At 46.2% G+C, this 57671-nt stretch carries 51 protein-coding genes (2 of these 51 cut by a window edge); 16 read left to right on the top strand and 35 right to left on the bottom strand.

The genetic code is table 11. The annotated features are described in order from the left end of the window. A protein-coding gene (locus tag H6F68_RS12410; protein ID WP_190559380.1) for a DUF3616 domain-containing protein crosses the window boundary here: on the top strand, positions 1 to 137 show its 3' end. The gene continues 970 nt to the left of window position 1, outside the view; 137 of the gene's 1107 nt are visible here — the last part of the coding sequence; the start codon falls outside the window, past its left edge; it ends in the stop codon at positions 135 to 137. Between the two features lie 2 nt (positions 138 to 139). Here the strand turns inward: H6F68_RS12410 and H6F68_RS12405 are convergent, their stop codons facing one another. After that, positions 140 to 1780: an NCS2 family permease gene (locus H6F68_RS12405; protein ID WP_190559378.1), complete on the bottom strand. Its 1641-nt coding sequence runs from the start codon at positions 1778 to 1780 to the stop codon at positions 140 to 142. 345 nt (positions 1781 to 2125) lie between these two features. Between H6F68_RS12405 and H6F68_RS12400 the strand changes: the two genes are divergently transcribed. The 3 genes from H6F68_RS12400 (at position 2126) to H6F68_RS12390 (ending at position 3537) form a co-directional block, all read left to right on the top strand. Then, on the top strand, positions 2126 to 2485 hold the full coding sequence (locus H6F68_RS12400; RefSeq protein ID WP_190559376.1) for a BON domain-containing protein: 360 nt from the start codon (positions 2126 to 2128) through the stop codon (positions 2483 to 2485). Between the two features lie 181 nt (positions 2486 to 2666). Beyond that, positions 2667 to 3131 (top strand): hypothetical protein, encoded by a 465-nt coding sequence (locus H6F68_RS12395; RefSeq protein WP_190559374.1) that lies wholly within the window; start codon positions 2667 to 2669, stop codon positions 3129 to 3131. Positions 3132 to 3273: 142 nt separating this feature from the next. After that, a complete protein-coding gene (locus tag H6F68_RS12390) occupies positions 3274 to 3537 on the top strand; it encodes a hypothetical protein (RefSeq protein ID WP_190559372.1) in 264 nt (87 codons plus the stop codon). Between the two features lie 180 nt (positions 3538 to 3717). On the opposite strand, the gene H6F68_RS12385 is transcribed toward H6F68_RS12390, so the two are convergent. Further along, positions 3718 to 5832: an ABC1 kinase family protein gene (locus H6F68_RS12385; RefSeq protein ID WP_399313783.1), complete on the bottom strand. Its 2115-nt coding sequence runs from the start codon at positions 5830 to 5832 to the stop codon at positions 3718 to 3720. A 288-nt stretch (positions 5833 to 6120) separates the two neighbouring features. Between H6F68_RS12385 and recN the strand changes: the two genes are divergently transcribed. The 6 genes from recN to H6F68_RS12355 all read left to right on the top strand — a co-directional run bounded on the left by recN (position 6121) and on the right by H6F68_RS12355 (position 12658). Beyond that, entirely contained in the window at positions 6121 to 8070 is a 1950-nt protein-coding gene (gene recN / locus H6F68_RS12380) for a DNA repair protein RecN (RefSeq protein WP_190559370.1), read from the top strand. Between the two features lie 706 nt (positions 8071 to 8776). After that, a complete protein-coding gene (locus tag H6F68_RS12375) occupies positions 8777 to 9652 on the top strand; it encodes a DUF4388 domain-containing protein (protein WP_190435920.1) in 876 nt (291 codons plus the stop codon). Then, the gene (locus H6F68_RS12370; RefSeq protein WP_190559368.1) at positions 9652 to 10194 is read left to right on the top strand and encodes an ATP/GTP-binding protein; all 543 of its coding nucleotides are present in this window, start codon (positions 9652 to 9654) and stop codon (positions 10192 to 10194) included. The genes H6F68_RS12375 and H6F68_RS12370 overlap by 1 nt, the downstream gene beginning before the upstream one ends. 408 nt (positions 10195 to 10602) lie before the next feature. Then, on the top strand, positions 10603 to 10971 hold the full coding sequence (locus H6F68_RS12365) for a roadblock/LC7 domain-containing protein (protein WP_190435927.1): 369 nt from the start codon (positions 10603 to 10605) through the stop codon (positions 10969 to 10971). Between the two features lie 70 nt (positions 10972 to 11041). Then, positions 11042 to 11509, top strand: a complete 468-nt coding sequence (locus tag H6F68_RS12360; RefSeq protein ID WP_190435930.1) for a hydrocarbon-binding protein — start codon at positions 11042 to 11044, stop codon at positions 11507 to 11509. 123 nt (positions 11510 to 11632) lie between these two features. Then, positions 11633 to 12658 (top strand): pentapeptide repeat-containing protein, encoded by a 1026-nt coding sequence (locus tag H6F68_RS12355; protein ID WP_190559366.1) that lies wholly within the window; start codon positions 11633 to 11635, stop codon positions 12656 to 12658. Between the two features lie 44 nt (positions 12659 to 12702). Here the strand turns inward: H6F68_RS12355 and queG are convergent, their stop codons facing one another. After that, entirely contained in the window at positions 12703 to 13656 is a 954-nt protein-coding gene (gene queG, locus H6F68_RS12350) for a tRNA epoxyqueuosine(34) reductase QueG (RefSeq protein WP_190559364.1), read from the bottom strand. A 10-nt stretch (positions 13657 to 13666) separates the two neighbouring features. Continuing rightward, a complete protein-coding gene (gene trmB, locus H6F68_RS12345) occupies positions 13667 to 14299 on the bottom strand; it encodes a tRNA (guanosine(46)-N7)-methyltransferase TrmB (RefSeq protein ID WP_190559362.1) in 633 nt (210 codons plus the stop codon). A gap of 182 nt (positions 14300 to 14481) precedes the next feature. Here trmB and H6F68_RS12340 point away from each other — a divergent pair, with 182 nt between their 5' ends. Continuing rightward, positions 14482 to 15621 carry a metallophosphoesterase gene (locus H6F68_RS12340; RefSeq protein WP_190559359.1) on the top strand — a complete coding sequence of 380 codons (1140 nt, stop codon included), beginning with the start codon at positions 14482 to 14484 and terminating at the stop codon, positions 15619 to 15621. Here the strand turns inward: H6F68_RS12340 and H6F68_RS12335 are convergent. The 8 genes from H6F68_RS12335 to H6F68_RS12300 form a co-directional block, all read right to left on the bottom strand. After that, the gene (locus H6F68_RS12335) at positions 15608 to 16645 is read right to left on the bottom strand and encodes a chemotaxis response regulator protein-glutamate methylesterase (protein ID WP_190559357.1); all 1038 of its coding nucleotides are present in this window, start codon (positions 16643 to 16645) and stop codon (positions 15608 to 15610) included. The genes H6F68_RS12340 and H6F68_RS12335 overlap by 14 nt on opposite strands. Continuing rightward, complete coding sequence (locus H6F68_RS12330) at positions 16642 to 19092, bottom strand: hybrid sensor histidine kinase/response regulator (protein WP_313930102.1); 2451 nt, start codon at positions 19090 to 19092, stop codon at positions 16642 to 16644. The genes H6F68_RS12335 and H6F68_RS12330 overlap by 4 nt, the downstream gene beginning before the upstream one ends. Continuing rightward, a complete protein-coding gene (locus H6F68_RS12325) occupies positions 19092 to 19769 on the bottom strand; it encodes a chemotaxis protein CheW (protein ID WP_190559355.1) in 678 nt (225 codons plus the stop codon). Before H6F68_RS12325 ends, H6F68_RS12330 begins: the two co-directional genes overlap by 1 nt. Before the next feature lie 44 nt (positions 19770 to 19813). Further along, the gene (locus H6F68_RS12320) at positions 19814 to 21277 is read right to left on the bottom strand and encodes a methyl-accepting chemotaxis protein (RefSeq protein WP_199300058.1); all 1464 of its coding nucleotides are present in this window, start codon (positions 21275 to 21277) and stop codon (positions 19814 to 19816) included. 151 nt (positions 21278 to 21428) lie between these two features. Further along, a complete protein-coding gene (locus tag H6F68_RS12315; RefSeq protein ID WP_190559353.1) occupies positions 21429 to 21629 on the bottom strand; it encodes a hypothetical protein in 201 nt (66 codons plus the stop codon). Between the two features lie 50 nt (positions 21630 to 21679). Further along, positions 21680 to 23377, bottom strand: coding sequence for a methyl-accepting chemotaxis protein (locus H6F68_RS12310; protein WP_242065470.1), 1698 nt, complete (start codon positions 23375 to 23377; stop codon positions 21680 to 21682). A gap of 341 nt (positions 23378 to 23718) precedes the next feature. Beyond that, the gene (locus H6F68_RS12305) at positions 23719 to 25062 is read right to left on the bottom strand and encodes a protein-glutamate O-methyltransferase CheR (protein ID WP_190559351.1); all 1344 of its coding nucleotides are present in this window, start codon (positions 25060 to 25062) and stop codon (positions 23719 to 23721) included. A gap of 11 nt (positions 25063 to 25073) precedes the next feature. Further along, complete coding sequence (locus H6F68_RS12300) at positions 25074 to 25541, bottom strand: chemotaxis protein CheW (RefSeq protein WP_190559350.1); 468 nt, start codon at positions 25539 to 25541, stop codon at positions 25074 to 25076. Between the two features lie 306 nt (positions 25542 to 25847). On the opposite strand from H6F68_RS12300, the gene H6F68_RS12295 reads away from it, so the two are divergent. After that, on the top strand, positions 25848 to 27179 hold the full coding sequence (locus H6F68_RS12295; RefSeq protein ID WP_199300057.1) for an ATP-binding protein: 1332 nt from the start codon (positions 25848 to 25850) through the stop codon (positions 27177 to 27179). A gap of 174 nt (positions 27180 to 27353) precedes the next feature. Here H6F68_RS12295 and H6F68_RS12290 read toward each other — a convergent pair whose 3' ends face one another. The 6 genes from H6F68_RS12290 to H6F68_RS29365 form a co-directional block, all read right to left on the bottom strand. Continuing rightward, positions 27354 to 28535, bottom strand: coding sequence for a glycosyltransferase (locus H6F68_RS12290; RefSeq protein WP_190559349.1), 1182 nt, complete (start codon positions 28533 to 28535; stop codon positions 27354 to 27356). 34 nt (positions 28536 to 28569) lie between these two features. Continuing rightward, positions 28570 to 29745 (bottom strand): glycosyltransferase, encoded by a 1176-nt coding sequence (locus tag H6F68_RS12285; protein WP_190559348.1) that lies wholly within the window; start codon positions 29743 to 29745, stop codon positions 28570 to 28572. Positions 29746 to 29782: 37 nt separating this feature from the next. Next, positions 29783 to 31123, bottom strand: a complete 1341-nt coding sequence (locus tag H6F68_RS12280; protein ID WP_190435972.1) for a hypothetical protein — start codon at positions 31121 to 31123, stop codon at positions 29783 to 29785. Continuing rightward, complete coding sequence (locus H6F68_RS12275; RefSeq protein WP_190559345.1) at positions 31110 to 32354, bottom strand: glycosyltransferase family 4 protein; 1245 nt, start codon at positions 32352 to 32354, stop codon at positions 31110 to 31112. The genes H6F68_RS12280 and H6F68_RS12275 overlap by 14 nt, the downstream gene beginning before the upstream one ends. A gap of 12 nt (positions 32355 to 32366) precedes the next feature. Then, positions 32367 to 32873, bottom strand: a complete 507-nt coding sequence (locus tag H6F68_RS12270; protein ID WP_199300056.1) for an FkbM family methyltransferase — start codon at positions 32871 to 32873, stop codon at positions 32367 to 32369. A gap of 187 nt (positions 32874 to 33060) precedes the next feature. Then, positions 33061 to 33516, bottom strand: coding sequence for a DapH/DapD/GlmU-related protein (locus tag H6F68_RS29365; RefSeq protein ID WP_277876055.1), 456 nt, complete (start codon positions 33514 to 33516; stop codon positions 33061 to 33063). A 596-nt stretch (positions 33517 to 34112) separates the two neighbouring features. On the opposite strand from H6F68_RS29365, the gene cysC reads away from it, so the two are divergent. After that, the gene (cysC, locus tag H6F68_RS12260) at positions 34113 to 34679 is read left to right on the top strand and encodes an adenylyl-sulfate kinase (RefSeq protein WP_190559341.1); all 567 of its coding nucleotides are present in this window, start codon (positions 34113 to 34115) and stop codon (positions 34677 to 34679) included. A 246-nt stretch (positions 34680 to 34925) separates the two neighbouring features. Here the strand turns inward: cysC and H6F68_RS12255 are convergent, their stop codons facing one another. From H6F68_RS12255 to H6F68_RS12195, 13 genes are all read right to left on the bottom strand, one after another. Beyond that, positions 34926 to 35669, bottom strand: a complete 744-nt coding sequence (locus tag H6F68_RS12255) for an FkbM family methyltransferase (RefSeq protein WP_190559339.1) — start codon at positions 35667 to 35669, stop codon at positions 34926 to 34928. Positions 35670 to 35738: 69 nt separating this feature from the next. After that, complete coding sequence (locus tag H6F68_RS12250) at positions 35739 to 36911, bottom strand: glycosyltransferase family 4 protein (protein ID WP_190559337.1); 1173 nt, start codon at positions 36909 to 36911, stop codon at positions 35739 to 35741. 79 nt (positions 36912 to 36990) lie between these two features. Beyond that, the gene (locus H6F68_RS12245) at positions 36991 to 37935 is read right to left on the bottom strand and encodes a sulfotransferase (RefSeq protein ID WP_190559335.1); all 945 of its coding nucleotides are present in this window, start codon (positions 37933 to 37935) and stop codon (positions 36991 to 36993) included. Between the two features lie 40 nt (positions 37936 to 37975). After that, positions 37976 to 38998 (bottom strand): glycosyltransferase family 2 protein, encoded by a 1023-nt coding sequence (locus H6F68_RS12240; RefSeq protein WP_190559333.1) that lies wholly within the window; start codon positions 38996 to 38998, stop codon positions 37976 to 37978. Further along, on the bottom strand, positions 38998 to 40137 hold the full coding sequence (locus H6F68_RS12235) for a hypothetical protein (RefSeq protein ID WP_190559331.1): 1140 nt from the start codon (positions 40135 to 40137) through the stop codon (positions 38998 to 39000). Before H6F68_RS12235 ends, H6F68_RS12240 begins: the two co-directional genes overlap by 1 nt. Before the next feature lie 59 nt (positions 40138 to 40196). Continuing rightward, on the bottom strand, positions 40197 to 40898 hold the full coding sequence (locus tag H6F68_RS12230; protein WP_190435995.1) for an FkbM family methyltransferase: 702 nt from the start codon (positions 40896 to 40898) through the stop codon (positions 40197 to 40199). Positions 40899 to 41084: 186 nt separating this feature from the next. Further along, on the bottom strand, positions 41085 to 42020 hold the full coding sequence (locus H6F68_RS12225) for a glycosyltransferase family 2 protein (RefSeq protein ID WP_190435997.1): 936 nt from the start codon (positions 42018 to 42020) through the stop codon (positions 41085 to 41087). Between the two features lie 15 nt (positions 42021 to 42035). Beyond that, entirely contained in the window at positions 42036 to 42917 is an 882-nt protein-coding gene (locus H6F68_RS12220; RefSeq protein WP_190436001.1) for a class I SAM-dependent methyltransferase, read from the bottom strand. 150 nt (positions 42918 to 43067) lie between these two features. Further along, positions 43068 to 44204 carry a glycosyltransferase gene (locus H6F68_RS29360; RefSeq protein ID WP_199300055.1) on the bottom strand — a complete coding sequence of 379 codons (1137 nt, stop codon included), beginning with the start codon at positions 44202 to 44204 and terminating at the stop codon, positions 43068 to 43070. An 85-nt stretch (positions 44205 to 44289) separates the two neighbouring features. Continuing rightward, complete coding sequence (locus H6F68_RS12210) at positions 44290 to 45399, bottom strand: glycosyltransferase family 1 protein (RefSeq protein WP_190559329.1); 1110 nt, start codon at positions 45397 to 45399, stop codon at positions 44290 to 44292. Between the two features lie 41 nt (positions 45400 to 45440). Then, positions 45441 to 46742, bottom strand: coding sequence for a glycosyltransferase family 1 protein (locus H6F68_RS12205; protein WP_190559327.1), 1302 nt, complete (start codon positions 46740 to 46742; stop codon positions 45441 to 45443). 7 nt (positions 46743 to 46749) lie between these two features. Beyond that, positions 46750 to 47532, bottom strand: a complete 783-nt coding sequence (locus H6F68_RS12200) for a bifunctional 2-polyprenyl-6-hydroxyphenol methylase/3-demethylubiquinol 3-O-methyltransferase UbiG (protein ID WP_190559325.1) — start codon at positions 47530 to 47532, stop codon at positions 46750 to 46752. Positions 47533 to 47535: 3 nt separating this feature from the next. Then, positions 47536 to 48816, bottom strand: coding sequence for an ABC transporter ATP-binding protein (locus H6F68_RS12195; RefSeq protein WP_190559323.1), 1281 nt, complete (start codon positions 48814 to 48816; stop codon positions 47536 to 47538). 447 nt (positions 48817 to 49263) lie between these two features. Between H6F68_RS12195 and H6F68_RS12190 the strand changes: the two genes are divergently transcribed. Further along, a complete protein-coding gene (locus H6F68_RS12190) occupies positions 49264 to 49707 on the top strand; it encodes a hypothetical protein (RefSeq protein ID WP_190559321.1) in 444 nt (147 codons plus the stop codon). Here H6F68_RS12190 and H6F68_RS12185 read toward each other — a convergent pair. The 4 genes from H6F68_RS12185 to gcvT all read right to left on the bottom strand — a co-directional run bounded on the left by H6F68_RS12185 (position 49704) and on the right by gcvT (position 54528). Beyond that, the gene (locus tag H6F68_RS12185) at positions 49704 to 50426 is read right to left on the bottom strand and encodes a hypothetical protein (RefSeq protein WP_190559319.1); all 723 of its coding nucleotides are present in this window, start codon (positions 50424 to 50426) and stop codon (positions 49704 to 49706) included. The genes H6F68_RS12190 and H6F68_RS12185 overlap by 4 nt on opposite strands. Before the next feature lie 63 nt (positions 50427 to 50489). After that, a complete protein-coding gene (locus H6F68_RS12180; RefSeq protein ID WP_190559317.1) occupies positions 50490 to 50906 on the bottom strand; it encodes a hypothetical protein in 417 nt (138 codons plus the stop codon). Positions 50907 to 51013: 107 nt separating this feature from the next. Further along, a complete protein-coding gene (locus tag H6F68_RS12175) occupies positions 51014 to 53029 on the bottom strand; it encodes an S-layer homology domain-containing protein (RefSeq protein WP_190559315.1) in 2016 nt (671 codons plus the stop codon). Positions 53030 to 53382: 353 nt separating this feature from the next. After that, positions 53383 to 54528: a glycine cleavage system aminomethyltransferase GcvT gene (gene gcvT / locus H6F68_RS12170; RefSeq protein WP_399313763.1), complete on the bottom strand. Its 1146-nt coding sequence runs from the start codon at positions 54526 to 54528 to the stop codon at positions 53383 to 53385. 149 nt (positions 54529 to 54677) lie between these two features. On the opposite strand from gcvT, the gene H6F68_RS12165 reads away from it, so the two are divergent. Then, positions 54678 to 56861 carry an OmpA family protein gene (locus tag H6F68_RS12165; RefSeq protein ID WP_190559313.1) on the top strand — a complete coding sequence of 728 codons (2184 nt, stop codon included), beginning with the start codon at positions 54678 to 54680 and terminating at the stop codon, positions 56859 to 56861. Positions 56862 to 57067: 206 nt separating this feature from the next. Beyond that, positions 57068 to 57671, top strand: partial view of a M23 family metallopeptidase gene (locus H6F68_RS12160; protein ID WP_190559311.1) — the 5' portion only. The gene runs 50 nt beyond the window's last position; only the first 604 of its 654 coding nucleotides appear in the window; the start codon lies at positions 57068 to 57070; its stop codon lies off the right edge, out of view.

The following is a 57671-nucleotide window of genomic DNA, read 5'->3' as shown; positions in this document are numbered from 1 at the left end:
GGTGCGATCGCGCCGAAGGCATGACCTTGTTTACCTGTATTAGCAACTCTCCCTCGCTGATGGTGGTTTATGATGCGCCTTCAGAAACCCGCAAACGAGATCTAAACGGCGTTTTGGCCGATGTTTTCAAACTGTGAGCTTAGTCTTGCGAGTACTCCTGAGGGCCAGAGATTTCGTTGAGTAGGTGCTCGGGACTTTCGCTCTTGGCCTTCCGGGTTTGCCATGCTGCATAGAAAAATAGAATCGCTAGCAAACAGTAACCCACGGCCCAATCCCCTCCAGCGCCCCAACCCAAACGGATGATCGTATCCGCGATCGCCCAGTTGTAGCTGTGCATCAACCCCAGCCAAGAAAGTACTGCTGCCGCTAACGACCACAGTGCGGCCTGCTTAAATTTGCGCTCAATAATATAGACGGTGATCCCTGCGAGGAGCATGGCCGAAAAAATAAATCCTTGCTCCAAGGCAAAGGCTCCATCGATAAACATGCCGCTGTTTTGGAAGGATTTAATCAAATTGGGAGTAAACGGCTGAGCAGGTGTACCCAAACCCGCAGCTCGCAGAGCATTCTTGGCAACCAGTACTCCCCAAGCCGCGATCGCAGGAAGCAACCCCACAACCACAGCAGGAGCATGGCGCAGCGGTGTAGCTGTGAAGCTTTGGGCCACAATCACAATCGCAATCCACAACACGATCGCCATTCCCGCTTCAATGGGGACAAAGTAGGCCAGCAAGCCGACCGTTCCACTCAAACACAACAGCGCCATCACAACGCCATTGAGCGTCGAATACCCAACTCTTGCACCCAGCGCTTTCCAACCGGGATGCCCAATGTAAATCGTTGTAGGGAAACAAGAACCACAGACGGCTGCCACAATTGTGCCAATGCCATTGACCGCCAAACAAGGAGCAGATGGGTAAGAGTCTCCAGCGGCTTCCGCACTTTCCAAATTCTGAATGCTGCCAATTAAGTTAAACAGGCCCATTGGCAAAATCACGCTCAAGTAATCGATCAAGACCGATCGCCCTTGCCACAACTCGCCTAACCAAAATCTTGGTAAGTAAACGCCAATGGGTTCTAAAGCCGTTGCGAAGCGAGTCGCATCCCAACTGACCAATCCTGTGCCCCAAGCTAGCCCTATCCCCAGTAGTACCGCTAACAACCCCCCTGGAATTGCAAAGCGCACTTGCCCAAAATAAGTCAGAAGAATTACACCCAGCGGCACTAACCCCACAATTGGACTAGCAAACGTGCGAAACAAAAAGTCCATTGCGATGAAGGTTACGGCAATGCCACCTAAGGTTGAGAGCAAAGCGGCTCTCGGTGCCAGTCGGCGCAAACCTTCCCCAATCCAAGCACCTGCTAGTTCGATTAAACCGGAGCCTAGACAAGCGACTAAACCTGCCTGCCAAGCTAGTTCTGCTGCCTGCTCTGGAGGCACACCTTGAGCGATCGCGGCTAGTTTAACGGGCAGCATCACCAGAAATACATAAGCAAAGAGACTAACGGTGTTGATGCCGTAAGGCAAAGCAGTAATGTCATCCCGTTGCTCCCGCTGGCCTTGTCGGTACGCCAGCCAAGCATAGTAAAAGTTACCAACAATTAAGCTAAGCGCCACACCAGGTAGAATGCGGCCATACAAAATTGTGCCTGGAAAATTTAAGACTCCCTGGCACAGGCTCACAATCACCAAAATTTGAATGAAATTATCGAGAGCTAGGCCAAAAAAGCCATCAATATCTCTGCGGACAAACCACCGTGGAGAGTTCATTGTTTGCATGGGTATGCTCCAGCCTCTGTAGCTAAGAGTTCAGTGTCAAAAAAGCTACAATTCGCTAGTATCTCAGACCAAAGCCCTTATGCTCACAAGCGAATAATAGTCCTAGCTCTTGTAGAGAGTGATATTCGAGGCTACTCTGCCACTTTTGCAAAAAATGTAATTCTTAATACCAACTTTTTTGAAAGGCACTGTTTTTTAGCCAGCTCATCATCTGCCACCTATGCCCTGTATTGGTGTTAACAAAGTTTCATAAACCAACAACTGTCGTAAGATGGATGGTTAATCTTGTTAAATAATTCTTTAATCAACTAACATTCTGATCAAGCTCCAAAAGACGTAGAACTTATGGGTTCATCACCAACGACCTTAGAACTTAAGCCAGAAAAAGCTACTACCTCAAGCCGTAGCCAAGTTTTTGGCACCGTGACCACTCAGACCTGCTTACTTCAGACGATTCCTCCAGAGCGGGTTGGCTTAAATGGTGAGTACGACCATGGCGGTTTAGCTAAGCGGGTCCAGTTAGCGTTTCAACAAGCCTTCAGCTCTGAGCAGATTCAGGCTCTTTCTGTATCCCAGCGCGGTAGAGTGGTTGTGCTCAAAGGGCGGGTTTCCCAAAGCTTACTGCAAAGGATAGTGGAGATCGCTGCCAAAATTCATGGAGCCACCGATGTTGAAACTTATGCGGTGACTTCCATTGAAGACTAAAGCTAGAGCCATCGTCTCAGCGATCGCTCTTTCCAGCTTGAGCAATTCTGAGCGATCGCCCTTCGCGACTAGGCTTGAAATTAGGCTTGAGAATTGGGCTTGAAGATTGCGCTTGAGGACATCTTCGTAAAACGAGATATACTGTCTCTCAAGAATATGCTTATGTTTAGCTTGAGTTGCGATGCTGCATTTAGCCCAAGTGCAAAAAAAAGGATTTTTAGGAAAGGCTGAGTTGCAGTTGCTCGCCCGTCAAAAATCTGAAACAACCTGGGTCTTAGCGGCTAAAGAGGATGTGGTTTTATCTGCTGAAGCCCATGCTTTTGGTGAAGGCACATTAGTTCTAGTTGAAGTGGCAGAAGATCGTCAAGTGACCAACGTCCAAGACGCTACAGAGTGGGTCCTTGAGTTAGTTCAGAAATATTTGATTGCAGGCCTGACTCCTGCTCTTCTGCAGCAAGAAGCAGAAAGGGCTGAGCAATGGCGACAGTCTTTGACCTTACAAAGCCAGGAATTAGGCCGACGCACGCTAGAAGTAGAAGCGCGACGTGAGCAGATTCAGGAACTCGAAGAAAACTTGAAGCGCGAGAAACAAGAGCTAGAAGCATTAGCGCAGCAGCTAAAAGTTTCTCTACAAGACGGGTCATAGCAGAGCGAGAGATTGTAGCTAATCTTACAGAGCGAAAAGTCCTTCTCAAGGAAGAATTTTCACAACCCAACTCTAAGTTAATTTGAGATTAAGAAATATTTAACAATAGAACTTAGTGTCGCTACATCACTAAAGGGTGGCTATGGCAAATTGTAATAACGCAGCTAAAGACAACTTTTTTTATCCTAGGAGCCATTACTACGGTGCTTTTACTCCTGAAACGTTAGCTTTTAATGCCAACCTGCAAGAGTTCTCCCAGAAGGTGGCCTATATTTCCGCTCTAGAGACAGGTGGCAAACTTCCTCCTGAGCAGGCCTATAAGCAAGTTAAAACTCTGTGGAAACAGTTAAAGCGCAGTCGTAAGGCTTTAGGAATCAGTCCCAATCTATACCCTGACAACCAGTAATTGCGTGAGCCATAGAAGCCCTAATAGATTCCTCTGTCACGGCTACGTCTGTACATAAGCATCTGTAGCAGAGTTACTAGGAAGACCCTAAAAATAGCTCTCTACTAAAGGCCCTCAAAATTAAAGCGATCGCCTAACTCTTATTTTCTGGAGTTAGGCGATCGCTTTAATTCAGTTAATTTATCGGCTAACAGCGGCGGGTAGAGCCAGATGAGGAGATGAGTTACCGTTAGCTTGTCTTGAGAAGCCATTCGTTGCAGAACTGGGAGCCACAGGAGCAGCCTCGTCTTTGAGTAACACTTCACGAATGAAGCGAGCTGCTACACGTTGCGCTAAGCCACTGGCGATCTGCTGTCCCATGTGCTGTGTCTCTGGCTTAGCTAATAGCCGAGGAATTAAGGGTAACAGTTGAGCCGCATCAAAACCTTGGGTTTCGCGCAAGATACCCCAAATTCGTTTGATATGTTCCAAACTCTGTTGCTCATCAGCAGGAACAGCGCCTTGCTGGTTTACTGCTAAGCCTACCCTTTCGCGCACCATATAGCTGAGGTTGTGGAAAGCATTGCGGCCCAGTGCATCTACCCCTTTAATAATTTCATCAACTAACCTATTGCGAATAAACACGCCTCGCTCGGAAAAGAGAAAATCTACTGCCTGAGTCATGACTTGATTTAAGTCATAGTCTTGGCTGTCGCGAGCATTCTTGAGCAAGTTCTCTAAACGATTCCAACGGAAACTGCCATCTTTGAAGAGCAGATCACGCAGAGAATTCCGCAATTCCGGCGCTGGATCAGTCAGCAAGCGCTTGGAAACATAAGGATAAGCTTTGCTGAGAACCTTGAAATTAGGATCTACGTTGATCGCAATGCCTTCTAGCGTAACGAGCGATCGGATGATCAGTGCATAGTAAGCTGGCACTCGGAAGGGATATTCGTACATCAGCGCCGAAAATTCATCGGTGATGCTCTTGAAATTTAACTCTGCTACACTCGCGCCGAGGGCGTTACTGAAAACGTTAGCTAGAGCTGGAATGATCGGAGTCAGGTCAGTTTCAGGAGTGAGAAATTCCAGCTTCACATAATCGTGAGCCAAACCCTCAAAGTCCCGGTTGACCATATGCACCACGGCTTCAATCAGGCCGTAGCGCTGGTAGGGCTTGACTTCGCTCATCATGCCGAAGTCTAGATAAGCCAGCTTGCCATCGGGTGTGGCTAGCAAGTTGCCTGGGTGGGGATCAGCGTGGAAAAAGCCATGCTCTAGCAGTTGGCGCAAAGAACACTGCACCCCCACCTCAATCAGGTAGCTGGCATCAATGCCTTGAGCTTTGAGTTGCTCTGGCTGAGTCAGCTTGGTGCCGTTGATCCACTCCATCGTCAGCACGCGCCGCTGCGTATATTCCCAATAAATTTTAGGGACGTAAATATCTTGCAAGTGACCGTAAAGCCGAGCAAAGCGTTCTGCATTGTGCCCTTCGTGGATGTAGTCCATCTCTTCAAAGACACGGCTACCAAATTCATCCAAGATGGCAATGAGGTCACTCCGGACTTGTTTAATGTTTCGCTGTGCCCAACCCGCTAGACCCCTGAGTAGATACAAGTCCAGGGTAATATTTTGGGCCAATCCAGGCCGTTGTACCTTAACGGCGACCAGTTCCCCAGTTTTAAGCCTACCTTTGTAGACCTGCCCTAAAGATGCTGCCGCAATAGGTTGAGGCGTTAGTTCGGCGTAGATCTCTTCTGGGCGATCGCCGAGCTCTTCTTCAATAAACTGGTAAGCCAGCTCGTTGGGGAAAGGAGGTAGCTGATCCTGGAGTTGCGTCAGTTCTTCAAGAAATAGCGGCGGAACCAAGTCAGGGCGCGTGGAGAGAGCTTGCCCCACTTTTATGTATGCTGGCCCTAAGGCAGTCAAGACTTCCCGCAAGCGCACGGCGCGAAGGCGTTGATTTTTAGCTGCTTGTCCTGTCCGCTTGTCCCACCATAAGCTCAGCCCAAAGGTCAGAAATGGCCAAATAATGGTGAGCAAACGACCCCATACTTGCAACGGTTTGGAGCGGTAGTAGTCCGCGATCGCTACTGGGTCATAGCGCAAGCCAGCAACTTCTGGATCAAATTCCGCTTCAGCCACGGGTTCGGGCATCAGCATCTCTGGCGGCAAGGCGACTGGCTCACTTTTTACCGTGATGGTTGAAGGGGAAGTTGAGTTTGTCACTACTATTCCGGCTGGAATAACAGACTCTGGCTGAACTGGGCGTAAGTCAGTTCGCGTAGCAGTAGAAGATATCTCAACATTCTTCATGGGTTCAGGACTGATTGGGGAGCAGCGATGTTAAGTATTGTAACAACTCAATTGATCATAGCTCTGAGTTCATTTTCACTCTAGCTTTTGATTGAATTGCTCAATTCTCATTTCGGGGTAAGGGAAGCAGGGGTACGGCAACTCACACTAAACTAAATGGGTAGCCCCCTTTGATTCGATGTGATTTCCACCAGGAGACCTGGTTTTACCTGCTGCTTAGGACGCAGTATCTTCAGTGTCTAGGGAGTTCGAAGTTTTTTCCTCTTCCTTCAAGGTCAATTCTGCCTCATGTTGCTTTCTCTTCGGATTGAAAACTTTGCTCTAATCGATCGCCTGGAGTTAGAGTTCAGCACTGGTCTGAATGTCTTGACGGGTGAAACAGGTGCTGGCAAATCGATTATTTTGGATGCGATTGACGCAGCCTTGGGTGGTAAGGTGACGAGTCGGGCCATTCGGACTGGAGCCGATCGTGGTTTAGTAGAGGCTACGTTTGCTCTGGACCCGTCGTTAGCTGCTTGGCTGACGGAGCAAGAAATTGACCTCCTAGATGATGCCTCTCTAGTTTGTAGCCGCGAAATGGTGGCAGGCCAAAGCACCCTGCGCAGCCGATCGCGCCTGAATGGAGTGCTGGTGAACAAGCAGCAAATGGAAATTCTTCGCGATCGCTTGGTAGAAATCACGGCCCAAGGCCAAACCATGCAGTTAGGGCAGGCCGCCAATCAGCGCGAGTGGCTGGATGGTTTTGGGGGGCCACTGCTCCTAGAACAACGAGCAGCGGTGAGTAGTGCCTTTATTGCTTATCAACAGGCTTCACAAGCCTTAGAGAAGCGGCGACACTCCGAGAGCCAACGGTTACAACAACTAGACCTATATCAATATCAGCTGCGGGAATTGAGTACTGCCAGCTTGAGCGATGCTGATGAGCTAGAACAATTGGAGCAAGAACGCCAGCGACTCAGCCATAGTGTGGAATTGCAGCAGCAAAGCTATCAGGCGTATCAAGCCCTCTATCAAAACGATGCTGGGGAGCCTGCCTGTGCTGACCTGCTGGGCAATGCCGAAGTAATTTTGAACGATATGCTGCGCTACGACCCTGAATTGCAGCCTGTTCTAGACCTAGTAACCGATGCCTTGGCCCAAATTCAGGAAGCGGGGCGGCAAATTAATGCCTATGGGGAAAACGTTGAAACTGATCCCCAGCGGTTGCAGGATGTGGAAGACCGCATCGCTGAACTGAAACAAATTTGCCGCAAATATGGCCCTACCTTAGCCGATGCGATCGCCTTTCAACAGCGCGTGCAGTCAGAGCTAGAAGCTCTCACCGGAGGTGGTTTATCGCTAGAAGAGTTAGAGCAAACTTACCAAGAACGCCGAACTGCTCTAGTAACAGTGTGTGCCCAGCTGACTGAATTACGGCAAGTTGCCGCCCGTGAGCTAGAAGACCGCCTGATCCGAGAATTAAAGCCCCTGGCAATGGAAAAGGTGCAGTTTCAAGTGCAAATTGCGCCGATCGCCCCTACTGCCAACGGAGCCGATCAAATCACCTTCTTGTTTAGTCCTAACCCTGGAGAACCTTTACAACCATTAAACGAGACGGCATCCGGTGGGGAGATGAGCCGCTTTCTACTGGCGATTAAAGCTTGTTTCTCGCAAGTCGATTTGATTGGCACACTCGTTTTTGATGAAATCGATGTGGGGGTTTCCGGTCGGGTGACGCAGGCGATCGCTGAGAAACTATACCAACTGAGCCAGCAGCACCAAGTCCTCTGTGTGACTCACCAACCGATTGTGGCGGCGATGGCAGACTATCACTTCCATGTCGATAAGCAAGCGATCGCTGAGCCTGTGGTGGTGGCAACCAAAAATGGCAAACGCAGTCAATCTAAAGGCAAGCCAGCCGCAGATACAGATACAAATGCAGAAAATACAACCGTTGACCTGATCACCTCCGAAGCAGATTTAGAAGCCATCAGGACGGTAGTGCGTGTCACGACTCTAGACCCCAACCAGCGTCGAGAAGAACTAGCCCAACTTGCGGGAGGACGCTCAGCTCAAGAAGCGATCGCCTTTGCCGACTCTCTGCTGGCCCAAGCAGCCGACCTGCGCCAAACACCTGCAAGCACTACAACTGCCCCTGCGAAACCTGCTATGCCCGTGGAAGTTAACTCTAAATCAAAGACACGCTCAACCTCTACTCGGGCTAAAGCCTCGCGATCGCAAGCTTCAAAAAAAGCTTAGTTCATCATTTCGGTGTTATTAATATCACACGTTGCTTACTTGAGTCAGCACGGCTATTGAGTTGCAACCAATTAACTTCAAGAATTTGCATGCGTTGTTGAGCTTTGATAGCAACGTATATTTTTTTACTAGACCACGTTAAAAAATATATTTCACTATCTATAGCGATCCCAAATGGGTTTGGACCTCTCACAACCCGTCAATTTTAGAAATTGTTTAGGACTGCTATATGTTCAATGATTAAAAACTCAGCCATTTTGCTGAAAGTAGATACCAAACAGATTGAAAATTGAGGTTACTGAGAATTATTAAACTCATTTGGGCACACTGAGCGAGTGATATCGGGAAACCAATCTAGTCAAGCAACTAAATAGTAAACAGTGGTCTATGTGGTCAGACAGTAATCTGTTCGAGATTAGCTTTACTTACAACGTGGCGGAATATTTTTAAGCCATATATCGCATGCAAAGTCTTTTTACTTTGCCTTATAACTGTCCTTGAAGCTATATTTTTTAGTCATGACCATTATTCTTGAAACTAGTTGACAGTCTACAAACAAAAATTTATATCTGTAAACTTCTACTTAAAAAATCAACAGGTATAAATTAAAGACGAAAATCCTAAGAACTAATACTTCATCTACCTATTAAACATATTCGTAGGGTTGATATCATCCCTATCAACCCTAAAATCAGGGATTGCCAACATGACTTTAGCTAGTTCTCTCACAGACTTTTCTTTAGCAGAGCTGTTCCGAATGATTGACCAAGGACGCAAGTCGGGTCGTTTGACGCTTCTCATCGCTGGCGATGCTCCAACCTCTCAAGCGCCCGTTTGTCGATACATTTGGTTTCGGCAGGGACGAGTCATTGCTGCGGCTGACCGTTTAGATGGGCAAGGCTTAATTTCCCAAATTACAACGAGAGGATGGTTGAGCCAGCGAGTGATTGAAAGATTGGGTAATCTTGCTGGAGGAGAAACTCCTTTAGGGTTGACCTTAAAAACTCAAGGAGCGCTGCAAGCCGAACAATTAAATTTGCTTTTTTCAGCTCAGATGCAGCAAATTTGGAGCTTATTTGGGATTCAAACAGGGCGGTTTGATTTAGATGGTAAAGCTACTTTACCTAGCACTGAAATGACGGGTTTGAGTTTGCCAGCAATGGAAGTTGCTCTGGCAGGTTTGAGAGCCATGAAAGATTGGACTACATTGACTGACGTGCTACCAGAAGCCAACTCAGCCATCCAAAGCATCATTCCAGGAAAACCGCAATTCCGCTTGAATCCTGTCGAGTCACAAATTTGGGAATTTGCCAGTGGTTCAGTTTCTCTAAACGCGATCGCTAAGCAACTCAATCAACCCGTTGCTAAAGTTCAACAAGCAGCCTTCCGACTCATGCTAGCCGGTTTAGTAGAGGAGCTTCCTCTGATCACATCTGGTTCAAATGTCAAAGGCCCTCCAATAGTTCTCGATCCGATCGAGCAGTTTCCAGAGGAGCCCAAGAAGACAGAAACCGCAGAAAAATCCAAAGTGAGCAACTCCTTTCTGCAAAACTTGGTTGGCTTTTTACGGAGCAAGAGCTAATGGAAATTTTACGAATTGTTGTAACAGGAACAGTCGGGGCGGGAAAGACCACTTTCATCCGTACCATTAGCGAAATTGATGTGGTCGATACAGACCGTCGAGCCACCGATGAAGTAGCTGAGCAAAAGCGCAATACCACAGTCGCCTTTGACTTTGGTCGTTTGACTTTTGCCCCTGGCCAAGCCATGCATCTGTATGGCACACCTGGTCAATCGCGATTTGACTTTATGTGGGACATGCTGATTGAGAAAGCACATGCCTACATTTTGTTACTAGATGCCAATCGGCCTCAAGACTTTCGTTATGGTCGGCGAATTTTGGCTTTCATGAATCAGCGAGTACAAATTCCCATGATTATTGGGCTGACTCATATGGATTGCCCTGGGGCATGGGATGCAGAAAATGTTGCTTTGGCCTTAGGGTTATTAGATCCAGCTTCTCGGCCTCCTATTGTAACTGTGAATGCCAATGAAAAAGAGTCTGTATTCGAAACTCTCGTTACTTTAATTGAGCAACTGATGGGAGCTGCCGCTGTGAAGTAAAGAAATATCGTAGAGATTTGGTTTTACCAGGAGTTAGCTGCTCCAGGCTCTAAATTGATTCTCTACTAAATTCTTTCACTTCACATGTTATAAAGTCTTCTTCCTTGTGAAGAATAACTCAAGTAAAAAGCGCAAGAATTTAATTAGTAAATTTAATTAATAATTTATTCTTGTTTGACCTGTTATAAAGCCTCATTTCTTGTGAATAATAAGTCAAGCAGAGGGCATAAAGAGTTCAGTTAAGAGGCAATTTTAGCTACTGAATATATCACTTCATTCAGTGAGTTGTTATCAGAAAAAAGATGGATCAAACAGAAGACCAACCAGATTTGTTGCCAGCTTCTGGATGAAAATTTTAACTTCTCCATCTCGCCAAATACTCACAACACTACCATCGAGGAACAAGCCATGATTGTTGTTTCAGCTCTACAAGATGTTCTCCAAAATTTCGTTAGCGGCACCCCCGATGTTCAAGGTGCAGCTCTAGTTAGCCCCGATGGCCTTGCTTTAGCTTCTGCTCTTCCTGCCGGTTTTGACGAAGAAAGAACATCGGCAATGTCTGCGGCCATGATCTCTTTAGGCGAGCGAATTGGCCAGGAGTTAGCGCGGGGAGCAATTGACCGGATTTTTGTGGAAGGTGAGAAAGGCTACGGAGTGCTAGTGGGTTGTGGCACCGAAGCCGTACTCCTAGTCTTAGCTAGTTCTAGCGCCAAGCAAGGCTTGTTGAACTTAGAGATTAAGCGAGCGGTTGCCTCAATCACTCCTATGGTCAGCTAGAAATAACGCTTGACTCAACTGAAACTAAGTATTCGTCAATCTTCATCTTCAAAAAATTAGGGAATCATTCATGACTACATCGCGTGAACAACTCGGAGATTTCAGCAGTATCGTTTGCCTAAAGTCCATCATTGTTGGCATGGAAGATGCCTTAGGTGAGAAAGCAACTGCCATCTCTTTAATTGCAGCAGGTCGGGCTCGGGGCAAAAAGCTGGCAGCAGAATTAGGCTTGGTCAACTCAGCAGTGTCCTTGGAAGATGCTACCTCTAAGGTGGCCCACGCTTTGGGAAAGGATGGAACTCGTTTGCTGGTCCTTGACAAAATTGAGCGAGACGGTGGCACCATCAAAGTGTATACACAGGAGACTATCTGCTCTGCTGGCGAACCTCAAGGCTCAGAGCGAAAGTGCACTTTTACCCTAGGTGCTGTTTGGGGGGCATTAGAGGCAATTCTAAGTAAGCGCTTACAAGGTAAGCATACTGAATCTGTTCTGCGTGGTGGCACCCATGATGTTTTTGAATTTACTCAACTAGGATAAGCGTCAAAGCACAAAGGTACTCTTGAATAAGAATGAGCAGCGCCATGAATCAAAGTTCAATTGCTACGGCGTTGCTCATTTTTTACATGCTAAATAGTGTTTTAAACCTTCAGGGATGAGCAGATGATGAGTAGGAGTGGACAGGAAAGCATTCAAGCTGCGGCTGAATTGTTGGAGCAATACAGCTCGGGTAGAAGAGACTTTTGTCAAGCAGAGCTAAGCCAAGCAAATTTAATTGAAGCCGTACTCTGTGAAGCCGACCTCTCGAAATCTAATTTGACTGAATCCAATTTGATTCTGGCTAACCTCTCTCAAGCTAATTTAACTGGAGCAGTTTTAGTTCGGGCCAACTTGAATGGGGCAGAGTTAATCAATGCCAACCTTAGTCAATCTAATCAAGTCCAAGCTGGTTTAATTGGAGCTAATCTGAGCGGAGCCAATCTGAGCGGAGCCAATCTGAGCGGAGCCAATCTGAGCGGAGCCAATCTGAGCGGAGCCAATCTGAGCGGAGCCAATCTGAGCGGAGCCAATCTGAGTGGAGCCAATCTGAGTGGAGCCAATCTGAGTGGAATAGATTTTCACAAAGTATTTTGTAGCCTGACGACTTGTTTCCCTCCAGACTTTAATGTGGGGGCAGCAGGGATATATATTCTAAAACCCGATATCTCTCTACAGAATGTAGACTTAAGCCAAGCTAACTTAGATTGGGTAGATCTGAATTTTGCTTCTCTGCAAAAGGTTACTTTAGTCGAAGCAACGTTACGTCAAGCAGGTTTGTCTTGTGCCAATTTAAGCAATTCAAATTTAAGTAAAGCTAATTTAACCGCAGCCAATCTCAGCCAAGCTAATTTAGAAACTGCTAATCTGGCAGCCGCCATCTTAAATGATGCGAATTTAGGGCAAGCAAAATTAGCTAAAGCTAACCTCAATCAAGCAATTCTAGTAAACGCTAATCTAAGTGAAGCTAATCTAGAATTTAGTCATCTGATTGGGGCTAATTTATGCGGAGCAGATTTAAGTAAGGCTAAGCTTTCCCAAGCAAATCTGCAAGATGCTATTTATGACCAAGGTAGTGACTTTGCCGCCGGAACTCGTTTTCCGAAGGGCTTCAATCCTGAAAAAGCCGGAGCTTCGATTCGTAATGCTTAAGGCCTAATGATCTTTATTCTTTAAAGTAAAAGAATAATGTGATGTCAGGTATTGCTGAGGTTGGCACGGGCATTACGGCGTAACATCTCAGGTTTAATTCGCCGTAGGGCAGAAGCTGGAAAGCGGCGATCGCATTCTTCATCAGAAATGTTTGCCAATTCACTCAGCTTAGGAGCCACGTTCTGGGGGTAAGGCTGAAATTCAGTGGCGTCTGTGGCTTGAGCAAAACGTTGATTCCAGGGGCAGACATCTTGGCAGATATCACAACCTGCGACCCAGCCCTGCATTTTTGTCGCGATCGCTTCTGGGAGAGTTTCAGCTCGGTTCTCAATCGTATGGTAGGCAATGCAGCGGTTGGCATCCACTACAAACGGTTGAGCGATCGCTCCGGTGGGACATGCCTCCAGGCAGCGGGTACAGGTGCCGCAATGCTCGGTGTGCGGGCGATCGGGTTCTAAAGCTAAGTTGGTTAACACCTCCCCGAGAAAAACCCAAGAACCATACTCTCGCGTAATTACGTTGCTATTTTTGGCAATCCACCCCAAGCCCCCTCGTTGAGCCCAAGCTTTATCTTGAATAGGGCCTGTATCAGCATAGTAACGGGCTTGGATGCCGTCCCCTTGGGCTTGTAGCCAGTTAGCAAAAGCCTTGAGTTTTTTGTGCAGTATGCGATGGTAGTCCCGCCCCCAGCCGTAGCGAGAAATCTTGGCATACTCTTGTCCTTCAGGTCGCTGATCGGCAGTGTAGTAGTTGAGTGCTACGCAGATGACTGACTGCACCTCTGGCATAATTAGGCGTACATCTTGGCGTTTAGGATTATCCATCCAAGCCATATCCGCTTGGTAGCCTGTATTCAACCAAGTTTGCAGCCTCTGTACTTCAGGACTGTTGGCATCGAGGTCTACTGCGGCAATTCCAACTTTGTGAAAGCCTAACTCTAAAGCTTTTTGCTTGATGCGATCGCGATCGGTATTGGCAGCTCTAACTAGGTCACTCATAGGGTTGACTCTAAGTACGCGCAAACAAAGCTCGGTAGACAGGTTCTCCCCGTTCCAACGTCATACATTCCCGTTCCGTCGGCACAGGTAGAGGATTTTCACTCAGCCAATATTCCCCCTGCCGCTGAAACGCTGCATGCTCCTCAAAGCGATCGCACATTTCTACAGCCACTTCTTGAATATCAGACTGAAGCAAGACAACGCCACCCTTAACCAAATAGCTAGCCAGTTCTCTCACTAACTCTGGCTGCACCACCCGTCGCTTTTGGTGTCGGCGCTTAAACCAAGGGTCAGGAAACTGGATCGTTACTCGTTGCAACACTCCCTTCGGTAAAGAGTGCAACAGCGATCGCGCCGAAGTATTGGCATTACAAAACAAGTAGTGCAAATTGGGCAAGTTCAGCTCATCGCGCTCCTGGTTGACTTGATCTACCAAAGGAGCCCGAATTTCCAAACCTAAAAAATTCCAACTCGGTTCCGTTTGCGCCATACTCAGCACAAAGCGACCTCTCGCACAGCCAATGTCCAAATGTAGCGGCTGGTTTGAGTCCGCATACACTTGGCTCCAATCCGGGGGATGAACTGGACTTTGATATTTGCGGCTCAGCGGATTAACGTGTTCTCGAACTCGAACCAGTGACAAGGTTAATGCTTCCTCTCGTAAATGCTGAACAAGCTGTACCGTAATTTCTTCTCAGGATTATCCTTGAGAGGAAATCAGTTTGCGACAATATAAACCAATTTAATCGATTCCCAAGTTAGTTCTCCGCCATCAAGGGTGGAGTTGCTGTAACCGTTTGATCACCCGCTTTAAAAAATCACCTTATGAGCTTGCAGTTTCGCTTCGCTGTGGTCAGCGATCTCCATGTTGCCTTACCCCATACTATTTGGGAGCATCCTAATCGGTTTCACTTAGTCGAGGTGAGCATCCCTGCCCTGGAAATTATTTTGGCGCACTTAGAGCAACTAAATCTTGATTTTTTACTCATTCCTGGCGATCTCACCCAGCATGGCGAACCCGAAAATCATGCTTGGCTGACGGAGCGATTAGCTCAACTCCCTTTTCCCACGTACGTTGTGCCTGGTAATCATGATGTCCCAACCCCTATGCCTGATGGCACTTCGATTGGTTGGGCTGATTTTTCTACCTACTACCATAAGTTCGGCTATGAAGATACCTCTCGGATGTATTACATCTGTGAACTCTTGCCTGGAGTGCGCTTAATTGGGCTGAACTCCAATCAATTTGACGCCCAAGGCAAACAAACAGGTTGTCTAGATGAGCAGCAGCTTAACTGGCTCAGTCACGTTTTAGCCGAGATGGAACCAGACGAATTAGTGCTAGTAATGCTGCATCACAACGTAGTAGAGCACCTGCCCAACCAATCGCAACACCCATTGGGCCGCCGCTACATGCTAGACAATGCGCCAACGCTCTTGCAAATGCTGCAAGACGCGGGGGTGCAGCTTGTATTTACTGGGCATCTGCATGTGCAGGATATTGCTCAGCACCAAGGTATTTACGAGATTACCACTGGCTCCTTGGTCAGCTATCCCCATCCCTATCGAGTTTTGCAGTTTCATCGCGATCGCCAGGGCAGACAATGGCTGCAAGTAGAATCCCATCGGGTTGATGCTGTGCCCGATTGGCCGCAACTGCAACAAGCCTCTCGTCAATGGATGGGCGATCGCAGTCATCCCTTCATGCTGAAACTGCTGACTCAACCACCGCTCAATTTGCCACTAGAAGAAGCCGAAGTTTTGCTGCCGAGCCTACGCTACTTCTGGGCCAAAATTGCGGATGGGGACGCTTTGTTTGACTTCTCGCACTTTCCTTTAGCCGCACAGCAGTACTTTGAGAGCTTTAGCGCCACCAATCGTTGGGGTAGTCCTGCATTGATTGATAACCACAGCACTTTGCTCCTGCGAACCAAGCAAGCAAAATCTTCATCTAAGCCCGTCTAGTCCAGCGGCGTGAAACCTGTTCCATACAAGCAGACGCGATCGCAGGCAGGGGTAAAACTTCTTTCGCAGCACCCAGCTCAACCGCAGCTTTGGGCATGCCATAAACCACACAAGTCTCGCGATTTTGAGCGATCGTATGCCAGCCAGCGGCGTAAAGAGATTTGAGACCCATCGCGCCGTCTTTGCCCATCCCCGTGAGCAGCACTGCCACTCCTTTACGGGGCCAGTGAGCCGCTACGCTGTTGAAAAAGACATCCACGGAGGGGCGATAGACACACTGCGATGGCTCTGGCGTATAGGCCAAAGTCAGATCTGCTTGCACAATCAAATGATGGTTAGTACTGGCGACAGAAACAGTACCTGCCTGAAGGACTTGGCCGTGCTGGGCAATTTTTACCGGGATAGTGGTTTGCTGATTCATCCATTCAGTTAAACCGGGAGCAAATTGAGCATCAACATGCTGGATGATGACCACCGCTGCCGGAAAATTAGCTGGGAACTGGGACAAAATGGTTCGCAGCGCTTGCGGTCCCCCTGTGGAAGCCCCAATCACGACCAAAGGAGGCGTCGAATGAGCGAAACTGTCTGGCTGCACCGAGTTTGGCGATCGCGACTTTCGGACTGTAGACTTGCCAATTAGCTTAGCTACCATCGCAATTTTAGCCAGTACTTCAGTGCCACTCGCCCCCTGTCCTTGTGGCCCCAAAATAGGCGTGTTCACTGCATCTAAAGCGCCATACCCCATTGCTTCAAACACCTTAGCCCCGTGGCCGCTCACCGTTGCCGTGACAAGTACGATAGCGCAGGGAGATTGAGCCATAATTTGGCGGGTCGCAGCGACTCCATCCAACTCAGGCATCAACAAATCCATCAAAATCAAGTCTGGGGTGTCTTGAGCAGCTTTCGTCACCGCTTCAGCTCCATTGCGAGCTATCCAAGCGACTTCGTATTCTGGGGCACTGGCAACTACACGGCGAAGTGCTTCTACCGCCAGCAGCATGTCATTGACGATGGCAACCCTCATGCGATCGCCTCACCGATGAGATCGCGCACGGCCTTGAGGAGGGTGTCGTCATGAAAGCTACTTTTAGTTAGGTAGTAGTCCGCTCCCACTTCCAACCCCCGCATGCGGTCTTCTTCTCGGTCTTTGTACGACACAATAATCACGGGTAAGGATTTCAAGGTGGCATGTTGCTTCAATTGGCCAATCAGCTCAATCCCATTCATCCGAGGCATGTCAATATCCGTGACGACCAAATCAAAATGTCCCGTACGAATCGCATTCCAGCCATCTATACCATTAACCGCTACTTCCACCGCATATCCTTTGTTTTGCAATAGCTTCCGCTCCATTTCCCGCACCGTAATGGAGTCATCCACAACTAAAACGCGCTTTTGAGCTTTGGGTGCTAGCTGGGCTGTTTTGCGACTGATATGACTAAGCTGACCATTAGCTAGCAGGTGATCAATCGATCGCACCATGTCTTCTATATCAATGAGGAGAACCGGAGAGCCATCTTCCAGGAGAGCCGCCGCGCTAATATTTTTCACCTTACCTAAGCGGGAATCGAGGGGCCTAACCACTAGATCTCGCTCACCCAGAAACCGATCTACCACTAGGCCATAGCAGCTCAAGCGATCGCTAATTACGATGATCGGGAGATCCTTGGCATGACCGGAAGAGGCAGGTAGCTCTAGAACTTGATGAGCCACCACTAGACCAATATTTTGTTCATCAATAGTGAAGAATTGACGGTTTTCTGCCACCGCGATCGCCGCTGGTTCCACCATGACAATGCGGTCGATCCGGGTCAGCGGCAAGGCATAAGGCTCACCAGAAATCTCGACTAAAAGTGTACGAATGACTGATAAAGTCAGGGGCAATTGCAGGTAAAAAGTCATCCCTTTACCCGGTTTAGAGACCGCCCGCAAGCTCCCTCCAACCTCCTGAATCATGTTCTGCACAATATTTAGCCCTACCCCTCGACCCGAGAGCTCCGTCACCGTATCGCTGGTGGAAAAGCCTGGTAGGAACAGAAACTCGATTAGCTCCGCTTCTGTGAGTTGAGGAGCCATCTCAGGGCTGACCAATTGTTTGCTGACGATCTTGGCGCGTAAACGCTCAAAATCCATGCCTCGTCCGTCATCAGACACGGTGATCGAAAGCATGCCGCCCTGATGTAATGCTTCTAGGCGCACTAATCCTTCTGCTGGTTTACCTGTTGCTAAGCGCTCTGCGACTGATTCAATGCCGTGGTCAACCGCGTTGCGGAGCAGGTGGGTGAGTGGTGCTTCTAGCTTTTCTAAAATGTCTCGGTCTACATCTGTAGCTTTGCCCAAAACTTCAAAGCGGATTTGCTTATCTAGCTGCCTGCCTAAATCTCGCACCATGCGCGGAAATGCCTGAACGCCATCGGCAAAGGGACGCATGTGGCTCGCCAAAACTTCGCGATAGAGACGATCGGACAAATTGGCAGAACGACGGGCAAATAGTTCCAATTCATTCAAGCGATCGCTCAACATCTGACGGCAATCAGTGGCTTGCTGCCGCACGGCATTGAGGTAGTTTTCGCTGCGCTGATTTAAGGGCTGCCCAACTAAAGATTCCTGCAACTTTTCTAATAAAGTGGACAGATCTGTTTGTTGCCGCCTCAGTTTTAACAGAGAATCAGCAAATGGTTGGAGCCAATTCGCTTCTACTAGCGATTCTCCAGCCAATCCCATCAAACGACTGAGGTTGTCGGCACTGACTCGAACCACCCGATCTAAGTTGTCGGCTGTTTGCATACCAGACGAGCTGAGCGGTGTCGCTCTAGCTGTGGTGGATAATGCCGCGCCGGAAGCAACCGGATCAGCGATCGCTGTGGTGGCAATTTGGCTCTCTGCCACCGTTAAGCCCACAGTTGGCAGATGCGTTGGGATCGCTTCTGCTTCCAGAATCGGTGCTTGATTCAGTTCCTCAGGTGCGGTCGTGACAACTGGAGTGATTTTTACTGAAACGGTGGCGTCAGAAATGACTGCTAGTTCGTTGGCGAAAGATGGCGGTTGTAGGTCTGATTGTGGGTCTAGTAAAGTGGCGATCGCCTTGACCAGCGCTTCAATCCCCTCCGTTTGCTCAGCTAGCCACCCCTGTAATTGGGCCTCTGAAACTTGGCTTAACCGTAACAACAGATCAACGCTTTGGAGCAGCACATCAATATGCTCTGCCGCTAAAGTTGCAGTGCCCATCTGAGCACTCGCAAAGCAATCTTCCATCACATGAGCCAGTCTGACGCCCACCTCTAAATCAACAATTCGCGCGGCTCCTTTAATCGAGTGAGCGGCACGCATCAAAGACTCCAGAGTTTCAGGCAGCCCAGGATGAGTTTCCAACTCCAGCAAACCGTGGTTTAAAACTGCTGCTTGCGCCTCTACCTCCATCCGGAACAATTCCAGCATGGAGAAATGGCTAAAATCCTGATTTGCGCTCACTACAGCAGCCTCCGGTTCAAGGTGTAAAACAGCAGCTCGTCATCTAAATAGTTCACACTATGGTTTTGCCAGTTAATGATGCCCTTGGTGTAGGTATCCTTAGCATTCGAGAGCGTTGCAGGTAAATTGCGAATGTCATCGGGGTGAATGCGCTGCACACCATAGACTTCATCAACAGGAAAGACCCAGCTACTTTTCTGGCTTTGCACCACTACCATCCGCTGATAGGCCATCTGATGCGTGGTTGAAGCAGCAGCCACCTGCCCAATACCGAGCAGATCGCGCAGAGAGATACACAATTGCAACTCACCGCGAATATTCACCAAGCCTTGAAAGATCTGGTTACTCCGGTGCGGCAAAGTCCGAACTGAGCTAACTTGGGTAATCTCCTGAAACAACAGCGCTGATAGGGCTAACCATTCCTGGCCCAAGCGAAAGATCACTACTGATAGAGTGCCCGCCGTCTGCTCTATTTTTTCTTCAGCTAAGGAGCTAGCCCACTCCAGTAGATAATTAGCCGGGATCTCTCGCTCTAGTAAACTGCGTCCCGCTTGGGCGTAGACGGGACAGTTGCGGCAATGAATCATCTCCAAAAGTTCGGGGCAGGCGCGATCGCCGGAGACACCGATGGTATTCCAGCAGCGTTCAGAAGGAGATGGCAAGTTTAGTTGATTCATAAGCTGGGGTGAATTTGAACCGGGGCTGTTCTGAGGTAAGAGCTTTAATGGGAAATTGGGCGATCGCTGACTTGAAACAGAGCAATCTCTTGATGTAGCCCTTGCGCTACTTCGCCTAGCTGGGCGATCGCTCGATTAATTTCTTGGAGTGAATCAGCGGTTTGCGTCGATACATCACTCAGTTGCACCATGACATCACTAATTTGTTGTGCCCCTTGTGCCTGAGTTTCCATCCCCTGCGTCACAATCAAAAATTGCGGAGTCAGTGTTGTCACCTGCTCAATAATCTGACCCATTTGCTGGCTAATTTCCCTGACTTCCTCAGCTCCCTGCTTCACTTCCTGGTTGAACTTATCCATTTCCATCACCCCAGTGGAGACAGAAGCCTGCATTTCTTTCACCGTTTGCTCAATATCTAAAGTAGCCACAGCGGTTTGGTCGGCCAAGCGGCGAATCTCTCTCGCCACTACCGCAAAGCCCAACCCCTGCTCCCCTGCTTTTTCCGCCTCGATCGCAGCATTTAAGGAGAGTAAATTCGTTTGGTCAGCCACTTTGGTAATGGTCTTAACCACACCATTAATGCTTTGGGCTTTTTCGCGAATCACTTCCAGCCTGGAGGTAATGGAGGTGGTTGACCTCATTAATTGCTGCATCGAATTAGCCATAGCCGTGAGGTTAACCTGGCTCACACTGGCACTAGCAGCCGTAGTTTGAGACTTAGCAGCTACCACTTCCATCGTTTGCACCAAGTCTTCAGAAGTAACCGCAATCTGTTTTGCTGTCGCTACTACCTCTCGGGTCGAAGCCACTTGTTCAGTCACAGTCGCCTCTAGTTGTTTCCCAAAAGCAGTCAGCTTGGTGATAGAAGCCGTCACTTGAATACCAGATTGTTGGACTTGACCAACGAAGCCACTGAGCCCCCGAATCATCCTTTGAAAGGCGAGGAGAAGCTGACCGATTTCATTGCGATCGCTGATATCAGTTTTTACCTTTACGGTTAAATCACCGACAGAGATTTTCTCCGCAACATCTACAATCTCTGCAATCTGAGACTCCACTTGCCGAGAGAGCCAAAGCCCAATGATCAGATTAAAAACAACAGATATAATTACACCCAAAAAAACTGAAACAACAACTAGTTTTTGGGCAGATTCAGATTCTTGCTCCAAGCGCTGTAACGCAGCCTGCTCTACCTGCAAAATTTGTTGTCGAGCTTCGTCAATATCATCCATTCGCAGAGATTTCATCAGAGCTTTAGCTTCAACCAATTGCCCTGAGTCAATTAGCTCAAAAATCTTCTGAGCAATTGCTTCGTTTCGGTTCACCTTTTTGGCAAGATCCGCTATTTGCTGCTGACGCTCTAAACTCTGCGCTTGCTGATCCAGCTTTCCATAAGATTGATTGAATAGTTCTAAACCTTGATCATAGGATTGGATATAGCTTTTATCTTCTGGAAATAGCAGATAGCCTCGGACATTTCTGACCATTCTGGCGACGCCCAGCACCATTTGGTCAACCTCGATAATGGTAGTCTGAGCTATCTTTTCTTCTGCCTGTCTTTGAAAAGCATTGCTTGTGTTTACATGAACGATTCCACCTAGCCCTACTAAACACAAAATTGGTAGGGAGTAGCCTATCAAGATCCGGTTTCTTATTTTCTTATGCTTCAACATAGGCTTTGTACTTAGATGAGTTGACTTTGAAGCGCGAAATCTCCTCCTTTAGTATCTGGGCCACCTCTTTCAGCAAGTCGATCGCCTGATTAATTTCCTTAAGAGAATCTGCCGTTTGCTTAGAGGTATCTCGCAGTTGCATCATGGCTTCGTTGATTTGTTGAGCGCCTTGAGCCTGGCCTTCCATGCCTTGATTGACCGTGAGCAATCTGGGTGCTAGCGCCTCTACCTGGCAATCTAGTAGCTATAGTCAGGTTGGGGTTCAAGCGCGATCGCGCCTACCTTAAAGCGAGAAATTTCTTGGCGCAAACCCTGAGCTGCTTGGTTCAACTGCTCGATCGCTCGATTAATTTCTTGCAAAGCATCCGCCGTCTGCACAGAGGTTTCGCTCAACTGCACCATTGCTTCACTGATTTGTTGCGCTCCTTGAGATTGTGCTTCCATCCCTTGATTCACCACAGAAAAACGGGGGGATAGTGATTGTACTTGCTCAATAATTTCTCCTAACTGCTCACTGATAGTGCCTACATCCTCCACGCCTCGGCCCACTTCCTTGGTAAACTTGTCCATCTCCATCACTCCGGTGGAGACAGAAGATTGCATCTCCTTTACCATCTGCTCAATATCGAGGGTAGCCACAGCAGTTTGGTCGGCTAAACGACGAATCTCTCTTGCCACTACGGCAAAGCCTAAACCGTACTCCCCTGCTTTTTCTGCTTCAATAGCCGCATTGAGCGAGAGAAGATTAGTCTGGTCTGCCACTTTAGTAATCGTGTTAACCACACTGTTAATGTTGTTGGCCTTCTCGCTAATAATTTCCAGCTTGGCGGAAATGGAATTAGTAGCAGCCACTAACTGACGCATCGTAGTTGCCATTCGCAGCAAGTCTTCTTGGTTGGTAGCAGCAGCCACCGTTGTCTCTTGAGACATGGTTGCGACTTCTTCCATCGTGTTAGCCAGTTCTCCCGAAGTGGCAGCAATTTCTTTTGCGGTCACTACTACTTCATTGGTTGCCGCAACCTGCTCTGTGACGGTAGCTTCCAATTGTTTGCCAGAGGCTGCAATCTTCGTTGCAGAAGTCGTCACTTGAATGCCAGACTGCTGTACCTGGCGGATCAGGGAGTTGAGGTTATGAGTCATAGATTGAAAAGCGACCAACAGCTTGTCAACTTCATCGTTGCTGTTATTAGCACTCTCAACCTGCGTAGTTAAATCTCCGGCTGAAATTTGTTCTGCTACCACTACCACATTGGCAACTTTTGCTCCCAAAGGCTTCGCGATCGTGCGACTGAGATAGACACCCAAAGCGATCGCTACTGTTGGTCCTGTCACTAACGTAAATACCACCCAGAAGGAAGTCTGACTACTATCTTGAATAGCCATAACCTGAGCGGCCTTCGCAACTTCAGTATTAGTGTCCAGAAGCCTAAGCAGATCCTCTGTAGCTACATCAAAAGTAGGACGCTCTTGTTGAGACAAAAAGCGGTTGAGAGTTTGCACTTCAGATTCAGTTAAACCACTTTGCTTAGCTTCTTCGTAAAGCTGAAGAAATCTTTCTTGATCTGTTTTCCAATCGACCCAGTGAGGCTGAAAAGCGGATTTATAAAGCCTTGCTTCTTCAGGAGTTTGGGGTGTTGACTCGTATTGTTTAAAGCCAGCATCAATTTGCTCCCAAGCCTTCTTGATTCTGATTAGCTCAGTCTCTTTATCACTCTCGCTAATTTCAGGGTTAACCAAGGCTCGCATAGCGGATTGAATTTGAGTTTGTCCCTCATTAATCTTCCAAATACCAGCCACACTAGGAAGACTATTTTTAGTCAGAGTGTCAATATGTTTGTTTAAACGAGAGATGCCTAACCATCCGACACTTGCAGCAACTAAAACGATCGCACTCATTACCCCAAATGAGCCAATCAAGCGATTCTGTAGTGACATGTTCTTGAGCATAAGATTTTTCTATCAAGGTAAAGCTACAACAGAAGTTTGCGATCGCTTGCCATAACAAGCCACTTCAGCAAATACAACTCGGAGTCCCGTATAGTAGGGATTGTGTCTACCTGCTTAGCCACGAAATCTTGAGAGGTCAAAATCAAACTTCATCAAGAACGTTGGACAGGAATAGATAACTAATATTTCCCTAATCTCAGCTCAGATTCACTAAAATTTTGCATCTGCCAGAAGCAGTTTTAGAAACACAAAGTTACTAAAAACAGACCTCCACAAAGGCTTAAATTAATCTTAAATATAGGTTTTAAGCTAAGAATTCAGCATTATATTTAGTACTCAGATAAATGAATTCGCTGCAACCGTTGCCGCAACACCAAAGCACTCGCCAGATCACCCGATTGCTCTTTTAGTAAGATCAAGTGCAGCAGAGCTTCTTCGTGGTGCGGTTGTAAGTAGACAGCTTTGCGAAAACATTGCTCAGCTTCAGTTTCTTGGTCTACAGCTTGATAGAGTTGCCCTAAAAGGCAATAAGCCTCAGCATTATTACGATTTTGGTTGAGATACGCTTCACAGGCTGCAACTGCTTCAACCAACTGCCCACCATCCGCTAGCGTTTTGGCAGCAGTCAAAGATGCTTTTTGGGAGGCAGACACAGCAGTAGAGCGAGCATTCACCAATGTAGGTTTTGCCTCAATGCTAGGAACATTCGTCGGTTGCAACTCAATCGCTTTGCGAGTGGATGTTGTATTTCTACTAGCTTGGGCTGGAGAAGCATTCCGCTTTTGTCCCTGCTGATTGTAAGCCGTCACTACGGGGGCTTTATCTTGAGTGCCAGACTCAACCTTACGGAAAGCAAATGCTAAAGCGTGCCGAATGGGACTAAATCGGGATGGAGGTAGTTGTCCCATTTCTGAGTGACCAACAAAGAATAAGCCATTTCTAACTAACAAACGATCTAAGCGATGAATTGTTTGCTGTCTTGCTGGCTGATCTAAATAAATTAGTAAGTTGCGGCAAAAAACCACATCATAAGGTGGTTGATCCCAGAAAAGATTGGAATCTAATACATTCCCTTGGATAAAATTAACTGTTTTTCTGACAGACTCATTGAGCGAATACCCAGCCACAACTCGCTGAAAGTATTTCTCCTTCAAAAAGCTATTTTTTTCGCCTCCTTGATTTAGAGCCTCTTCCCTTCCGATCGCAGCTTTGCCGCGAAATGAGTACTCGTCATAAACAGCTAGTTGGGCTTTTTGTAGAGCCTTTTGGCTAATATCAACAGCATCAACTTGAAATTGTTCTGCTCCTAACCCTGCTTCTAACAAAGCGATCGCCATTGAATAAGGTTCTTCCCCAGTCGAGCAAGGCGCACTCAAGATTCTGAAAACTTGATTGGGGTGGGAAGGCAACCACTCCGACATCACATAGTGCGCCAATAACACGAACGGCTCGCGATCGCGAAAAAACCAAGTTTCTGGCACCACCACAGTCTCGATCAGGGCTGCCAATTCTGTCCCCGAAGTGTGCAATTGAGTTAGATAAGCTGCCATGTCTACCAGACCACAGCTTGCCATGCGAGATCGAACCGCTCTAGCGATCGTATTAGAACCAATGGCAGCGGCATTTAAGCCAATCTTCTGCCTGAGTAAATTCTCGATTGTAGCTTCTATCATTCTCAGGTACTTTATTGCACAACTGGCAGATCAATTACTTGCGTTGGAGGTAGCTGCACTGGAGATAATAGGTGTTCCACATCAAGGCACTGGATCACACCTTGGGTATCCATTAATCTTTTGCCTAAATAAGGAGCTGTATCCACCACCATTCCCGCAGGAACCAACGTGGCACTAGACGTATTAAAAGTTTGTGTCACTCTCTCTGCCAGTAAGCCTAATATTTGTGTCTGGTTCTCGGCACTGAGAAAGCGAGCCACAATAATTCGAGTACTTAAGTAGGAGCGACAAGGACGACGACGAACCCGCTGGCATAGATCTACCACAGGCACCATATGACCCCGGTAGTGCAACAGACCGGATACATAGGCAGGTGCTTGGTGCGGTTTTGTTAGTCCTATTAGCGGTAGCACTTCCACCACCTGCTGGCTCTCCAAGGCATAACGCTCATCATCAATTGCAAAGAGCAGCATCAACATAGGGCAGTTCCACTAAGCCGAACAGAATTTCTAGCAACTCAGCCAATTTCCGGCGCGATCGCTGAGGTTCACTTATAGAATGACCAAATTAGGGCCAGATTTATCCAGTCAGTTGATGGAAGAAAATTAGCCAAAATGCGGATTAGGGAACTATACCTTATGAACTAGACTAACAGAATATACTCTCAGAAAACAGTATTATTATTAACTCTATTAGGTCCAATCAGTCGGTTTACCACTCACTTCAAGTTTTCCTCATCACGCACATTCATGCCCTAAATACTAGCCATTTCGCCAGCCTGGCTTATGATGTCAATGCCACCAGAAATTGTTACTAAAAGTCCAGAAGCATTCAGTGAATCTACTATACTTTCACCTGCTCCCCAAATTGTTGTTTTGCTCATTGATGATCAAATTATTATTGGTGAAGCAATTCGGCGGATGCTGGCTTCCGAACCAGATGTAATTTTTCATTATTGTAACGATGCTGAGCAAGCAATCCATCTTGCTGAAGAAGTTGCTCCAACAGTCATTCTGCAAGATCTAGTTATGCCTAACATCGACGGGTTGATGTTAGTTCGTCAGTTCCGCTCTAATCCCATTACTTGCAATATTCCATTAATTGTACTTTCGACCAAAGATGAACCGAAAGTCAAAGCGGAAGCTTTTGCATTAGGAATTAATGACTACTTAATTAAACTCCCCGATAAAATCGAATTAGTTGCGCGCCTGCGATATCATTCCAGAGCTTATCTTAATCATCAAGCCCAGACTGCCGCACTGACGGCGCAAGCTCAAACTCAGAAGCTAGAACAAGCTTTGCAAGAGCTACGAAAAACTCAATCGCAGTTAATTCAAACCGAGAAGATGTCGAGCTTAGGCCAGATGGTGGCAGGAGTAGCCCATGAAATTAATAATCCTGTTAACTTCATCTATGGCAATCTCAAGCATATTGAAAATTATATTCAAGAGCTACTAGATTTAGTCCATCTTTATCAAGAAGAATATCCCCAGCCAAGTACAAAGATTCAAAGTTATATTGAAACAATTGATTTAGATTTTGTAGCCCAAGATCTTCCTAAAACCCTATCTTCGATGAAAATAGGTGCAGATCGAATTCGTCAAATTGTCTTATCCCTACGTAATTTTTCTCGGCTTGATCAAGCTGAAATGAAACGAGTTAATTTGCACGAAGGCATTGACAGCACTCTTCTCATTCTCAATCATCGTATTAAGCAAGGAATTACTATTATTAAGAGCTACTATGACTTACCTTTAGTTGAGTGTTATCCCGCTCAGCTCAACCAGGTATTCATGAATATTCTGAATAATGCGATGGATGCGCTGTTAGAAGACTCAGGCAAAGCTAACAAACAAATCACTATCCAAACCGAACTAACGAATTCCCATCAAGTTCAGGTCCGTATTCAAGATAACGGTTGTGGGATTCCGCTAGAAATTAAGAATAAATTGTTCGATCCCTTTTTTACTACTAAACCCGTAGGCCAAGGCACTGGTTTAGGTCTCGCCATTTGCTATCAAATTGTTGAAAAGCACCAAGGTGAAATCGAAATTGGTTCTGGTCCAGAAGGGGGAGCAGAGTTTATTATTCGTTTACCAGTTCAGCACTTTTCTTGAAATCGGCGATCGCCCAAGCCATACCAACTGAGCGGTGCTTGCAGAGAGAGCAAGTACCAACATTAACCTCTGAGTTAAGTGAGAGAATGCGGTATTGGTTGTTTCTGGACGGTCGTGGTGTAAGCTGCGGCCAGTTGCTGAGCGATCGCTTTCGAGCAGGCAACTGTACGATAGCTAAAATTTTGGCAGGGGCTGTTGATTTAGAATAGCAGTATAAACTTGGAGTAGTTTTCTTGCAGCTACATCCCAAGTATAGTTTTGAAAAATAAACTGACGGGCGCGATTGCCCAGCTCCTTGGCCTGCTCCAAATTACCCAAATATTTCGCTAGAGCATCTGAAATTGAATCAACATTAGTATCAACTATGCACGCGGCATCTGCTTTTGCTGCTTCAGGAAAATTGCAACCTGTAGTAATAACACAAGGTAAACCAGAGGCCATACCTTCGAGCACAGACATGCTGAATCCTTCAGAATAGGAAGGAGCAACATAAATACTGGCAGCGGCAAGGGCGGCATACTTTAAGCTACCTGTCAGTAGCCCTGTGAACGTTACAGCGTTTATACATCCTGCCTGTAAAAAATAACTCTGGGCGGTAGATGAAAAGCCAGTGTTGTCTGGTCCTGCAACAATCAAATGAGCTTGTGGAAAATGGCGGTGAACTTTAGCAAAAGCAGGAGCCAGTAAATCTAGCCCTTTCTTAGGATCAATCCGACCAAGGAATAAAACTATATTTTTATTCTTAAGAGACGGAAATTCGTCAAAAAGAAGCTCTGTTTCCGGTGGTATTTCAAAGTCTTCATGATGGATACCATTATAAACAATGACGGTGGGTTGGTTCCATCCAAGAGCTTTAGCATTATTGGCTTCGGTCTCACAACAAAACTGAATAGTACTGGCAGATTGAAGGGCAAACTTCTCAAAAAGAGAGTAATATAGTTTCTTTTTCCAAACCTTATAAGATAAAGCCCAAGGTTCTAGCATACCATGTGTTGTTATTACATAAGGAACTTGATACGCCTTACATGTCCAGTGAATTACTGAAATTAATGGAGAAAAAAGAGTATTAGTATGCACTATGTCATAGCTTTGAACATTATTAAGTATCCATCCAATCAATGAGGAGCTAATAATAAAATCATTTTTGTTGAAGCAAGAAAAATACTTAATTCTATAACCTTCTTCTTCAATCCAAACATTTAATGGTATGGGTAATTTACAGAAGTTATTAGCATTAGTTGTAATAATATCAATGGCAATACCTAAACGTACAAGGCCCTTAGCTATTCCCACTACCGTCCTAGGAATACCACCATAAACCTCTCCCATATAGGGTGTAACGAGCAAAATTTTCATCAACTTTAAGCTCTGGTTGATTAATGTATCTATATTAGGCAGCGCTCATTGCGGATTCAGCTGCCCGCACGAGTCCATTAGCAAAATTACTAGGTGAGTAGTTAGTAATAATTTCTTGGCTTACTTTTCCCATTTGAGCACGCAATAATGAGCTTAACCTATGGATATTAACTAGCTTACCTATCATGTCCTCTACATTTTCTGGATCGAATAGAAAACCATTATGGTTATTGTGAATAAGCTCATGGCAGGCACCTACAGTCCGACTACAAAGAACTGGCAATCCAGCTGCACAGGCTTCGTTAACTACAAGCCCCCATTGCTCTTGTAGTGCAGGGTGTATAAAAGCTTCAGCAAGACCATACCAATCTCCTAAGTCTTGGTAACTAATAAAACCAGGTAGATGGATGCAATAGTTTAGCCCTTTGTTCAGAATCAAGCTACGAATATATGGTTCTTCTACTCCAGTACCACAAATTACCAGATCCCAAGCATGAGCTTCTTCTACTTGCTCACGATAAGCAACAAAAGACTCTATAAGTCGATGAATGTTTTTACGTTTAATAAATCGCGTTGCAGCAAGATAGTAAGGTTTATTAGGAATTTGAGGCTGACGTAATCTTGTAGTATTGGGATCTCGTCTAGCCTTCTCGGCTTGCTGACTAAAGTAGTCATTGTCGACTACGTCATAGCCAAGAAAAATGCGATCGGGACGAAATCCCAGTTGAACTAGATAGTCACGATGTAAATTACCGCCTACTAGTGCAGCGTCGTATCGCTTGACATACAGCCAAGATTTAATCATTTCCTTCCAAAATGTACGCCTAGCATCATCCCACTTGCTTTCACTCATCAAAATTGATAAAGCGGCATGCCGTTTGCACCACACTAAAGCTGCACGAGAAATAGGAAAACCCCAACCAGGAATGGCAACAACAGTTGGTTGTAGCGTATTTAGACAATCAAATAACAGAGATGTTGCAGGTATAGAAGAATTCGTACTATTTAGGGCGGTAGCCGATGTAGACAAAAGAGTTTTGAGGGGAAATGTAATCTCACGGCCCATGTCTCCCCAAGGATGTTCTTTGGTAGTATCTGTAACTTGTACTGCTGTAAACTGCCAATCTCTGCGTTGGCAAGCATCGTAGGTAGCTCGCAAACGGGCCGCGTGGTAACCCCCAATGTTATCGAAAATAACAACTACATGCATAGCCGAAAAATTAGTACTTAGTTGCTAGTTAATTGCGTCATGAGTGAGGAAGCCTCATGGGTGGATGCGGATTGGAGGGATAAGGATGAGTTGATGGATACATCCTGAGAGTTAGATTCCGACGTTTCATCCAGAGCAATAAAAAGCAGGGCCAAAAAGCCATACCGATCCAAGCATAAATTCCAGCTAAATCTCCGCCTCTTAGCAGTGGGATAAGAGACGAGCAAAGAATCGCACGAACTAAAACCCCTGCAAAAGGCTGAAGCTGAGTACTATACCGAACAACCTTGGCAATGACTAAGCCGTATAAAGGAGCAAAAAAGAGTATGCCAAATAGTCCAATTTCTGCATAAAACGATCCAAATATAGTTGGTGAAATTCCTACAGTGCCCCTACCACCTGCGATTGTAAAGCCTAACTTATTCATGTATCCTCCTACAGGTTTCTCAGGCCACCAAGCTCTAGGGATTGGCCGTATAAATATTTCTAGATGCTCCATTCCCCAACGGAAGTCTAGTTGCTCAGGATAAACATTTTTCAACAATACAAAGCCATCTAACATATTGGCGTCTTCAGCGCCTAATGCTCGTTCCAGCGCAATTTGATTGAGAGATTGGTTAGCTATGTTGGGATTACGCATGGCCCCACTAATAGCAAATACAGCCATAGCTAATATGAGAGAGAGCGTTAACAAAGCCAAACGTATTTTTGGTCGGTAAAATGAAGAAACAATGATTCCAGCAGCAATCATCCATCCTAAAAACTGGAAGCGAGCCTGACTTCCAAAAGTCAAGTAAAATACACTTGTTAAAATGGAGAGCGCCATCACTTTATTAATGAGAGAAGTTATTGCTCCAAACCGCCAAAGACAGACAACAAGAATTGCAATTCCTACTAAAGCAAAAGGAAACAAGTACAAATAGTTATTAATTTGAAAGGCTAGTGAGCTTCCGGCGCTGAGCTGGGTTGCTATTTGAGAGCGAGTAAGAATGACTAATGGCAAACAAAATAAACCAAGAAGAAGGGTCTTGGGCCGCAACCATTGTAGAACTGAGCGATCACTCGGTGGAATTGCAACTGCTAAGCTTCGCCTTTGACAAAGCATATAAGTGCTAAGCAAACAAATTTCCCCAAGAGTAATATACATTAGAGCCTCAAGGGCGGCTTCTTGAGTTATTGGTTTTGATATAAACCAACTTAACTTAATCCATTGGTTAATCCCATGCTCAACAGCCCAGTAGCGATAAGAAGCAACATAAAATAGAAAGCTACTAATAATTAATGGAATTTCATCATTGCGCTTCAAAAACCAGATAACACTTAGTACTAGGAAGGCTATTTGAGTAAAGGCAAGTTCAGGATATTCAAATAGTGGCATAAGGTAAGGCCTGGAGATTGTTTTGGAGTGTTGCCAAACCGAAATGCTCCATACTAGTAGATTGCCGAGAAAAATTTACTAATTGTTGAGGATTATTTAAACAAAAGAGGAGAGCTTCGGCGATCGCTGCTCCAGTCACGTTCTGCAATATCAATCCGCTTACTCCATCTTTCACGACTGCACCACAAAATCTGGACGCAATTGTTGGGAGTTTCCAGGCTTGCGCTTCCAGCTGTGTTAGTCCAAACCCATCCGAAAGAGTTGGAAGTAGAAAAATATCTGCCTGTTGATAGTATTGAGCTGTTGCGCTGCGAGGAACAGAACCAATCCACCGCACCTGTTCATGCACTTTATCCTGTTGGGGTCTAGCAATGCCTGGAGAACCAACTAGCCAGAATTCTATGTGTTGGTCACGTAGGTGTTCAGCCGCTTCTAGCAGTGCAACAATGCCCTTGCGTAAGATAACCTGACCAAGAAACAGCACTCGGAGCGGACGTTCAGCTGAGAAAGCAGAAGGGTAGGTTCGCACAAAGTCACGCGCTTGCTCAGGAGGTTCATAGGCAAGAGGAATGATATCAATCTTGTTAGCGGGTACTCCTGCTTGCTGCAAAGCTTGGCTTGACCACTGCGAGTTAACTAAAATCCGGTCAGCTAATGAGCATTCTTCCTGCCATCTGACCCAGTAGTGGGGTGGTGCCGGTTGCCAACTAGATTCATAGATCGAGTGTCTCGCGTATTCCTCTAGAACCAACTTTTCCTCAGTTGGCCCTGGATCAATTTGACCAAGGATAGTGCGCCAACCTCTGGTCTTGGCGTAACGGAACAGTTCTAAGGTAGCGTAACTGTAGGCAAAGAGGGTAGGGGGAGAATTGAGAGAGGAGTGTTGAGGAGCGATCGCATTTAGTACCTGCACTGCCCGTTTTTGGAACCAGTGATTACGGTCGATAATACGTTCCCATCCTGAGGTTTTCTGAAGGCGTTGAGTTAGTTCAAAGCGCATCAAAGAACCAGTGAAGGCGTGGACAGAGGTTTGGGCTAAATCTACATGGAACCGTTCACGTAAATTAGTGAACAGAGGTGTAGGCAGCTGGTTCAGTGCAGACTGTGGTGGAACCCAGGCATCTGTAATCAGGTGGGCGAGCTGTCCGGTCTGATGTAAAGCCCGTGGGATAGCGTAATGTTCACGCGCTCCTAGTTGACAACAGATCCAGGATGGCAATTCTTCAGACATTGAATCATCAGCTTAGTGTAGCTGAGTAGTAACCCAACAAGTTTTGATGGTACGTGATTCTGGACCGAGCAACCAGTGAGGTTGGAGTAGACGAACATCTACAGGTCTTTTGGCTTTGGCGAAGAAATCCAGCACTGGCTCCAGCAGATGGTCACCATGCACTTCGACAACCCAATGATGTGGTTCTTCAAGCAAGGACATTGCCCCTTTGAGTACCTCTACTTCAGCACCTTCTACGTCTACTTTGATTAAGGCTGGCTTTCCATGCAGTGAGGGACGTTCATCGTAGGCTTTGTCTAAGGTGATGGTTGACTCGTTCGAAGTTGCGCCAACAAATAGGGGAATGAATTCAAACTGGATATCAGCATACTGTGACCAAGTAGCAGGAACTGATAAAGCGGGTTGTTCCGCTAAAGCTGGTTCGAAGGAAATGATATGACCATCGGCGTGATGGCGTTTAAGCGCCTGGGCACATCCATAAGTAAAGTAGCCGTCGTTGGCACCGACATCCCAAACCACTTGAATTTTAGGGATAATCTGGCTAAGCCACGGGTTCAGTATATGCTCGTATAGACCAAGCAACTTTCGCTTGGAGCAAGCAGGGTTAAGGATGAGGCGAGACTCTCAAAATGGGCCAGCTAATATCGTTAAAGGGACTGGCTTTTTACTCAAATAAGGGGACAGGCTCATAATTTAGTTCATTTCCTCAAAGTAGCCACGGTTGGTAGTTCAGTGTGTAGTGCAAGTCAGGCGATCGCTTTTTCACGAATCGGGCTGGGCTACCGGCAACAATGGTGTAAGGTTCCACATCTTTGGTCACGACAGAACCCGCACCCACTACGGCACCCTCGCCAATCCTGACTCCTGGCAAAATAATTGATCGGTAAGCAATCCAAACGCGATCGCCTATGATTACATCCCCACCTTTATCGCCAAACTCTGGCAACTGTGGATCATGTCCCAGGGTTAAGATTGCCGCTTCTGGGCCAATGGAGACATCAGAACCTGTCTGTATCTTGTAATGGCGTCCATCAAATAGGCAGCCGAAGTTGATCACATTGCGATCGCCTAGATACACCTTTCTCCCATTCAAAAACCGACATCCCATTTGAACAGAAGTCCCCAACCCAACCTTTGCTAAATAGGCTTTGAGATAAATCATACGAACTTTACGAGATGGCAAGTTTCCAAGAAGCTGATTGTAGCTATAGCTCAAAACACTACCTGTAAAAGCTTTAAAGTTTACATGTGACATGCTACTGGTACTTTTCTTTGAAGCTTTTATATCATCAAGTTTTTACGAATAAATCCAGCCCCAATCCCGGGTTTAGGATTGCGAAGTTTAGTATCTTTGATGTAGCAACTCTGGTATACAGGGTAGTTCTACCGCCCAGCAATTCTTACCTAACCTGGGCATAGTAAACGCGATATCATTCATTTGTTTATGCGCCAACTCTAGGTCGAGTGGCAAGTGGGCAGGGGAAGTACGCCCTTGCCCCAATAGCTCCAAGGAATCCGCCAAGGCCCAACCACGAGATGAAGCACGACTAGATGCACGCCTCGTTTGCCATGTAATACCGAGACTAAGTGCTCAAAGGCCTTGAACTTGCCTCGTTTTCCCAGTCGTTAAATCAACAATTACTTGGAGATGCGGTCGCAATGAGACTAGAATTGCTTTTTGAGATGCTGGCCCAGTGAGTGCGTCAGCCTTAGTGTATGTTTTTGTTCCACTGCTAAAATTCATATCCTTGCTAAGGCATGAGTAATAATTCTTTCTTAAAGGATACCGGTGTGATTTTATGGCTAACTGGAATTAGCGGAGCGGGTAAGACCACGATTTCTCGGCATCTAGAGCATAAACTACAAGAATACGATCGCCTAGTTGAGCTACTGGATGGGGATGTCATTCGTCAAAATCTCTCCAAAGAGTTGAGCTTTAGTCGTGAAGACCGGAATACCAATGTACGTCGGGTGGGTTATGTGGCAAACCTTCTCAGTCGTAACGGCGTGATCGTCATTGTTGCTCTGATCAGTCCATACCGTTCTGTCCGCGATGAACTGCGCTCCACGCTCAACAACTTTGTCGAGATCTACGTTAATGCCTCCCTAGAAGTTTGTGAGGCCAGAGACGTGAAAGGGCTTTATGCCAAAGCACGCTCCGGTCAAATCCCATTGTTTACGGGCATTGATGATCCTTACGAAGTACCACTCAATCCTAATATCACTTGCTACACTGCTGAAGAAACGGTAGATGAAAGTACTAATAAAATCGTAATTTGGCTAGAAAGTATGGGCTATCTACAAAGACCAAAAATTCGGCAATAAAATTGATGATGTTGCGATCGCCCAGATACACCTTTCTCCCATTTAAAAATCGACATCCCATTTGGACAGAGGTTCCCACTCCCATTTGTGCCAAATAGGCTTTGAGATAGGCCATGCGAATTTTACGAGATGGCAAGTTCCCAAGCACTTGACTGTAGCCATAACTCAGAACACTACCAGTGATAATTTTCAACTTCACGGGTGCAATCCTATTCAACGGCTTTGAATGATTGTCTAGTGTCTGGCTCAACCTCGGTACGCTGAAATTACGGTGCAGTTAACGCTAGGGTCTTCACCCCCTTCGATTGTGTAACCATGCTCTCGCAATAGAGAAAGCAAAGACTGACCTTTGGTATTAAAATAGTGGATTTCCATGCTGATCCAGCGAGGATACTGACCATTTTTTAGTAACGCCGGAAGCACTTCATATTCAGCCCCTTCAACATCAAGTTTGAGCCAGCAATCTGGTTCTATTTCAAGCAGAGTACAGGGAATTGGGACTCCAGGCGGGTTTTCATCAACGAAGCCAGTGTGCGAAGACTGAGCATGGTAGTAAAGGGTGGTGTTGTTTGACCAAAGACCCAACTGATGGGTGTCCACTTGCAGATGATTGAGCGCTAAGTTCTTCTGGAGTTGTTGGAAGTTGGCTGAATCCGGCTCATAACAGATTAATTTAGCTTTGGGGAAGTAACTGTTAGCGTGAATGGCAAACAGGCCAATATTCGCACCGCCATCCACAATAGTTTTGGGTTCAAAATTAGGAACTTCATAGGCTCCCCTGACTAATTCACCCCCCATTAGGTAGTCGGCTTCGTTACCCTGGCGCATAGAGAAATACGTCAATCTTCTCTTAATGTATAGCTGAAGTTGAACGAAACCTGTTGCACCAAGGTCATTGATGCGCTTGATAAACCACAAGTGCAGCTTGACGCGGTGAGAACCAAGTACCCCCAGACCAGCGATCAGGAAAGCTAGCCATTTGTCCTGCAAAGAGACTCCTTGGTGAGCGTGATGACTCAGTTTAAAAATCGTGGATATAGGGGACATACACTTCAAGAGTTATGGGACTTTCTTAAGCTCTTGTGTCTCAATTTCTGCTAAACAGTGACTTACTAACTTAGCATTGAGTGCCCAGGAGTTTTCCTCAAAGTACCTCTGCCATTGAGGAGTGGGAGGATTTTCTAACCACGTTCTGATTCCCGTCACGATGGACTCTACATCATCTGGCTCGACCCAAATTCCAAGTTCATACTTTTGAACTACAGAGCGTAAAGAGCTTTCCCCAGCTGAGGCAAGGCAGGGTTTACGGTAAGCGACTGCCGTATTCAAAACACCACTGGCAGAATGAAAATGTTTACTGTAAGTCAGGAGGATGATATCAGCAGATGCAAATAAGTTTGCCACCTCTGTATCTGGAATGAATCGGATTTGCCACTTACAGCGATTTTCTATCCCTAGATTGGTGGCTAGTTCCTGGTAAAAAGCTACCGGGCGTTGACTTGATGACTGTTCTTTACCCGCAACAATTAGGTATAAATCCGGAAAATTAACCATTGCGCGAATAACAAGATTGAGATTCTTATTATCCCGAATATGACCAAAAGCCAGCATCACTTTGCCGTCTAGCGGCAAAGTGATGCTGGAGCGGGTTTCTTCTGGCGATTGATTCGCTTCAGGAAAGTGATAGGTTCCGTGGGGAACTACGGTTGTTCGGAGTTGAGACCTGGGTCGAACCGTATCGAGTTCGATAGATTCATGAACAAAGGCTTCGCGTAGGAAGGAATAACCACAAGCGATCGACCAGCGATGCCACCAGCGAGGACCAACAACAAAATCCCGCACGGGGTCATGAACGACAGCGCCAAAGACAACCCCTTTTTTAGTTAACTGTCTCAAACGACCCGACCAAAGAGGAGCTAAGTACTCCACATAGGAGCCAAGTAATACATACTGAAAAGTATTTGAATCAATAAAACTGGCTAATTTGCTAAAATTTGCCAGGGTTACGGAGGTAAAATGTACCACTTTGAAGACTTTATGAGGGAGTTGTTTAGTGGGTGCTACTTCCTGCAAAATTGGCACAATTTGATACTTCTCTCCCCTACCCGTTGGGTATTTCAGAGTGGTAAGTACAGTAACATCCACTCCGAGAGCAACCAAAGCATTAGCCTGCTCGTGGGCGTAATCGGCAATACCACCGTAGCTAGCGGGTGAGTAGTAGAGAAGTTTCATGACTCAATTTTGTTGAGTTTGGAATGAGCTAACTATTTCGAGGCCCTAGGGAACAATACACCTTAAATTTACAATAAATTTATTCCCAATCTTCGTCTGCATAAAATTCCTTTGATACTTCCTCAACATGCGCTTTAATACGGGTGATTTCGTCTTTTGTTAATTTATTTTTCCAACTCCCTACATTTGCTTGACTGTTTCGTTTTCTTAAAGACCAGTCGCCCTCAGGGGCATCAATAGAGTTTGAAGGTGAAGTATAGTCTTGAATAGTAGCTTTAACCGAGTCTGAGAACTCTAAACCAAACCGATTAAATAAATCCTTAAAACAAGGGATGGGATTTGTGGCAATATCTTCATAGCGCAGATAAATCCAGTCCGGATGATATTTTTGGTACATTAAAACCACAGAATATATTATTTTCCAGAGCAAGGCAGCTCTATCTATAATGTCATTGTCTAACGCTGCATATTCAGTAATTTCTTGTTCAAAAGGATATAAGTAATCTCGAATTAAAAGAGGTTGTTGGAGTAGCTCGTAAAAGTCATAGTCCCAATTTAATCTTTTTAGGCTAGTGACAAATGCAGCTGGATGCCGGACAAGAACTAATACATTCATGTCAAATTTTTTAGCCAGCCATCCTGCTGAGAAAACAGCCAAAGGGTCTTTCATCAGGGGCACAAGATTACGGGAACGATAACCCCAATAGATGCAGTATTCTTTTAACGTTCTTTTGAAATCGACAAAATTCCTATTGGCGTTGAATTGTCCTCTTAGGTTGTATCGAAACTCAAGGGTATGCTTGATATGCTGATAAAAAGCAACCTCATTCTCATCAGTTACATAGGTGTTCCAGTAAATAAATTTTGCTCCACATCTACCGCGATAAATACGATAAGTCTCAGGGCTAAAAGGCTCATTGATATAGGCGACTGAAGGACAAGCCGATATCATCTTTCCCACCCAAGTAGTGCCAGAGCGATGAGAACCAGTCACCAATATTGGTTTTGTCATATCATTAGCCATTAGATAAACTCTGCCCTTATGCTAAATATAATTTTCTCTCTTAAACGGGTTTTACCTGTATGCTACGAAGCCGCTCTCGGCCTTTCTGGCAGTGCTTTATTCCGGCTAAAAATCCCTCCCAATACCCGACTACACTCCAAAACTTAGTCAGATATTCAAACAAGACAATACGCAACCAGCCACCTGGATATCCGTAGGCGTTCAAGCGCTGCATAGCGGGGACTAATCGAAGTACTCGTAGCACCACCATGAAGAGAAAGCCGCTTAGGAAAAGTGCTCCTACCCAGAGCGGTGAAGCAAAAAGTAGCCAGACTAAACCAATAAGCAATAGAAGGAGTTCAAGAAGCAGCCTTCCTCCTACCAGGAAACCATACTTTAACCAGATGCCCGCTTCCCCGCCACCACGAAAGTTGCGGCGTGCTTCTTTACAAAATGACTTTAAGGTAACAGGGCGCTCCCAATAACAGCGCGGGATGGGGGCGCAAGCGACACGATCCGTTGTCTTATGCAAGAGCAGGGCAAACAGCATGTCATCCCCTGCTAAAGTTAAATCTTCTGGATAACTGCCAATTTTTTCCCACAAGGATTTGCGATAGGCGATCGCTCGTGAGGAAGCGTGAGACTTGTGAGTGGCAATTAGTTTCGGCCCATCGAGTAAGGCATACTCTATCTTTGCCCAATCACTCTTGAGGTCTTCCCAACGAACTTGCCAGCTCCCCATCACGGCTTCCAGTTGCTTATTCTCTAATAATGGTCGAGCTAGTTCCTCTAACCACTGGGGTTCCCACATGCAACCAATGTCTGTAGAAACAATTATTTCATGTTGGGCTTGAGCGATCGCTAAATTTCGACCACGAGCTACATTACAGCCAATTTCTTGAGTGACCTGTAGTGAATAAGGTTTCTTCGGCTGGTAGTTTTGTAGGAACTCCCAGGTGCCATCTCTTGAACCAGCATCGACAATGACAATTTCATCAGGCAGATAAGTCTGTGCTTCCATTTGGGTAAAGAAAGCAGCACATCCTGGCCGATCATTTAATACAGTAGTTACAAGCGAAATCATTAGGCTAACTGGCGACAGACTTCTACCCAGAGCTTCATGTTCTGAGCCACATTTTTGAAATAATCTTTCAGCGCTTCATCCCAGAGGAACCCTTGCTGTTTCGCTGACCATTCCTCGATTCGTTCTGCTAATTCAACAGTTGCTTCACTATAGGTTTTCGCTGGAGACAACGGCGTTTCCAAAAGAGGCAGCATATCATCAATGACGACCATACCTGCCAACTCATTCCAGAGGTCTTTGTATAGGTTGTGAGGAGAGCGGCGATGTTCCACAACGGGAGAGCCAACTTTGATACGATGTCCCATCGCTTGGGCACACTTTTGCACAAAGAAACCGCTAAATATGTCACCAAAACGATCCAGTTTCATGCCCCCAACTGGATGTCCCATTTTGACGTAATAGTAAGCTGGAATCGCCTCTCGGATAAGCCCAGTATTTTGGGTATTGATGGGCATTAACGTGTCAGGGGCAAGCAGGTAGTCAGTTGTAAACTTTTCCTTGGCGCTACAACGAGTGACTAAGCGAGTGGCAGCATCAACATCTGGGTCACCTGACCAAAGTCCGGCATTGATCGCGACAAGACCTGTAGAAACTTCAGCATCGACTTTTGAACAGGCTATGTCACGCCGCTGATAGGGGAAGCCTCTGGCATAAACCGTTTCTCCAGCCCCTAAAGAAGGACATTGAACCTGCATCATGGAACACAAGTTAAACCAGCTATTATGTCCAACTGCCGAAAGGAGAGAAACTTCCTTACCGACCTCAGAATGCCCTGCTAAGAACGGCCAACTCTTTTGGGGATAGTTATCATCATCAATCGCAATAATCACATCACAGCGATCGCGATAAGCCATCAGAAAGCCGATGTTACGCCGGTTGTCAGTCTTCCAAGGAATTTCAGCGGCAAGTTCTGGAAAAGGCTTGAGGAAATCATTTTGCTCATTTGGGCCTAGGTAATACCAGGGTAAACCCTGCTTTGTGTATTGTTCTACCTGCTCTCGGCAACTAGTTGGTGTTGAGAGATCACCTACTACATAAAAATGAACCTTTTCCAAATCGCCACAAGCTAAAAAATGGTTGTAGTACTCATGAATAAACTGGCCATCATAAATCGTTGTGACAACAATGCCAAATTTCATAGGCTTAGAAAAAGGTAAGTGAATATTTAAGCAGCAGGTTCTAGATTTTGCCGTTTATTCTAAGTGCAAGATATTTTTTCTTCAGAATGCAAATAGAGGGCTTGAAAATAATCTTCTCCCTGAAACTGCTCACCCTCTAGCAGAGTTTCTTGATAATTCAGGCGATTCAAGAAGCCTCGCAGCTCAACCACACTAGCCCCAAAACTCGGCAGCGCAAACCCGTGCACCTCAATTAGTAGTGGTGGATGCCATTGCCGCAACAGTTGCTCAGCACCCCGGAGCACCTCTAGCTCTGCCCCTTCAACATCAATTTTGATCAAATTTACGGGTAGATTGAGGGGAGGCCAAAAATCATCCAACCGGACATTCGCAACTTGAATTTTTGTCTGGGATTGGGTGGATTCTGCTGATAGGGATGCAGTAACAGCTACTGTTTCAGGTGGTACAAAGAAATCAAGAAACAGATCAGTCGAATTTGATACTGCTTTTGGAATAATTTTTACTTGTTGCTGCACATGATTGATTGCAACATTTCTACGTAATAAGTTTAGGTTTGTAGGAACGGGTTCAAAGGCAAAAACACAGCCTTGAGGACCCACGGCCTTAGCAGCATATAACGTATGCAATCCAAAATTTGCCCCTACGTCAATCAAGATATGACCGGGAGCTAAGTACTTTCCTAGAATCTGATGAATTGCAGCTTCAGCATCAATATTCCAGCGTCTGAGGGACTCATCCAATCGAACAATTTCGTTTCCCATTTGAAAAGGAACGCCTCTAAAACCATAGCGAAGCTTGAATAATGAATCTTTGAGTAACGGTAAGAACATTCTTAAGACTACTGAAGGAACAACTGGCGCGGGATACTAACTGGTCATACAATATTTCTGCCTTTACTCAGGAGAAAATCTAACATTCTAGTCTGTCCTCTACCTCTAATATCCATCTCAGTACTTCAGAAATGGCTTGATTCCAACTAATCGTCGAGCGACCATTGACAATTTTGGTTTTCGAACAACGCGGAAATACTCGCGTAGCCAAGCCTCAGCATGCAGTCTTGCCACTTCTGCTACTTCTTTTGCCTGTTGATGACAAGCCGAGCGGTACAGTTCAACATACACTCGCATTAGATTTTCACATTGCGCTGAGGTGTAGTCGGTCTTAGCTTGCTGAAGAACTTGTTGATTGTGAGTGATCGCGGCATGGACTCCTTCAAACCACTTTTCTGGGTTTGAAATCTGGCTACGACATTCAGCTGTTTGAGTGCGATACAAGGCTCCCTGGCTAGTTCCATAGGTTACTCTGCAAGAGGTAACTAGCTTAAACCAGAAGGCAATATCTTCCCCTAAGTAGCAATCGAGTTGTTCTGGCCAATAGCAATCTGGCACCAGCGAACTATGCTTGATGATTGCGGCATGGACAGCCCAAGGAGCAAATGCGATCACAGCGTCTCTTAGTTCTTGAGGCGATCGCCCCATACCTGCTGGCTGCTTCAGCTTCTTCACAGTTGGATTTTCATCGATAAATTCCTGCCAACAACAAGCAATGATATCTGCGTCTGGATCTTGTTGGGCTGCTTGCAGTTGTTGAGAAAGATGGTTGGGTTCAAGCAAATCATCCGCATCTAGAAACTGAATCCATTCTCCCTGAGCATAAGATAGCCCATAATTACGAGCAGCTCCTGGTCCTTGTTTAGATGCTCGCAACAAGTGAATACGCGGATCTGGTAATTGTTGAGCAATTTCCCAACTGCTGTCTATGGAACCATTGTCAACAATCCACAGTTCCCAGTTTGAATAAGTCTGCGCTAATACAGAGTGGATGGTAGCTGCAATGTAGGGTGCTTTGTTATATAGCGGTGTAATGATTGAAATAGTTGGCATGAAAACGAACCAATCCTATTTTTTGCAAAGCCAAAAACTGCCACATTGATGGAACTTCTGCTGCCACTGAAGGACATTAGGCCAAAGTTTCGCCACCTCTTCTGGGTAATCAAGAGACAACCAATGATTTGCTAGCTTGACCTCGAAAACGTTGTTATAAGCTAAAAACGCTTCTAGCATGTACTGTTCGCTCCAGGCTCGGCGCTCCTTGATTAACCAGTCAGGGGGGTAATCATAGGGAAAGAAAATATCGTGGAAATGAACCCATACTCCAGATGGAAGAGCTGGTAGAATTTGTAAGATTTCTCGGCAAACATCACTATCGAACTTTACTGTGTGCGTTGAGTCGATCAATAGAACATCTCCCGCACTTAGTTGTTGAAAAAAGTCTAGACTTAGGGTTTCTACCTTCTCAGTGATAAGCTCTACCGCTAAATTAGCTTCTGTCAGCCTTGCTTCAGGGTAAGGTTCAACACAAATAATTCCGCCGCTGTATCCTTGTTGCAAGTTCTGGGCAATTGCTAAAGCTGCTATTTGAGTTGAATAGCCACAGCCAATTTCAATTACCCTCCTAGGCTTTAGCTCTCTCAAAATTGCGTAGTAAACTGCTGCATCTAGCTCAGAAAAAACACTATTTGAGAAATCAAATGAAATACTAGTCTGCCCCTCTACAATCTCTTGAATTTCAGATTGATACTGACTCAGCTTTCGAACTAAGCTAACTTGCCTTTCTAAATTCCAATCAATGCAGCTGGATACCCGTCGCTTTAACACCTGCTCTGGTGTAATTGCTGAAAATTCAGGCAGTGGCTCGTAGTAATGGCACTGACGAATAGAATAACCCCAGCGATCGCCTAACGTTGGATATTTTTGTAGTAACCAAAGCAATCTCTGCATTAAGCGTATAGGCAATCTCTGGAAGGCTGTTAAAAGCCAGTTATCTACTAGCCTACTCAGTGTTTTTGGTAACAGATGGAGCCTAGGAGTGCTTGACATGAGCTTATCTTGATATAGCAATGTTGAATGATTTGTAGGTAGACTGGATTCCTATAGTTTAGTAACGGAGTAAAGGCTTTCAATAAACTGTTGTTGAATTGTTATAGGGTTAAACATTGTTTGAGCCATTTCTAATGCTTTTTGGCCCAAACGTTCTTGTTCTACAGGTTGCTTTGATAGGTCTATAACAGCCATAGCCAAATCTTCAACGACAGGGGATGTTACTACTCGTGCTGAATCATATTTCTGCCCCCAGTCAACCACAGAGCAACCTTTTGGCCCCCAAATAACAAGCGCTTTACCAAACTGACAGTATTCTAATAACTTAGAGGGGAAGCTAGTCTGCATTCGCTTTTGGTCTGATTCAGCAAATGACATAATCACTAGCAAAACATCTGCTTCTCCAAGAGCTTGAATCAATTGATTGCGTGGCAAGAAACCAGTATAAATTTCCTGGAGCTGAAATTCCTGAACTTTTTCAGTAGGCCAATCAGGAACAGGTCCTAGTAGCTTGAGTTGAAATGTATCTACTGATTGAGATATGGTGGCTAGCTTCTGAAGTAATGGCCCATAGATATCTGATAGATTACCTGCATACACCGCTGTCAACTTGTTGCTCAAAGCTTTCTTTTTAGGATTACCTTCAAGACTGATTTGCTGTGGGATCGGCAACAAAATTTGGGCATTTTGATGCTGGCCTAATGCTTGCTGCATAGCTTCACTAACACAGAAGGCTAGCTGGCTCTGGCGGTATAGTTGTCGAAACCGATGAGCGATCGCGTGTCTTACCCAATCATGTACATATGCTAGATCAGGCCACCAATCGTGAAATATAGTCACTAAGGGGATGGAATACTCTTGGGCAAGTTTCTGGGCTAACCAGCACAAATCACCATGAGCAACGGTCAAAATTAGGTCGGGCGGTTGTTCTTGAATATAGCGTCGCAATAGACGAGTATCGTAAAAGCTGCTTAGGAGTTGTCGCACACCATGAATCCATCGAGCTGCTCTAGTTTGAGCTAACCGTGTTAGCAATGGATGAATTGGCAGTTTGATCACTGCCTCGACTGTCATATCTTCAGCGACCCTAGTGGGATCATCAGTGGCGATCGCTACTTTGAATGGTGAGCTTTGCCAGAGATGTCTATAAAGAATTAGTTCTCCCCCGTTACTGTTTCGCGGCAGCACTGAGGAAACCAACAGAATTCGTATAGGTATCGATATTCTTTCCAAGGCTGCTCCTTTCTACAACTTTGTAAGCTAACACTAAGGATCAGGACGATCGCAGCTTAGCTACTGAACGGTAAACATTAAGAGTCTGAGCTACTGTCTTATCCCAGCTAAAAGCTTTTGCCCTCTGATATCCTTTAGCGATTAAGCGATCGTGTTCTATAGAGTTGTCTAGAAGGGAGAGTAAGATATCTGCTAAATCACTAGTAGATTTGGGGTTAAATAATAAGGCAGCATCACCAACAACTTCAGGAATGCTAGAGCAGTTGGAAGCAACAACAACAGCTCCACAGGACATTGCTTCGAGTGGAGGAATGCCAAAGCCTTCATATAGGGACGGATAGACAAAGGCAAGACTGCAACGATAAAGCTTTGCTAGATGGCGATCGCTAGTGTAGCTGTAGTGTTCTATGTACTCACTCAGCCTCAGCTCGGCAATCAGTTTCTCTTCGGTTTCATTAAAAGGCAGACCAACAACACAAAGTTTGATCCCATGTTGAACAGAAACAACCTTTGCAAAAGCGGCTAGCAAGCTATCGAAGTTCTTATAAGAGTAGCGACCACCTACATAGAGATAGTAAGGCTGAGGGGGGACTGTCTCAGAACCATGAGAAAGGGTTACATCTATCTCTGAGGCTAAGTATGTAACAGTTACTTTCTCCTCTAGCAATGAGTATCGCTCCAATAAATCCTTCTTGGTATTCTCCGAAATACAGATAACAGCTTGTGCTGCCAAGATTGCTTTTCGCTTCTCTTCGGTTTTGTGACCGCTGGGATCAAGTTGATCAGCGAAAAGCTCATGGATCATGTCATAAACTGTCAGAACAACAGGATATCGACATTGATTAATTTCTTGGCGGGTAAGCAGTCCATAATAAGTGGGGTGGACAAGATCGAAGGAATTAAAGGAAGCAACAGCCCGAAAGTAATATTTTTCCAGCCAGTATGAAACGCATCCTGGACGAAATCCAAATCTTTGATAGAAATAAGTTTTTAGATTTGGATGAGTGGGATAGTTAACATTGCGAAGCTGGCAAGTAGTAAGGGCAGAAGTAAAATCTTCTGGCAATCTGCTAATCAGGTTAGCAAAATAACGATTGATACCTCCAGTAGGTTGCGATGCATATATCTGGCCATCATAGAGAATACGCATGAGCAGACTCAACCTTCAGGTAAAACTAAGAAGAAAGACTACTAACTGCTTAAAGCTGTTTTGTAAGCGTTAATGGTTTCTTGAGTACACTTTTCCCAGCTAAACTGTTTTGAGCGCTCTATCGAACTCAAAGACATAGTCTCTCTTAGAGAAGGATTATTATAAATCTCAAGCATACTTTGACATAGTGCATCGGCATCTGTAGGGGAAACCATTATCCCTGCATCACCAACTACTTCTGGTAGGGAGGATGTATTGGAAGTGATTACTGGAACACCGCACTGCATTGCTTCCAAAGGTGGAAGGCCAAACCCTTCATAAAAAGAGGGGTAAACAAATGCTATAGCTCCGCTATATAGGGCAGCTAAATCTTCATCAGCTACGTATCCAGTCACAATAATGCGGTCTTTTAAATACTGATGGTGAGATATTTCATCAAAAATTTTGCTGTAATCCCAACCTTTGGTACCAACTAGAACAAGATATAGATCTTTAATATGTTCTTGTTGCGATAATTTTACAAAACATCGGATAGTGTGATCAATGTTCTTTCGAGGTTCTAATGTACTTAAACTTAAAATATAAGGTGCTTCAGGAAGATTGTATTTTTTTCTTATTGATGAAATCTGCTCGGGATCATTACAAGGATAAAAAAGCTCTGATGCAGCTAAGGGTGTCACAAAAACTCTTAAAGGATCAATTTCGGGAAATTTATTACATAGATCGTTTTTTGTACTATCTGATATGCAGATAACCCAGCTCTCTGGATCTAGACTATCTAAAATTTTGTTAAGAAGATGATCTTCGTCGAACTCAAAAAACTGTGGAAACATAATTGGAATTAGATCATAAACTGTGAGAAACACATATTTGTTTTTTCTTTGTCTAGCTTGTTCAGGTATAGGATAAAAAGGCGAGTGAAATATGTCTGTCTGCTCTAAGCTTTTAGGACAAATCAGATAATTTGATTTGTCGCCAACTATCTTATCTATACTGTAGAGTAATTTTCTCCAGATCTTTAGGTATAAAAGCCTTATTTGTGCCTCATTACCAATATTACTAATTTCTAAATTAAGGTCACAAATCTTAGTATCAAGACCTCTCTTAATCTTTATGATATCTGTCTCAGGAAGAGATATCTCTTTAAATAGCGAGCTAAATTTTAGGTAATCTAAAGAGCAGTTCAGCTGTTGAAATGACTCACCAGCGCAAAAGGACAAATCACACTCTTTTGAAGAGGCTAGTCCATAAGCTATATTTTCAACAACTCTAAAGATTCCAGTTCGGGCACGAGGATGATAGTAGCCTGCTCCAAGTACTGATATATCATATAAAACTTTCATAACTCTTCTACAAAGAAGCTAAGTCTACAACAGCAACTAATCCAGTAGGTATATCCTGATATGAAGCTTTATCAAGCAGTTCATTGGTCAAAAAATCATAAAATTCTTGATAGAGAGATTGTGACTTTGAAGTACCAAATCCAACTATTTGTTTCAATTTGATTTTAGCCAATGAAGATTTCATATGTTTTTTAGTAAAACCATCAACATCAAGTTGAATTACTTGTCTCACTAAATTTCGTGTAGGTATAGCAAGTTCAGGGAAAATCCTAATATTGCAACAATCAATACCACTAAGTAGTTTTCTTAAAGAACTTTCCGTATAGTTCCTTAAGTGGGTTTTATCTTGATAATGTAAAAACGTAAGATTAAATTTATTCATAATCTCATCTTCCTTCGGTACTGCGATGATTAATCGCTTAGTAGTCACTCTAGCTAATTCCTGAACAGCCAGCATATCATTTACATGTTCTAGAACATCAAAACAATATGTGCATTCAAATGCTTTGTCAGGAAAGGGAAGACTAGTTATATCCTCTTGGACGTAAGTTCCTATCCGACCTTCTTCTTTTGCTAATTGTAAAAACTGAGCATATTTGTCAACGCCTGTAACCTCTAATCCTTTTTGAGCCAAGAATTCTACATAGGCACCACCGCCGCATCCGGCATCAAGAATTTTTTTACCTACTAAATGATTTTCAATGTGCGATACCCGTTCAGGATTTAAGTTGCCATTGACAGAAGACCAGTTGAATTTCTGGGCATTTTCAAGTGAGTAAAGTTCATCCATAACTTATACTTCGGTTAACTGTTTTACATTCCAATTAAGCTTGGGTCGTATAATTCCAGGAAGTTTTTCACTGCGTGACCCATGACCCTCCACATCTTCAATAGTGAAACTTAAACAGTACGGAGTTGTTACAAGAGGGCTTGTATAAGGTGGTATATCTGCGCCAAAAAAAACCGAATATTTGGCAGCATTGAGAAGATAGCCGGGGAATGTACATTTGCTAATGTAATAACCTGGGTTTCTTAGAGTGGCTGGCCAGGCATTTGGATCATTAGAGCCACATATAGGAACTCCTTCTAAATTTTGCATGAAGAAGCCAATTCTTAAATCATCTAAAGGTTTAATGATTTCGTACTCTACAACAACAGAAAATTCTTTGCGACAATCTAAAGAAGAGGCATACTGACCTTTATCATTCAATATATAGGCCTTAGTAAAGCGAATTTCTGGAGATTGAGGTGCATCGTATTGGTTCCATACGACTGTCGCATCAGATGTATATCCTTCTGATAAGTAATTGCTAACAGCAGTCTCAAAATCAGAATCTATAATAAGCTGTCCCCTCTTCATCAAAAGTGCTCGGCTACAGAGAGATCTGATTGCTGCCATATTATGGCTAACAAAAAGAATAGTTCGTCCTTCCTTCGCTACATTCTCCATTTTCCCCAAACACTTTTTTTGGAATTGAGCGTCCCCCACCGCCAGCACCTCATCCACAATCAAAATCTCTGGCTCTAAGTGGGCAGCAACTGAAAAGGCAAGACGCACATACATTCCAGAAGAATAATGCTTAACTGGCGTGTCTAAAAATCTTTCAACTTCAGCAAAATAAATAATTTCATCAAATTTCTTTTTAATTTCCACCCTGCTCATTCCCAGAATTGCACCGTTGAGATAGATGTTCTCCCGCCCAGTTAATTCTGCGTGAAAGCCTGTTCCTACTTCCAATAAACTAGCTACTCGACCTTGAATTCGAATACTCCCTTTTGTTGGTTCTGTAATTCGACTCAGAATTTTTAGAAGCGTTGATTTCCCTGCACCATTTTGGCCAATGAAACCGACGCGATCGCCCTGCTTAATCTCAAAAGACACATCCTTAAGCGCCCAAAACTCTTCCTGCTCAAGGCGTAGTTTTTCCTTGTGCTTAGACGGTGAAAAATGTTGGCCCACTGACCGAGCGGTTTGAGCGATCGCATCTCGTAAAGTCAGGTATCTTTCCTGTTTCTGGCGACCGATAATATATTTTTTACCTAAGTTCTCAACCCGGATCACCGTATCAGACATACTCAGCCAATAAATTACTTCTAAATATTCCGTCTAAGCTAAGTTTCTATTTGCTCTTAATAGTCTTCTGATCCCATAAAAGATACCCGGAAATTAAGCATTAATTAATCTAAATTCATATTTAAAAACTCTCTTCAGAAGATAATCATATAAATAATGCGAGCAAGAGAGTTTCAGCTCTGTTCCGTCTCTCCTTGTTGCCTGCATTAACATCTCCCTGTAAATCTCCCTCTAGCTTCTAGCACACACAGCAACAGCTCCGATAAACATAGAGATGCAACCATCCGTAGCATCCCTCAGGCTAACGAATGGAGCCCTAATTAATCAGCAATTCTGCCCTGACAAACCTGCGATCGCCCTCACTAATATGTTGAGAAGTGTGGCTGACCTCTCCAGGCATCACTCACTCTCACCTCACTCCTCGCTACAGATCTAGGTTTAGTCAGCATGTTTAGCAAAGTCTCTAAAGTGGCGATCGCGATCGCTCTCTCCAGCGCCGCCATCAGCACCCCAACCGCTAAAGCTGAAGCAGTCACCAATCCCACCACTACACCTCCTGGTACTGCCTCAACCGAGATGAGCCTAGCCACTCACCTAACTCAGGCAAACATAAAAATGTATGGTGCCTATAACTGTCCTTTTAGCCTGCTCCAGCGGCAATTGTTTGGTGAAGCCGCATTCAAGCAAGTGACCTATATCGAGTGCAACGCCAACGGCAAAAATGCTCAGGCCAGCCTTTGTCAAGCATTGCAAATCAAACAAACCCCAACTTGGGAAATTGGCGGGCATCTCTATTCCGGTGTCCGCTCCTTAGAGCAATTAGCCCGTCTCTCTAAATACCAAGGATTCACTCACTTTCAGCAAGCTGAATCCTTGGTAAACAGCTTCTAGCGGCAGGACGCTTGACTAATCAGCATGCCATTACTAGTAGGGCTGGCAGACTTGAGCTGCGATTGTTGCTGGCTTGTGGTTGAGTCGTAGGGGCAAGCCAAGTGCCCTCCCGCCCGGACTAGAAAGTCATCAAAGTCTCGGTCTTGAGCATTGGGCTTCACAATCACAGACCCCGTATCATCCCAAATAATGGCGATGCCTTGGTCGGCCAGGTTGCCCAGCCCTCCCTCAAATCTCACCAATCTGCTGCCATTGGTTTGGTTTTGGAAATTGGTGGAATAAAGTACGCCAGCAGGTCGTCCCTGAAAGCTAGACTCCAAATAGAAGGCATAGCGAGTATTGGCTTGAAACTCAAACTCAGCCAAAGGCTCAGGCACCGTATTGCCCGGCGTGCCCAAGAAATCATCGTTATCGCTAGTACCAATGTCAGAACTGTAATCCGAGGGTTCCATCAACGCTTGAGGATTGTCAGAAGGCTTCACTTCCGTAAACAGCGGCGTCCTCTCTCCCGTGTCTAAGTTCACAATCCCAAAAATGGACTGGTACGCCCCGTTGGATTCAATAAACTCAAACTCCACAATCGTATCTATATCAAAGCGGATACCTTCTGTGCCAAAGATTTCCTCAGCTTGGACTGGAGCCGCCAATCCTCCCAATAAAAAGCTGCTCGCGATCGCGCCTAGCCACCACCCAATATTTCCAGCCTCTTTGTTTCGCATTGCTTGCCTTCCCATAGAGTTACTCCTCACTTAGACCACTGCCAATCCTCAATGCTGGAATGGTTACCAAATCTTCAAGTTCGCGCTTTTGAGTTGTTCAACTTGGGTACTATCCAAACCGCTGAGAAATTCCTGCGACGCTCTAATCGCTTCATTCAAGCGAGACAAAGCTGGATTCACACATTCTTCACCAGGCCCACGAGCAAAGCGCCGGGGCACACGGGTCACTGCCTGCTCAGTCGTGTTGTAGGCATTGCGAGCCGCCGTTAGTTCTTGAGCCAGCCGATTCGCTGTTGCCAGGGTGTCAGGGTTCAGACCAGGTCTGGAAGGAAACCGGGGAGCCGTATTGTTAAAAACGTTAGTGCCACTTACATCCGACTGATTGTTGATTTGAACTTGAGCCTGAGCCGAGCCTGCAAAACAGCTCCCTCCCACTAAAGCAACTCCAACGATCCAACTCGCCCACCGCTTACTACGCATAAAGTTACTCCTGACTCCATCATCAAATTTTGGGGTTAAACTTTGCGGTTCAAGAGAAGGTAAAAGATTGGTCACCCTTGCTCTTCGACCTTCTCAGATTTCAGATACTAAAACTTCCAGGAATATCCCAGTCCTACTACAAAGCGAGCCCCATCGCCTGCACCAGCAATATCTCTCACGGCTGGAGTGATTACCAAGCTTTGATTTTTGAATGGCACAATTGAAAGACCTGCCGCTAAGTCTTCGCCTGTCCATTCCACTAAGGCACTCACAGGGCGAACAACTCTCACGGCCAAGCTGCCAAAGACGTTGAAGTTATCTTTATCTTCAAACACATCATCTTCCGTTCGGAAGCGACCATTGCCAATCCCTCCCGTGAGAGCAACTCGGCTGAATGGCGTGTTCAAATCTGGGCGAGTTCGGAAGATTTTAGTTGCGACTGCATAAATCGAGTCTTTAAAGTCTTCGTTGAATTCGTCACCAATCGTAATAAACCCATCCCAGCCCAAAGCAGCAGCAAAGTCTTCAGAGAAGGCGCGGTGAAGTTTCACATTAAATCCACCAGTGCCAAAATCCCGGTTGCCCCCAAAGCTAGCCAGCGTATAGGACAACTCCACGCCTACATTTCTCCGGGCATCTCCCAAACCTACACCAAATCCAACTGCTGCATCATCTTTGTCACTGTAGCGAGTGCGTTCTTGATAGGTAGCACTGATAAATCCAGTGCCATTATCAGCTCCAAAGCCAACTGGGTTAGAAATGCTGAGAGCTGGCGATCCTTCAAAAACATTGCCAAAGTTCTCTGACTCAGTTTGCACAGCCTCTAAGCGAGTCTGCAAGTCTTGAATCGTTTCCTCGGAAGGAGCTGCTGCTGTCGTCGGCGTGGCTGGCAATGTCTGCGCGGGTGAAGTGGTAGGGGTTTCAGCCGTAGTTGCTGCGCCAGCAATGTATTGGGCTGCTGTGGTGCTTGCATCCAGCGCCGATACTTCACCTGTTTGCACTAAGGCTTGGTAAATAAAAGCCGCTACCTCAGCTCTAGTGGCTAATTGCTGCGGGTTCAGCGCTCTCACATTTGGATAACTGACGACCAAGCGCTTGTCAGTTGCGATCGCTAAATCAGTTCGCTCCGCCGTTGATACCTGGGCCGCATCTTCGAAGTAAGTTTCTAAAATATCGGTACTGGTTGACTCCGAGGTCAATTTCAAGCCATTGACTAAACCCACCAGCGCTTGATTGCGGGAGATACCTTGGTCAGGAAGAAACACATTGTTGCCAGATGCGGAGACAAACCCAGAACGGTACGCTTCGTCGATCGCGCTGTAAGCCCAGTAGTTCGTGGATACATCCGAAAACTGTACCGAGGTACGGACGGGTTGCACTTGGAAGGCTTGCCGCACGATCGCAGAAAATTGGGCTCTGGTCACTGTAATGTCGGGTCGAAAGGTGCCATCAGGAAAGCCACGCACCACATCTCTGGACGCCAACGACTCAATCACGCTTTGCGCCCAGTGGCCTTGAATATCTGAAAACGAGCTAACTTGGGCTACCTGGTATTCGCCTCTAGAGCTGGATACAGGCGCGATCGCAGGGTTGGATTCATGACGCTGAGGTGCAAACTCAGGTCTTAGAGTTTCTGCTCTTGTTTTAGGTTCAGGCGTAATTGCGGTTGGTTCAGCGGCAGTTAGTTGTTTCGGTTGTGCCGCCACAACCGGAGTTTCAGGGCGATCGGCCTCTAAAGCAACCACTGCGGATTGAGAGTCGGAGACTGACACAGATTTGTCAGTTACATCCGGTGCTGGAACTAAATCATTGATCGTTACGGCTGACTCCACTGATGCAGCTGACCAACCTAGCTGGGCATCTGGAAGAGGTGTGGCTGCAAATTCAGTAACCGCAGCACTTTCTGGAGGCGCAATCGCGGGTGCGGTGACTAAATCAGCCGTGCTAGTTGAAACGACAGAGCTGTCAAGTTCTGGGACCGATGCCAATGGAACGACCACATCTGCCTTAGCTTCTGGCGTTAAGCCAGCTCCTACTAAAGCTAACAACGTACAGGTAGCCACGGTGCGAACATAACTCACCGTCTCTTTTTGCACCCAATGTTGCCAAACAGCACGCAACAAAAATCGCTTGTGCTCATTTGTAGTGTTGCTATTTGGACTCTGAAGAAGCCTGCGATCGCTCGGTATCATGACTGAACCACTCCTACTACCCACCAGGAAATCTCTTGTCTGTCGTGAACATTGCTCAGACAACATCCACATCCTTTGCCAACTGCCAGCCAGCACCCGATCTGATCTCGCTTACAGGCTGTTAGGTTGAGTATCCGCATAAAACAGGATCAACCGTCGAAAAAGCTAAAAAACTTCTCCTAATCATGAGCGAGGCGGCAGCTTATGGCAAAAATTTTTTGGAAATATTAAAGATCCTAGGTAGCGTAGCAAGACTAGCGGCAATTTGCCAGGTTAGCCGAGCATCACAGACTGGCTTGCCGCCGATAAAAGGGGCGTTTTACCACTTGTCCTGAATAGAGTTTGCCGCGAATCTCTACATTGAGTTGCTGCCCCACTTTGCTCAAAGCTACGGGGACATAAGCCAGCGCGATCGCTTGCTCTAAGGTGGGTGACCAACTACCACTGGTTACCTCACCCACCATTTGTCCCTCATGCACCACCGGATAGCCATGCCGCGCAATATTGCGCCCTGCCATCCTCAGTCCTACTAAACGCCGTTGCACACCTGCTTGCTTCTGTTGCTCCAACACCGATCGCCCGATAAAGTCGCCTTTAGTGTCTAGATGCACCAACCAGCCCAGACCTGCTTCTAAAGGTGTGGTGGCTTCGTCAATATCTTGGCCGTAGAGGGCCATTGCCGCCTCTAAACGCAAGGTGTCCCGACAGCCCAGTCCGCACGGAGTGACACCTGCCGCCAGCAGCGATCGCCATAGTTCTACACCTGCCGCTGCATCAACCATGACTTCAAAACCATCTTCTCCGGTATAGCCTGTGCGAGCGAGGAAACCGAGTTGACCCAAGACTGGAGCCACTAAATGACCGAAGGGCTTGACAGCACTTAAATCGGCTTCAACGACAGATTGTAAACAGGCGATCGCTTGAGGGCCTTGTACGGCAATCAGGGCTTTTTCTGTAGACAGGTCTTGAAAATCCACCTGATCCAAATCCAGATGCTCGGTCAACCAGGTTTTATCTTTTAACGTGGTGCCCGCGTTGACAATTAGCACTACCGTTGGTTGCCCTGCTGCATCTTCTCCTTGGTAATACACAATCAAATCATCCACAATACCCGCTTCTGGCGTGAGCAAAACGGTGTATTGGGCGGCACCAGGTTGGAGCCGAGCTAGATCGGAGGGCACTAAACGCTGGAGTTGCTCAATTACTTGGTGGCCCTTCAGCACAAATTTGCCCATGTGGGAGATGTCAAACATTCCCGCTTGCTGCCGCACCGCTTGGTGTTCTTGAGCAATGCCGACATACTGCACAGGCATCTCCCAGCCAGAAAAGGCAGTCATGCGAGCTTTCAGGGCTACGGCATGCTCAAATAGGGGGGTCCGGGCCAAGGGCAGAGGAGTTGCAGCATTGTTTGCATCGCTTAATGAGGCCACAGCTTTGAATTCCGTTCGAGTAAGACTGTATTGATCCTACGGGAAACTACTACCAGTTGCTTTAACCGTTAGGGTCGCTGATTCTGGGTCAGCAAAATCAGGGTAAACTCTGAATCACTTCGTTGATCGTCACCTTCCATAGCTTGACCATGCCTGCATCCTACCGCTTCAAATCGGCTGCTCTCCTAGGACTCTGGGTTGGCCTCACAGAAATCGCGATCGCGCCCAGCGTCACAGCCGCTGCCAGCTCTGAGAATAATCCCTCACCTGCGCCACATTTACGGGTAGTGGTCAACAGCAATCAAGATGGGCCGATCCAGCCAGATACAGCCATAACCCTGCGAGAAGCGATCGCCCTAACGAATGGCACCCTGGAGCGCGATCGCTTGAGTACCGAAGAACAAGCTCAAGTCACAGCCCTAAGTGCCGATGCTCCTCCCCGCATCGAGTTCAGTTTACCTGCTGAGCAAACAACAATTCGTCTCACCTCCGTCTTACCACCGCTCGATCGCCCTGGCTTAATCGTCGATGGCAGCACGCAACCCGGATACGATGCAGAAAAATCGGCTACGGCTGAAATCAGCATTCCGATCCCAGTAGTCGCTATTACTCCTGCGGAGGGTCAGGAAGTCTTTCGGGGGCTAACTGTCGTTGCGGACAATGTGACGATTCGCGGCCTCAGCCTTTACGGATTCAACTTCCGTCGTCAAGTGCCCGCCAGCACTCCTCCGGCTGATATTTTTATTGCACACCGTTTACCACCGCCAGACACCAGCCAGCAGCAACCGCCCAACGCCAACTTCCCATTTGGCACTGAAGACAAACCACCGCAGAACGTCACGATTGAGAACAACTGGTTAGGCCTAACCATTGATGAACAGATGCCTACCAATCCCTCAGCGTTTGGTGTGTCCGTGTTTAACGGAGTCGGCACCGTGATTCGGCGCAACCGGATTGCCAACCATGAAGGCAGCGGCATTATTACGGCGGTGCGGGCGGAGAATACCCAAGTTACAGAAAACATCATTGTGGGCAACGGGATTGCAGGGATGCCCGACGCGATTCGCTTGGAAGGTGTGATCGATCGCTCTCAAATCACAGCTAACTTGATTTGCGGCAACGATGGCAGTGGCATTTACTTGTTTAAGCCTGATGGATCGGTCCAGATTCAAGCCAACCAAATTAAGCTCAATGGACGGCGGTTGCGGCGAGCCGCAGTCTATTTAATGGGCAATCAGCATCAGGTGGTCAAGAACCAGATTAGCTACCAAACAGGGCCTGGAGTCGTAGTCACTTCTTACCCCAAGAGCGATCGCAACTTGATCCAAGACAACGAATTTGCCGCCTTGGAAGGACTCAGCATTGACCTAAACACTCAGCAAAATGTAGGCGTGCAAGACTATCAGCGTGGCGATGGTCCCAATCCTCTTCGCAATTCGGGCAATCGCCGCTTGGATACTGGCAACTCAGCCATTAATGCTCCTCAGTGGCTCAGTTCCGAATTCGTCCTGCTCAATGATCAAGTAGATGTGGATGGCAAAGCCGATCCAGGTGCTCAAGTCGAGATTTATCGAGTTGAAGCCAGGAGCCAGGAGTCAGGAGCTAGGAGCAAAGCCATTAATCTGTTTCCGGGTTATGCACCCTTAAGCAAAGCGATCGCCACCGCAACGGCCAACGAAAAAGGTCGATTTAGCGCCACCTTGACCAACGTGCAGCTCGGCGAACAAATTAGCGCGATCGCCACAGATAGTCGTTACGGTACCTCCGAGCCAGCCGCCAACGCCACTATCCGCACCACTCAAGGTGCTGCGGTTCCTCCCACATCACCTACGCCAGTTACAGAAGTGCCCCGTTGCACTACTCCCCCCGTGGCTCAGGTGCCACCCACACCTCCAGTAGAACCTACACCCACTCCACCTCCCATTCGGTTGCGCGTACCCAGAAACATCCACTTTGCTCTCGACAAAGATATTGTTAGCCCAGAGAGCGCGGCGGTACTCAATCAAATCGCTGAGGTGCTGCGAGAATACCCTTTTATCGTGGTGGATATTGAAGGCCACACTGACCCTCGGGCTAGCGATGCCTACAACTTAGATCTGGGTCGTCGTCGAGCTTTAGCAGCCAGAAACTATCTACTCCGTCGAGGCGTTGCACCAGAACGGTTGACCATTCGTTCTTTGGGCGAAACCCAACGTAAAACTACTGGTGCCAGTCGCGTAGATTACGCCCGCGATCGCCGAGCCGAATTTACCTTCCAAGACATACGCGGTGTAGACATCATCTTTGAGTCTCAAGAAGAAGACTTACAAATTGAACCTGGGGGTAGCAGGTAAGTTACATCCGTAAATTCCGTCAAATCACCAGGCACTTTAAAGCAACTGGCTGGGTGGAGATCCGTGTGAACGCCAGTTAATTCTCCCTGCGTTCCAGGCAAAGTGAGGGCTATGCGATTTACTAGCTTTATTGCTACGAGCAATCGCGTTTTTGGTGTGAATAGGGTGCCCTCGCTCAGTCCTTTATCGAATTGAACGAACCACGCATGACGATCCCATCCTCAAACTACCGTCCCCTGCAATTGCTACTAACCGCATCATTAACAATAGGTAGCTTAGCAGCCGGATTGCTAGATCCAGCGATCGCGACTCCCCAAAATTACCGGATTCAAGTTACTACCAATTCAGCCACTGGCTCCATCAAACTGATTCAAGTACCAGTGCCAAGTTATCCCGTCGCGGCCTCCAGACCATCCAGTTCGAAGCCCAATTTTGCTTGGCCCGCAGATTCCTCCCTTCAAGCAGGTTATATTTGGCCCGTCAAAGGCGTTGTCACCTCTAGATTTGGTCCCCGTTGGGGTCGCATGCACAATGGCATCGATATTGCTGGCCCTGTTGGTGCACCGATTCAAGCAGCAGCAGATGGAATTGTGATCAGTGCTGGCTGGAACCAGGGTGGCTACGGCAACTTAGTCAAAATTCAACATTTGAATGGCAGCGTCACCTTTTATGCTCATAATCAGAGACTTTTGGTGCAGCAAGGCCAGCAGGTGCGGCAAGGCCAAATCATCGCTGAGCTAGGCAGTACAGGTAATAGTACTGGCCCTCATTGCCACTTCGAAATTCGCCCCCAAGGACAAAGCGCTGTTA

This window comes from Trichocoleus sp. FACHB-262 (genome assembly GCF_014696035.1).
GTDB lineage: Bacteria > Cyanobacteriota > Cyanobacteriia > FACHB-46 > FACHB-46 > Trichocoleus.
The sequence above is the reverse complement of the archived record's forward strand: the minus strand, read 5'-3'. Positions and strand labels throughout refer to the sequence as shown.

Coding starts and splice junctions, on each gene's coding strand:
- H6F68_RS12185 (WP_190559319.1), bottom strand. CDS start 50,426: ATGCGAAACAAAGAGGCTGGAAATATTGGGTGGTGGCTAGGCGCGATC.
- H6F68_RS12245 (WP_190559335.1), bottom strand. CDS start 37,935: ATGGCTAATGATATGACAAAACCAATATTGGTGACTGGTTCTCATCGC.
- H6F68_RS12310 (WP_242065470.1), bottom strand. CDS start 23,377: ATGTCACTACAGAATCGCTTGATTGGCTCATTTGGGGTAATGAGTGCG.
- queG (WP_190559364.1), bottom strand. CDS start 13,656: ATGAGTGACCTAGTTAGAGCTGCCAATACCGATCGCGATCGCATCAAG.
- H6F68_RS12235 (WP_190559331.1), bottom strand. CDS start 40,137: ATGAAATTTGGCATTGTTGTCACAACGATTTATGATGGCCAGTTTATT.
- H6F68_RS12365 (WP_190435927.1), top strand. CDS start 10,603: ATGATTGTTGTTTCAGCTCTACAAGATGTTCTCCAAAATTTCGTTAGC.
- H6F68_RS12280 (WP_190435972.1), bottom strand. CDS start 31,123: ATGCCACTATTTGAATATCCTGAACTTGCCTTTACTCAAATAGCCTTC.
- H6F68_RS12375 (WP_190435920.1), top strand. CDS start 8,777: ATGACTTTAGCTAGTTCTCTCACAGACTTTTCTTTAGCAGAGCTGTTC.
- H6F68_RS12325 (WP_190559355.1), bottom strand. CDS start 19,769: ATGAATCAACTAAACTTGCCATCTCCTTCTGAACGCTGCTGGAATACC.
- H6F68_RS12285 (WP_190559348.1), bottom strand. CDS start 29,745: ATGCATGTAGTTGTTATTTTCGATAACATTGGGGGTTACCACGCGGCC.
- H6F68_RS12240 (WP_190559333.1), bottom strand. CDS start 38,998: ATGATTTCGCTTGTAACTACTGTATTAAATGATCGGCCAGGATGTGCT.
- H6F68_RS12390 (WP_190559372.1), top strand. CDS start 3,274: ATGGCAAATTGTAATAACGCAGCTAAAGACAACTTTTTTTATCCTAGG.
- H6F68_RS12295 (WP_199300057.1), top strand. CDS start 25,848: ATGATGTCAATGCCACCAGAAATTGTTACTAAAAGTCCAGAAGCATTC.
- H6F68_RS12220 (WP_190436001.1), bottom strand. CDS start 42,917: ATGCAGAGATTGCTTTGGTTACTACAAAAATATCCAACGTTAGGCGAT.
- H6F68_RS12225 (WP_190435997.1), bottom strand. CDS start 42,020: ATGCCAACTATTTCAATCATTACACCGCTATATAACAAAGCACCCTAC.
- H6F68_RS12210 (WP_190559329.1), bottom strand. CDS start 45,399: ATGCGTATTCTCTATGATGGCCAGATATATGCATCGCAACCTACTGGA.
- H6F68_RS12195 (WP_190559323.1), bottom strand. CDS start 48,816: ATGTCTGATACGGTGATCCGGGTTGAGAACTTAGGTAAAAAATATATT.
- H6F68_RS12405 (WP_190559378.1), bottom strand. CDS start 1,780: ATGCAAACAATGAACTCTCCACGGTGGTTTGTCCGCAGAGATATTGAT.
- H6F68_RS12320 (WP_199300058.1), bottom strand. CDS start 21,277: ATGGTGCTGGGCGTCGCCAGAATGGTCAGAAATGTCCGAGGCTATCTG.
- H6F68_RS12205 (WP_190559327.1), bottom strand. CDS start 46,742: ATGAAAGTTTTATATGATATATCAGTACTTGGAGCAGGCTACTATCAT.
- cysC (WP_190559341.1), top strand. CDS start 34,113: ATGAGTAATAATTCTTTCTTAAAGGATACCGGTGTGATTTTATGGCTA.
- H6F68_RS12180 (WP_190559317.1), bottom strand. CDS start 50,906: ATGCGTAGTAAGCGGTGGGCGAGTTGGATCGTTGGAGTTGCTTTAGTG.
- H6F68_RS12250 (WP_190559337.1), bottom strand. CDS start 36,911: ATGAAACTTCTCTACTACTCACCCGCTAGCTACGGTGGTATTGCCGAT.
- H6F68_RS12275 (WP_190559345.1), bottom strand. CDS start 32,354: ATGTCTGAAGAATTGCCATCCTGGATCTGTTGTCAACTAGGAGCGCGT.
- H6F68_RS12290 (WP_190559349.1), bottom strand. CDS start 28,535: ATGAAAATTTTGCTCGTTACACCCTATATGGGAGAGGTTTATGGTGGT.
- H6F68_RS12335 (WP_190559357.1), bottom strand. CDS start 16,645: ATGAGGGTTGCCATCGTCAATGACATGCTGCTGGCGGTAGAAGCACTT.
- H6F68_RS12355 (WP_190559366.1), top strand. CDS start 11,633: ATGATGAGTAGGAGTGGACAGGAAAGCATTCAAGCTGCGGCTGAATTG.
- H6F68_RS12300 (WP_190559350.1), bottom strand. CDS start 25,541: ATGTTGATGCTGCTCTTTGCAATTGATGATGAGCGTTATGCCTTGGAG.
- recN (WP_190559370.1), top strand. CDS start 6,121: ATGTTGCTTTCTCTTCGGATTGAAAACTTTGCTCTAATCGATCGCCTG.
- H6F68_RS12200 (WP_190559325.1), bottom strand. CDS start 47,532: ATGGATGAACTTTACTCACTTGAAAATGCCCAGAAATTCAACTGGTCT.
- H6F68_RS12395 (WP_190559374.1), top strand. CDS start 2,667: ATGCTGCATTTAGCCCAAGTGCAAAAAAAAGGATTTTTAGGAAAGGCT.
- H6F68_RS12340 (WP_190559359.1), top strand. CDS start 14,482: ATGAGCTTGCAGTTTCGCTTCGCTGTGGTCAGCGATCTCCATGTTGCC.
- H6F68_RS12305 (WP_190559351.1), bottom strand. CDS start 25,062: ATGATAGAAGCTACAATCGAGAATTTACTCAGGCAGAAGATTGGCTTA.
- H6F68_RS12400 (WP_190559376.1), top strand. CDS start 2,126: ATGGGTTCATCACCAACGACCTTAGAACTTAAGCCAGAAAAAGCTACT.
- H6F68_RS12190 (WP_190559321.1), top strand. CDS start 49,264: ATGTTTAGCAAAGTCTCTAAAGTGGCGATCGCGATCGCTCTCTCCAGC.
- H6F68_RS12385 (WP_399313783.1), bottom strand. CDS start 5,832: ATGAAGAATGTTGAGATATCTTCTACTGCTACGCGAACTGACTTACGC.
- H6F68_RS29365 (WP_277876055.1), bottom strand. CDS start 33,516: ATGATTTATCTCAAAGCCTATTTAGCAAAGGTTGGGTTGGGGACTTCT.
- H6F68_RS12370 (WP_190559368.1), top strand. CDS start 9,652: ATGGAAATTTTACGAATTGTTGTAACAGGAACAGTCGGGGCGGGAAAG.
- H6F68_RS12165 (WP_190559313.1), top strand. CDS start 54,678: ATGCCTGCATCCTACCGCTTCAAATCGGCTGCTCTCCTAGGACTCTGG.
- H6F68_RS12315 (WP_190559353.1), bottom strand. CDS start 21,629: ATGGAAGGCCAGGCTCAAGGCGCTCAACAAATCAACGAAGCCATGATG.
- H6F68_RS12230 (WP_190435995.1), bottom strand. CDS start 40,898: ATGGGAAACGAAATTGTTCGATTGGATGAGTCCCTCAGACGCTGGAAT.
- H6F68_RS12360 (WP_190435930.1), top strand. CDS start 11,042: ATGACTACATCGCGTGAACAACTCGGAGATTTCAGCAGTATCGTTTGC.